Genomic DNA, 56748 nt, shown 5'->3' on the forward strand with positions numbered 1-56748 from the left:
AAACCCATAAAAAAGGGCAGCCCCAGGGCTGCCCTTTCTTGCTATTGCTGCGCCGCGATTAGTGGCAGCCGCAACCGCCGTTACCGCAACCGCCTTTCTTAGCCTGATCATGGTCATGCGCATGGTCATGATCGTGGCCATGACCGCCGCAGCAACCGTCACCGTGCTCGTGGTGGTGATCGTGCTCGCCGTGTACGTGACCGTGTGCCAGTTCTTCAGCGGTAGCTTCGCGGATCGCGACAACTTCCACGTTGAAGTTCAGGTTCTGACCCGCCAGCATGTGGTTACCGTCAACCACTACGTGATCGCCGTCCACTTCGGTGATTTCGACCGGAACCGGGCCCTGATCGGTGTCAGCCAGGAAACGCATGCCAACTTCCAACTCGTCAACGCCCATAAAGACGTCTTTCGGCACGCGTTGCACCAGGTTTTCGTCGTAGTTGCCGTACGCATCGTTGGCGCCGACATTAACGTCAAAACGATCGCCTGCTTCGTGGCCTTCGAGTGCTTTTTCCAGACCTGCAATCAGAGAACCATGCCCGTGCAGATAGTCCAGCGGCGCGCTCACCGGAGACTCATCAACCAAAACACCGTCTTCTGTACGTACTTGGTAAGCCAGGCTGACCACCAAGTCTTTTGCTACTTTCATGATATCTCCTACCGTTGGACACTTGGACGCAGCCCATCATCGGGTGCCGCGCCTTTACCGGACAGATTGTATCGGAAATCTGCCCCGCTGTACCCTTCAGCATAAAAAAACGCGCCCGATAACGCTACTCCGGATGGAAAATACCGATGACCTGCTCCTGCGGCCGGACGTGCTTTTCCACCTGTTGTTCGGTCTGCCGCTGGTGATGGCCGCACTTGACGCACTCCACCACTTCGACCTGGTCTTCGCGCCAAACTGCCAGCGTATCCATAGCCTTACAGCTCGGGCAGACCGCCCCGGCGATAAATCTTTTACGTGTTGCGGACATCTTCTGTGCTCCAAATTATTCGTATTCATCCCAGCCGTCGAACTGGCGACTCTCTTTTTGCATTTCGCGATGAAAAAGTTCTTCAAGCTCGCGCCGCGCCTCTTTCACGCGGGAAATCTGCGCCACATCGCCATGATGCGGCGGCATCAGTTCACGCAGCATACGCATGTCCAGCCGGCGAAAGTGCTGCTGCGCGCGATAGGCCTGATGAGGATGCATACCCAATTCCATCAGCGCCTTGCGTCCCAGTTCCAGTGCGCTGGAGAAGGTTTCGCGGCTGAACTGCTTGACCCCGGCTTGCAGCAGTTCGTGCGCCTCCACGCGGCCGCGTGCGCGCGCCAGGATGCTCAACTCCGGGAAGTGCTGTTGGCACAAACGCACGATTTCCATGGTGTCTTCCGGCTCATTGCAGGTAATTACAATCGACTTGGCCTTCGCCGCGCCGGCCGCACGCAGCAGCTCGAGTTCGGTGGCATCGCCGTAATACACTTTGTAGCCGTAGCGACGCAGCACGCCGACCGCGCTGACATCGCGCTCCAATACGGTAATACGCATCTTGTTGGCCATCAACAGGCGGCCGATCACCTGGCCGAACCGGCCGAAACCGACAATGATCACCTGCGGATCGTCGTCCTCCACATACGGCGTTTCTTCGTCTTCATCCCGGGCGTTGTAACGGCGGGCCAGGATGCGATCGATAATCTGCATCAGCAGGGGCGTGGTCATCATCGACAAGGTCACCACCACCAACAGCAAGGCGAGTTGGTCAGACTGCAACACCTTCTGCGCCCCCGCAGCGGAAAACAGCACGAAGGCAAACTCTCCGCCCTGGCTGAGCACGCCGGCGAACTGCAAACGCACCGAACTGCGCAAGCCAAAGATGCGCGACAGCGAGTACAGCACCCCTGACTTGATCGCCACCAGCAGCACCACACCCAGCAGCACTTCGACCAGATGGGTATAGAGCACGCCGATATTCAGCGCCATCCCCACCGAGATAAAGAACAGCCCCAGCAGCAGCCCTTTGAACGGCTCGATGGCAATCTCCAGCTCATGGCGATATTCGCTCTCCGCCAACAGCACACCGGCGATAAAGGTGCCAAGCGCCATCGACAGGCCGAGCGTATCCATAAACAACGCCGCCCCCAATACCACCAACAGTGCGGCGGCGGTGAAGATTTCGCGCACCCCGGAAGAGGCGATATAGCGGAACAACGGCCGCAGCAGGAAACGCCCGCCGATCAGCATGCCGCCGAACGCCGCGACCTTGATCGCGATTTCCGCCCAGTCGTCGCTGGTGCCACCGGCGCCGGCCAGGATAGGGATCAGGGCCAGCGCCGGGATCACCGCCATATCCTGGAACAGCAGCACCGAGAACCCTAACTGGCCGCCTTCATTGCGGTTCATGCCCTTCTCGCGCATCAGCTGCAACGCCATCGCCGTCGATGACATCGCCAGCCCGATCCCGCCGATAACGGCGGCCTGCCAGGCGAAATGGGTCAGATAAAGCAGCGCCCCCAACACCGCGGCGGTGATCAGCACCTGCCCGGCGCCAACGCCAAAGATCGAACGCCGCAGTTCCCAAAGTTTGGTCGGGTTCAGTTCCAGCCCGATGATAAACATCAGGAACACCACGCCCAACTCGGAAAAGTGCAGGATCTCATCCACGTCGCGGATGAAGCCCAATCCCCAGGGGCCGATGGCAATACCGGCGATCAGGTAGCCCAGCACCGCGCCAATCCCCAGGCGGCGGGCGATGGGCACCGTGACCACCGCGGCGAACAGGAACAGCAAAATTGCGGTCAGTAACGTCGAGCCTTCCATGATCACCTTCCTCCCTGCGGCAACGGGTTACGCAACCAGTCGCCATAGGCCGTAGCGTGGCTTTCCAGCACTTCCGGCTTCTGCCGACGCGCCCAATACACCAGCATCGGCGTCAGCCAGTGCATATGGCACATGGCGGCGGTCAGTTCGAACGGGCGCAGGATATCTTCCATCGGATAACGGTTATAACCGCCGGTGCGGTAGGCGCCTTCAGGTTCTCCGGTGGTGATCACCGAACGCCAGTATTTGCCCGCCAACGCATTGCCGCCCATACCGCTGGCAAAACCGCGCGACAGCACGCGATCCAGCCATTCTTTCAGCAATGCAGGGCAACTGTAGGTATAGAGTGGATGTTGAAAAACAATGACCTGATGTTCACGCAGCAGTTGTTGTTCGTGGTGAATATCAATAAAAAAGTCAGGATAGTGCGCGTATAAATCGTGCACGGTGACATGTTCCAACTGCTGCGCCGGTCGAAGCAAAACCCGATTCGCGACCGAGTCATGGGATTCCGGATGGGCATACAGCAGCAAGACCTTGGGCGGCTGCGACATCATTCCCCTCCAAAGCGTCGTCAGGATAGCGGTTTTCCGTTACCATGCTTCGCAAAGACTAATAATAGGACAGTCTGTGTCCTGTTAACTTAGAATCCTCTCAATTTAACATACTCTGAACATACGGCGCTTTATGATTGTATTCTCCTCGCTACAAATCCGACGCGGCACCCGCGTCCTGTTGGACAACGCCACGGCGACGGTTAATCCAGGTCAGAAAGTCGGCCTGGTGGGTAAAAACGGCTGCGGCAAATCCACGCTGCTGGCGTTGCTGAAAGGCGAAATCGCCGCGGACGGTGGTACTCACACCTTCCCCACTAACTGGGCGCTGGCCTGGGTCAACCAGGAAACGCCGGCGCTGGACGTGCCGGCCATTGAGTATGTTATCGACGGCGACCGCGAATTCCGCCAGCTTGAAGCCGAATTGCAATTGGCGAACGAGAAAAACGACGGCCACGCCATCGCCACGCTGCACGGCAAACTGGACGCCATCGACGCCTGGACCATCCGCTCCCGCGCCGCCAGCCTGCTGCACGGTCTCGGCTTCTCCAACGAACAACTGCAAAGCCCGGTGCGCGCTTTCTCGGGCGGCTGGCGCATGCGTTTGAACCTGGCGCAGGCGCTGGTCTGCCGTTCCGACCTGCTGCTGCTCGACGAACCGACCAACCACCTGGATCTGGACGCGGTGATTTGGCTGGAACGCTGGCTGAAGGGCTATCCGGGCACGCTGGTGCTGATTTCCCACGACCGCGACTTCCTGGATCCGATCGTCGATAAAATCCTGCATATCGAACAAGAGACCATCAACGAATATACCGGCAACTACTCCTCGTTCGAGCGTCAACGCTCGACCAAACTGGCGCAGCAGCAGTCGCTGTATCAGCACCAGCAGGAGAAAGTAGCGCACCTGCAAAGCTATATCGATCGCTTCCGTGCCCAGGCCACCAAAGCCAAACAGGCGCAGAGCCGCATTAAAATGCTCGAACGCATGGAGCTTATCGCCCCGGCCCACGTCGATAACCCGTTCAGCTTCAGCTTCCGCCAGCCGGAAAGCTTGCCGAACCCATTGCTGCGCATGGAGAAGGTCAGCGCCGGCTACGGCGAAAAAGTGATCCTGAAATCGATCAAGCTCAACCTGGTGCCCGGTTCGCGCATTGGCCTGCTGGGCCGTAATGGCGCCGGTAAATCTACCTTGATCAAAATGCTGGCCGGCTCGCTGGAACCGCTGAGCGGTGAGATTGGCCTGGCGAAGGGCATCAAACTGGGCTACTTCGCCCAGCATCAGTTGGAGTTCTTGCGCGCCGACGAATCGCCGCTGCAACACCTGAGCCGCATCGCTCCCCGGGTGCTGGAACAGCAACTGCGCGACTACCTGGGCGGTTTCGGCTTCCAGGGCGACAAGGTCACCGAGGCCACCGAGCGTTTCTCCGGCGGCGAAAAGGCGCGGCTGGTGCTGGCGCTGATCGTCTGGCAGCGCCCTAACCTGCTGCTGCTCGACGAACCGACCAACCACCTGGATCTGGACATGCGCCAGGCGTTGACCGAAGCGCTGATCGATTTCGAAGGCGCACTGGTGGTGGTCTCGCACGACCGCCATCTGCTGCGCTCCACCACCGACGACCTCTATCTGGTGCACGATGGCCAGGTCGAAGTTTTCGAAGGCGATCTGGACGACTACCAGCAATGGCTGAGCGATCTGCAACGGCAGGAAAACCAGCAGGATGCGCCGGAGAAAGAAAACAACGGCAACAGCGCACAGGCGCGTAAAGATCAGAAACGTCGCGAAGCCGAATTCCGCACCCAGACTCAGCCGCTGCGCAAGCAAATCGCCAAGCTGGAACAGCAGATGGAAAAACTGGGCGCCGAACTGGCGGCGGTAGAAGAGAAACTGGCGGACTCTGCGCTGTATGACATCAGCCGCAAGGCCGATCTGACCGAGTGCCTGCAAAAACAAAGCCAGACCAAATCCGCTCTGGAAGAGACGGAAATGACCTGGCTGGATGCGCAGGAGCAGTTGGAACAGCTGACAAACGAGTTTGAATTGTAGGAGCGCAGCACGCTGCGCCCACGGCTTCACGCCTTGTAAAAAGGTTTATCTCCTAAAATGGTCGCACGGTGCATGATGCGCCGCTGCGGCAGGTAATCCGCGTTGGCGTAATGCTGCGTCACGCGGTTATCCCAGATCGCGATGTCATCCTCCTGCCAGCGCCAGCGCACCTGGAATTCCGGCTTGGTAATGTGGGCAAACAGGAAGTTCAGCAATGCCTCGCTCTCCTTCGGCGCCAGATCCACAATCCGCGTAGTGAAACCTTCATTGACGAACAGTGCCTGCCGCCCGCTTACCGGATGGGTGCGCACCACCGGGTGCAGCAGCGGCGGGTTTTTCTGCTTCGCCACCTGCCAGCGCTGGTGCTCCTCGTCGCTCGACAAATGCTTATGCTCCGGGAATGACTTGGCGAAGTCATGTTCCGCCTTCAACCCGGCCAGCAGTTGCCGGAAGGGGTCAGACAAGGCTTCATAGGCCGCGATGCCGCTGGCCCACAAGGTATCGCCACCGAAAGACGGCAATGTCTTCGCCGCCAGTATCGCCCCTTGCGGCGGGTTTTCGATAAAGGTGACGTCGGTATGCCAGTTGTCGTTGTCCGGCGGGTTATCGTCATGAGTATCCAGCACGATGATCTCTTCCACGTCGGTGGCGTGCGGGTAAACCGGATGGATGTGCAGATCGCCGAAGCGCCCGGCCAAATCACGCTGCTGCAGCGGTGTGATCGGCTGATTGCGGAAGAACAGCACCTGGTGTTTGAGCAATGCATGGTAAAGCTGCTCAAACTGGCCGTCGCCCAACGGCCGCGCCAGTACGACGTTTTCCACCAACGCGCCGATGTAGGGCCCCAGCGGGGTAATCTTCAGACGTTCGTTCATTGCTGTACTCCATGCCACGGGGTCAATCGGCGCTGCAAGGCGCGCAGCCCCAGCTCCAGCCCAAATGCAATAATCGCAATCACGCCGATCCCGGCCAACACCACGTCGGTGGCCAGAAACTCACCGGCGGACTGCACCATAAATCCCAGACCACGCGTAGCGGCGATCAGTTCGGCTGCCACCAGCGTCGACCAACCGACGCCCAGCCCAATGCGGATACCGGTCAAAATCTCCGGCAGTGCGCTCGGCAGCACCACAAAACGCAGCACCTGCCAGCGGTTGGCGCCTAAAGCGCGAGCGGCACGCACCCGTACCTGTGCCACGCTGCGCACGCCGGCGACGGCAGACAGCGCAACCGGGGCGAAGATCGCCAGGTAAATAAGCAGAATTTTCGAGGTTTCGCCGATGCCGAACCAAATCACCATCAGCGGCAGATAGGCCAGCGGTGGCACCGGGCGGTAAATCTCAATCAGCGGGTCGAGAATGCCGCGCACCGTGTCGTTCAGCCCCATGGCGATACCCACCGGAACGCCGATAATCACCGCCGCCAGCAGCGCCACCAGAATGCGTCCCAGGCTGGCCGCCAGATGTTGCCACAGCGTAGCGTCCATAAAGCCCTGCGGGCTGGCGATGACCAGCAACTGGTGCAACACCTGCTGCGGCGCAGGTAGAAATAGCGGGCTGATCAGGTTCAGTGCGGTCACGCCCCACCAGACAGCCAATACCACCAGCAAGGTGACGCCGCTCAGCAACAGGTTGCGCGGTATGCGAAAACGGCGCGGCGCCGCAATCTGCGGCTGGGCAACCTCTTTGAGGGCGGAATGCAGGCTCATAGCAATGCCTCGCGCTGTTGGAACACTTTGCCCAGCACATATTCGCGCTGCGCGATAAATTCAGGATCGGATTTGATCGACCGACATGCCTCGCCGTTGGCGTAGCGCTGGCCGAAGTTCAGCGAAAGGCGCTCCACCACCTGCCCCGGCCCCGGCGACAACAGCAACAGTTCGCTGGCGAGGAAAACCGCCTCTTCAATATCGTGGGTGATCAGCAATACCTGCTTGCCGGTATCACGCCAAATGGTCAGCAGCAGTTCCTGCATCTGCTCGCGGGTGAAAGCATCCAGCGCGCCAAACGGCTCGTCCAGCAGCAGCAAGCGCGGATCGGCGGCCAGCGCACGGGCAATGCCCACCCGCTGGCGCATGCCGCCGGAAAGTTGCCAGATAAAGTGCTGTTCGTAACCCGCCAACCCCACGCGTTGCAACATCTGCTGCGCCACCTCGCGGCGCTGCTGCTTGCCGATACCGGCCAACTGCAGGCCAAACTCGACGTTATCCACCACGTTGCGCCACGGAAGTAAACCCTCATGCTGGAACACCACGCCCCGCTCGGCTCCCGGGCCGTTAACGGACGTTCCATCCAGCGTGATGCTGCCAGCTGAAGGCTCGATAAACCCGGCGATCAAATTCAGCAGCGTGGTTTTGCCGCAGCCCGACGGGCCGAGCACCACCACCAGTTGCCCGGCGGCAATCTGGAACGAGACGTCGCGCAGTGCGGGGCGCCCCTGGTAGTCTGCTGAAAGATGGTTAACGTTTAGCATGCGGCTCCCCTACGACTGCGGCGCAGCCTGCACCTGTTTCACAAAGCGGTCGGTCACATAGGCGCTGTAATCGCTGTCGACCTGCGGGATTTTGCCCTGCTGTTTGAGGAACTCGGCGGTATCGCGAATCGCCTTGTCCACCGGCTGACCAAGCTGAGTAATCTGCTCAGACACCGGCAGATAGGTGTTGCCCTTCACCAGCACCGGCACCTGATCCTCGGGCACGCCACTCAGACGGGACAGCGTGCCGAGATTGCTTTTGTCTTTCAGCCATTGCTCCGGCTGTGCCAGATAGGCTTTCTGGGCATTCAACGCGCTGGCGGCAAAGGCGGTCACCACCTCCGGGTGTTTTTCGGCGAAGTCCTTGCGCACCACCCAGACGTCGAGCGTCGGCGCCCCCCACTCCCCAACCTGTGCGGAATCGGTCAGGACCTTGCCCTGTTTGGCCAGCTCGTTGACCACCGGCGCCCAGACGTAGGCACCGTCGATATCACCGCGCTGCCAGGCGGCGGCGATGGCCGGCGGCTGCAGATTGAGGATCTTGACCTGTTCAGGCTTGATGCCCCAATGCTTGAGAGAAGCCAGCAGGCTATAGTGGGTGGTGGAGATAAACGGCACCGCAATGCGTTTACCGATCAGATCCTGCGGGCCTTTAATCTCCTTCTTCACCACCAGCGCTTCGGAACTGCCGAGCTGCGAGGCGATCAGGAACACTTCGATAGGGAGTTTCTGGCTGGCGGCCACCGCCAGTGGGCTGGAGCCGATATTGCCGATCTGCACATCGCCGGAAGCCAGTGCGCGCAACACGCTGGAGCCGCTGTCGAATTTGCGCCAGTCAACGGTGGCACCGGACTGCTTGGCAAAGCTGTTTTCCGCCTGCGCCACTTTGGCCGGTTCCGCCGAGGTTTGATACGCCACGGTAACGTCGACCGCCTGCGCACTGGCCGCGCCGAGCGATAACACCAGCAGCGTTACGCCGCGTAATGAAAAGAGTTTGCTCGCCATGATCCGCTCCGTTGATAAAAGTCTGTTCAGTTGTTGACAGTTTTATCCGAGCGGTGACGAGCAATAAAAGAATAAAAAAAACCTCGTTATTACCTTGAGGAATATGCCATGACATTCAGAGCGATAACTCACCCCGTATAAACGTCCGTGCATAACCGCCGAGCAGCGTGCGATCGCCTTTCCATTCGCAAAACAGCTCACCGCCGCGGGCGGAAATCTGCCGGGCATGCAGCTTATGACGCCCCAGGCGTGCAGCCCAATAAGGTGCCAGCGTGCAGTGCGCAGAGCCGGTCACCGGGTCTTCACCGCCGTCGAGGGTAAAATAACGCGAGACAAAATCTACCTTTTTACCCGGGGCACTGACGATGACCGCACGGCCGGCCAGCGCGATTAACGCCGGGATGTCCGGCTGCAACGCCCGCACCTGGGCTTCATTTTCCAGCAGCACCAACAACGCGGTGGCCTGCCACACGTCCTGCGGTTTCACGCCGAGCAGCGCCGCCAGCCCAGCCGGTTCTGCCACCTTTTGCGGCAATCGTGAAGGGAAATCCAGGATCAACCGTTCGCCGTCGGCGGCATCACGCTTAACGTACAGCTCACCGCCGGCCGAGCGAAACCGGATATCCTGTAGCGCCGGATTCACCGCGCTGAACATCACATGCGCCGCCGCCAGCGTGCCGTGGCCGCAGAGATCCACCTCACGCTGCGGGGTGAACCAGCGAATAGCCGACATGTCGCCATCGTCCCAGACAAAGCTGGTTTCCGGCAGGCACAGCTCATTGGCAATGGCCTGCATCTCGGCAGTCGACAAGGGTTGCTTCAGCAGGCATACGCCCGCCGGATTGCCACGTAAGCCTTCGCCGGTAAACGCCACTACGTGGAAGTAATTTTCCATCATCCGCAATTCCTTAATGCCAGATAAGTAACACACAGGCCGCGGTTAACAGCCCCATGGATAGGTTAAAAATGATCCAGGCCTTTTTGCTGCGCAGCAAACGGCCAATCACCGTGCCAAACCCCAGCCAAATCACCCCGGCAACGACATTCACCACAAAAATACCCAGTGAAATAGCCATAATAGAAGCGTTATATTTATCGCCCGCCAGACTGAAGCTCGCCACCGCGCCCAGTGCCATCAGCCAGGCCTTGGGGTTGAGGAACTGCAACAGCCAGCCCTGATACAACCGTATAGGCTGCGGCGGCGCCACGTCGGTTTCCAGCTTTTCATAGGCGGCGGTAGCGACTTTCCACGCCAACCATAACAGGTACAGGCTACCGAGGACTTTCAGGATCAGGTGCAGCGCAGGGTAAACCAAAATCAGGCTACCGACGCCGAATGCCACCAGCAGCAAAATGCTTTGCATGCCGAGCATAATGCCCATCATCAACAGCAGTGAGCGCATAAAGCCAAAATTGGCGCCGGAGGTGGTCAGTAACATATTGTTGGGACCAGGCGTGATCGCGGCAACCCACAGGAAGCCTAACAGCGAAAGAAATAAACTCGGTTCCATGAAGCGGGTGCTCCTCACCCGGGGCGTTTTTTGCAGTATTATTGTTAACTCATGGTATTGAAGCTAACAGTGCGCTATTGATCAGACAATAGCCGCCAATAAGATTTTTACTCAGGTTATGCATGAATCCTTTCGCCCTTTGACCGGCGCCAGTAACCCACATTTGCAAACGCTGCTGCCACGGCTGGTGCGCCGCCGCGTGCGGTTGAAACCGCACTGGCAGCGGCTGGAATTGCCCGACGGCGATTTTGTCGATCTCGCCTGGAGCGAAGATCCGGCGCAGGCCGCCGGCAAGCCGCGCGTGGTACTGTTCCATGGGCTGGAAGGCAACTTCTACAGCCCCTATGCTCACGGCCTGCTCAACGCCTGGCGTGAAAAAGGCTGGCTCGGGGTGGTTATGCATTTTCGCGGTTGCAGCGGCGTACCGAACCGCAAACAGCGCATCTATCACTCCGGCGAAACGGAGGATGCACGCTTTTTTCTGCGGTGGCTGCGCGCCACTCACGGCGAAGTACCGACGGCGGCGGTTGGCGTCTCGCTCGGCGGCAACATGCTGGCCTGCTACCTGGCGCAGCAAGGGGCAGACAGCCTGTTGCAGGCGGCGGTGATCGTGTCCGCACCCTTGATGCTGGAGCCCTGCTCATTGCGAATGGATCAAGGGTTCTCGCGTGTTTATCAGCACTATCTGCTTGGGCAGTTGAAACAAAACGCCACCCGCAAGCTGCTGCACTACCCCGACACCCTGCCGCTCAAGCTGCCGCAACTCCGGGCGCTGCGCCGTATCCGCGACTTTGACGATGTCATCACCTCACGCGTCCACGGCTTTAGCGACGCCACCGATTACTACCGCCGTTGCAGCGCGCTGCCGCTGTTACCGGCCATTCAGACGCCGCTGCTGATCATCCATGCCAAAGACGATCCCTTCATGACCGACGAAGTGATCCCCGACATCGCCGGCCTGCCGCGCAACATTGAATACCAGCTGACCGAGTTTGGCGGCCACGTCGGCTTTGTCGGCGGCAGTTTGAACAAACCCCACATGTGGCTGGAATACCGCATTCCATCCTGGCTTTCCCCTTATCTGGAACCCGCACCGTGATTATCCCCTGGAAAGAACTGGAAACCGAGACCCTGAACAGCCTGATCGAATCCTTTGTGTTGCGCGAAGGCACCGACTACGGCGAACACGAACGTTCGCTGGAGCAAAAAGTGGAAGACGTTCGCCGCCAGTTGAAAAACGGCGAGGTCCTGCTGGTATGGTCAGAACTGCATGAAACCATCAACATCATGCCGCGCGGGCAGTTCCGTGCCGGGCAGGAAGAAAATTAGTGCCTGCCGGTTCTATGACTGACGGAAAAAATCAGGTAACAATGAACCATTGCAAACCCGCGCGCGGAATTTTGCCCTTGGCGAAAAGGGCGTCAAACAGACCAATAACCCTACTCTGACGCCGGCGCATTTAACACGGAGTGACAACCACCATGTCCGCCAAACATCCCGTTATCGCAGTGACCGGCTCCAGCGGCGCCGGCACCACCACCACCAGCGTGGCGTTCCGCAAGATATTCCAGCAGTTGAACATCCGCGCGGCGGAGCTGGAAGGCGACAGCTTCCACCGCTATACCCGGCCTGAAATGGACGCGGCGATCCGCAAAGCGCGCGATCTGGGTCGTCATATCAGCTATTTCGGGCCTGAGGCCAACGACTTCGGTCTGCTGCAACAGAGCTTTATCGAGTACGGCAAGAACGGCACCGGACGGTCACGCAAGTATCTTCATACCTACGACGAAGCGGTGCCTTATAACCAGGTCCCCGGCACCTTTACGCCTTGGGAAGCGCTGCCGGCGCCGACCGACGTGCTGTTCTATGAAGGGTTGCATGGCGGCGTAGTTACCGAACATACCGACGTGGCCAAACATGTCGATCTGCTGGTCGGCGTGGTACCGATCGTTAACCTGGAGTGGATCCAAAAACTGATCCGCGATACCGGCGAGCGCGGGCATTCACGTGAAGCGGTGATGGATTCGGTGGTGCGTTCGATGGAGGATTATATCAACTACATCACGCCGCAGTTCTCGCGCACCCACATCAACTTCCAGCGCGTGCCGACGGTGGATACCTCCAACCCGTTCGCCGCCAAAGCCATCCCTTCACTGGATGAAAGCTTCGTGGTGATTCACTTCCGCGGGCTGGATCAGATCGATTTCCCTTACCTGCTGGCGATGCTGCAAGGCTCTTTTATCTCGCACATCAATACGCTGGTGGTGCCGGGCGGCAAAATGGGGCTGGCGATGGAGCTGATCATGGCGCCGCTGGTGCAGCAACTGCTGGAAGGCAAAAAAATCGGGTAATGGGTCGGAGCGCGGCAGTTGGCCGCGCCCCTTTATTCTTGCGCGTTACGCTACGTCGCGGATTTCAAAGCTGTGAGTCACGCTGGCAGCCTTGTTCAGCATCAACGACACCGAGCAGTATTTCTCGGCGGAGAGGTTCACCGCACGTTCAACGATATTGTCGGTCAGATCTTTGCCGGTCACGATAAAATGCAGGTTGATATGGGTAAAGACGCGCGGCACTTCTTCACGCCGTTCGGAGGTCAATTTTACCTCGCAATCACGCACGTCATTACGCCCTTTTTTCAGGATCGACACCACGTCGATAGCGCTGCATCCCCCCACCGACATCAGCACCATTTCCATCGGGCTGGGGGCTTTATCGCCGGCGTTGCCGTCCATCAACACCTGATGGCCAGACGCGGATTCCCCCAGAAACGTCAACCCTTCCACCCACTTAACTCTTGCCTGCATATTGGTCACTCCGATTAATTTCTTAAAATCAGAGTACGCTTTCGCATAGAAACTGGCAACGGAACCTGATGCTGGTCATGCGCAAGCAAGACAACACGAGACACCCGCCTCACTCTGTGCTACAAACAGAGCCGCAATAAATCTTTCCGGGACACTGATTTCAGGGAAACTCCCAGAGAAAGGCTCCTTTACCGGTATGTTAATAGAATGTAGCTTGCAGCTCTCCCGGCAAGTTAATATGCTAGAGCGACAGCGTATATTTATGACACGCCTCAAAACCTGCTGCCAGCCACCCTTAAAACAACGGCGACAGCACGTTTTACAGGGAACTCTGACCCCTGTGACACAAGGCAGCGATAACAACAGAGGATAACAGCGAATGGTTCTCGGCAAACCGCAAACAGACCCTACACTCGAATGGTTCCTGTCTCATTGCCATATCCACAAATATCCATCCAAAAGTACGCTGATTCACCAAGGTGAAAAAGCCGAAACGCTTTACTACATCGTAAAAGGCTCCGTCGCGGTGCTGATTAAGGATGAAGAAGGTAAAGAGATGATCTTGTCCTACCTTAACCAAGGGGATTTCATCGGCGAGCTTGGATTATTTGAAGAAGGCCAGGAGCGTAGCGCCTGGGTCAGGGCGAAAACCGCCTGTGAAGTGGCTGAGATTTCTTACAAGAAATTCCGCCAACTGATTCAGGTCAACCCGGACATCCTGATGCGCCTGTCAGCGCAGATGGCAAGCCGCCTGCAAGTGACCTCAGAGAAAGTGGGTAACCTCGCCTTCCTGGACGTTACCGGTCGCATCGCGCAAACGCTGCTGAACCTGGCGAAACAACCCGATGCCATGACCCACCCAGACGGCATGCAGATCAAAATCACCCGCCAGGAAATTGGTCAGATCGTCGGTTGTTCACGTGAAACCGTCGGCCGCATTCTGAAAATGCTGGAGGATCAAAACCTGATCTCCGCCCACGGCAAAACCATTGTCGTTTACGGCACACGTTAATCACTGAAAAAACGGCGCGATGATTCGCGCCGTTTTTTTATGCCCCGACCGATCATGTGGCGTCGACTGATTTACCACCCGGAAGTCAATTACGCACTGCGGCAAACGCTGGTGCTGTGTCTGCCGGTGCTCTTTGGCCTGCTGATCGGCCACCTGCAACTCGGCCTGCTGTTTTCCCTGGTTCCCGCCTGCTGTAACATCGCCGGGCTGGACACGCCCCACAAACGTTTTTTCAAACGCCTGATCGTCGGCGGCTCACTGTTTGCACTCAGCAGCCTGTTGCTGCAGCAGGCGTTGCTGTGGCAATTGCCGCTGCCGGCGTTGATGCTCGGCCTGGCTCTGCTGCTCGGCGTCAGCGGCGAGATCAGCCCGTTACATGCCCGCCTGCTCCCCGCCGCGTTGATCGCCGCCATCTTTTCTCTCAGCATGGCCGGCACGGTGCCGCTGTGGTACGCCCCCTTACTGTATGTGGTGGGTACCGCCTGGTACGGCCTGTTCACCTGGTTCTGGTTCAAGCTGTGGAAAGAACAGCCGATGCGCGAATCGTTGAGCCAGCTTTATCTGGAACTGGCGGACTACTTCGAAGCCAAGTATTCCCTGTTAACCCAACATACCGATCCGCAAACCGCGTTACCGCCACTGCTGGTGCGCCAGCAAAAAGTGATGGACCTGATCAGCCTGCTGTATCAGCAGCTCAACTTTTTGCCGCACGCCAATAATCTCGAGCAAAAACGCCTGCAGCGAACCTTTCAGGTCGCGCTGGATTTACAAGAACACATTACCGTCAGCCTGCACCTGCCGGAAGAAGTGCAAAAACTGGTGGAGCAAAGCCAGGCCGAGGCGATTATCCGCCGCAATGCGCAGGTGATTGCCGGCCGGCTGCGCACGGTGGCGCACGATATTCTCTATCATCAATACTCCCAGCGCTTCAGTATGGTCAACGAGCTGGCGGCGCTGGAGAAAGTGGCCGCACAGCACCCCGACAATCCGGTGGGTCAGTTCTGTTACTACCACTTCAGCCGCATCGCTCGCCTGCTGCGCACCCAGCATCCGTTATACCGTCGCGACCTGATGGCCAATCAAAACCGCCTGCCGTTCTGGCCGGCGCTGTTCAGCTACCTGTCGTTTAAATCCAACGCCCTGCGCAATGCGGCACGGCTGGGGGTAATGCTGGCGGCGGGCAGCAGCCTGGGGATGGTTTTCAATCTGCCAAAACCTTACTGGATCCTGCTGACCGTCATGCTGGTGAGCCAGAACGGCTACAACGCCACCCGGGTTCGCATCCAGCACCGTGCGCTCGGCACGTTGGCCGGGCTGGTGATCGCCGCCGGGTTGCTGCAGTTGCAAATGCCCGAGGGCGCGACCCTGAGCGTGATGCTGGTCATTACGCTGGCGGCCTATCTGGTTTCGCGTAAAAACTACGGGCTGGCGGTGATTGGCTTTACGGTGACGGCGGTCTATACCCTGCAACTGCTGGCGCTGAACGGCACACATTTCCTGATCCCCCGCCTTATCGACACCCTGCTCGGCTGCGTGTTGGTGTTCGGCGGCACCCTCTGGCTGTGGCCACAGTGGCAAAGCGGCCTGCTGCGCAAGAACGCCCATCAGGCGCTGGAGAAAGATCAACAGGCACTGCGCCTGCTGCTGGAAGAGCAGGAACCCGATCCCAGCGCGCTGGCCTATGCTCGCATGCAGGTGAACCAGGCGCACAACGCGCTGTTCACCTCATTGAATCAGGCAATGCAGGAACCGGGGTTTGAATCCAGCTATCTGGCGGATATGCGCCTGTGGGTAACGCACAGCCAGTTTATTGTCGAACACCTGAACGCGATGACCATTCTGGCGCGCGAGCACTATATGCTGACGCCCAAGCTGGCGCAGGAGTATCTGCAAACCTGCGAGATAGCGCTGCAAAGCTGCCAGCAGCGGCTGGAGTACGACGGGCCAAGCAGCGGCAACAGCATCATGCAGCCACCGGATTTGCACCCGGAAATGCCGGTTACCGAAATGGAGCGCCACCTGCGCCGCATTCTCTCCCACCTGAGCGTCATGCACACCATTTCGTCGCTGGCCTGGCGCCAGCGCCCGCATCACGGCATCTGGCTGAAACGTAAACTGCGCGATCAATAAGGGCGCCCTGCGGCGCCCCTTGTCATTCCGAGATAAGATTACGCGTTAATCACGTCCTGCACCGCCAGCTCAAACAACGCCATGCCATCGTCGATGTCTTTCAGCTCCACAACCAGAGAAGGCGCAAAGCGGATCACATTAGGGCCGGCGTTGAGGATCATCAGCCCGCGCGCGGCGGCGGCGGTGAGGAAATCGCGCGCCTTGCCGTGATACGGCGGAGTCAGCTCTGCGCCAATCAGCAAGCCCATGCCGCGAATGTCGCTGAAAATACCGTATTTCTCGCCAATTTTCCGCAGTGCCTGCACGTACAGATGATGACGTTGTTCGATGCCATTCAGCACTTCCGGGGTATTGATCACGTCCAGCGCCGCTTCCGCCACCGCACAGGCCAGCGGATTACCACCGTAAGTGGTGCCATGCGTACCCACCTGCATCACCGAGGCAATCTCTTCGGTGGTCAACATGGCGCTGACAGGGAAACCGCCGCCCAGCGCTTTGGCGGTGGTGAGAATATCCGGCGTCACGCCATAATGCATGTAGGCGAACAGCTTGCCGCTGCGGCCCATACCGCTTTGCACTTCGTCGAACACCAGCAGCGCCTGGTGCTTATCGCACAATTCGCGCACGCCTTTGAGGAATTCGGCGTCCACCGGGGTGATCCCGCCTTCACCCTGGATCGGCTCCATCACCACCGCACAGGTGTGATCGTCCATCACCGCTTTTACCGCCGCCAGATCGTTGAACGGCACGTGCACGATATCTGCCGGTTTTGGGCCAAAACCATCAGAATATTTGGCCTGCCCGCCCACCGAAACGGTGAACAGCGTACGGCCGTGAAAGGCGTTATAAAACGCGATGATTTTGGTTTTATACGGACTGTGGCGGCTAATGGCGTAGTGGCGTGCCAGCTTGAAGGCCGCTTCATTGGCTTCCGCGCCTGAGTTGGCGAAAAATACCCGATCGGCGAAGGTGGCATCAATCAGTTTGCCGGCCAGCCGCAGCGCCGGTTCGTTGGTGAAGACATTGCTGGTATGCCACAAGGTTTCGCCCTGCTGCTTCAGCGCCTCAACCAAGGCTGGATGGCAGTGCCCTAACGCCGTGACCGCAATGCCGCCGGAGAAATCGATGTACTCTTTCCCCTGCTGGTCCCACACGCGGCTGCCTTTGCCCTTCACCGGGACAAACTGGGCAGGTGCATAAACAGGCAAGATAACCTGATCAAAAGTGCTGCGGCTTACTGGGTATTTTTCGGTCATTATGGGGTCCGCCCTAAAAGTGATTCGGTATTTTCACTGCCATTAAGTGAAAATATAATCACAAAATATGCATAAAAAACCAATAAAGGGCAAACGCAAATCGTCTTCGGCGGCAAAAAAAAACTAACCGATTAACTTTTAAGGAAATTATCCAGCAGTTGGTGACCCTGCTCGCTGAGGATGCTCTCCGGATGGAACTGCACCCCTTCCAGCGCCAGCTGACGGTGGCGGATACCCATGATTTCATCACGAACGCCGTCGCGCTCGCTCCAGGCGGTGACTTCAAAGCAGGCCGGCAGCGTGGCGGCTTCCAGCACCAGCGAGTGGTAGCGGGTAACGGTCAACGGGTTGTTCAGCCCGCGAAATACGCCGCTGTCGAGATGACGGATCGCTGAGGTTTTACCGTGCATCACCTCACGGGCGCGCACCACCTTTGCACCAAACGCCTGGCCCAGCGCCTGATGCCCCAGGCAAACGCCGAGGATCGGCAATTTACCGGCAAAATGACGGATCGCGGCCAGCGAGATGCCGGCTTCGTTCGGGGTACAGGGGCCAGGGGAGATCACCAAATGCTGCGGCGCCAGCCGTTCGATATCGGCCAGTTGCAGCTCGTCGTTGCGCTTTACCAGCACCTCGGCGCCTAATTCGCAGAAGTACTGGTAAAGGTTATAGGTAAAAGAGTCGTAGTTATCGATCAACAGCAGCATAGTGTTTCCAACGGACATCATCGTAGGGGGCAAATATCTCGCCCCGATTTACACGGGCGCAGTATACAACGCCCCTGCAATACTGCCGCTATCGATAATTTCCGCTTACTTTTTCCGGCCGCCCATGATCGAGCCCAGCACGCCGCGCAGGATCTGGCGGCCGAGATCGCGCGCCATGCTCTTGGCGGCGGTCTGGACGATACCGTCGCGCTTGCCGCCGCGTGGGCCGGTGGATCCGAACAGAATTTCGTTCAGGCCGCCCATCAGGCCACCGCCCGCCTGCTGCTGCGCCTGCGGTTGTTGCGCCGGCTGGCCCGGTTGTGGGCTGCCGACGGTGGCGAACCCTTCCGACGACAGTTTCTCATAAGCCGATTCACGATCGACCATATCCTCGTAGCGGCCATACAGCGGTGACTTGTTAATTGCGCTGTTTAACCCTTCAGCCCCCAGCATGCCCATTTTGGACTCCGGCGCGATCACCATCGCACGCTCCACCACGTTAGGGCGCCCTTTCTCGTCGAGGAATGACACCAGCGCCTCGCCCACGCCCAGTTCGGTGATCGCCGTTTCCGCATCGAAAGCCGGGTTGGCGCGTAGGGTTTGCGCTGCGGCTTTCACCGCCTTCTGATCGCGAGGAGTAAAGGCGCGCAGGGCATGTTGCACGCGGTTGCCCAACTGGCCAAGCACGCTGTCCGGGATATCCAACGGGTTTTGGGTGACAAAATAGATGCCGACGCCTTTGGAGCGGATCAGGCGCACCACCTGCTCGATTTTGGTCAGCAGCGCCGCCGGCGCGTCATTGAACAGCAGGTGCGCTTCGTCGAAGAAGAACACCAGCTTCGGCTGTTCCGGGTCGCCCACTTCCGGCAGGTGTTCGAACAATTCGGCCAGTAACCACAGCAGGAACACCGAATACAGCTTCGGCTGATTGATCAGCTTGTCCGCCGCCAACAGGTTAATGATGCCGTGACCGTTGGCGTCGGTTTTCATCAGGTCGTTGATGTCCAGCATCGGCTCGCCGAAGAACTGATTGGCGCCCTGCTCCTCCAGCGTCAGCAGCCCGCGCTGGATAGCGCCGACCGAGGCGGAAGAGATATTGCCGTACTGGGTCTGGAACTGTTTGGCGTTGTCGCCCACGTATTGCACCATGGCACGCAGGTCTTTCATGTCCAGCAACAACAGCGCATTGTCGTCGGCGATTTTGAATACCAGTTGCAGCACGCCGCTTTGCACATCGTTCAGATCCAGCAAGCGCCCTAACAGCAGCGGCCCCAGATCGGAAACGGTAGCGCGGATCGGGTGGCCCTTCTCGCCGTAGATGTCCCAGGGAATGAGGGTGCAGGCCTGCGGCTGCCAGTCGCTAACCCCAATCGCCGACAGGCGCGCTTGCAGCTTCTCGGAGGGCACGCCTTCCGCGCCAATCCCCGACAGATCGCCCTTCACGTCCGACAAGAACACCGGGACGCCGATGCGCGAAAACTGCTCGGCCATTCTTTGCAGCGTCACGGTTTTACCGGTCCCGGTCGCGCCGGTAATCAGGCCATGGCGGTTCGCCAAAGCGGGCAGGATCGCCAGATCCTGCACCGGTTTCCCGTCTTTCATCGCTTTGGCGATAATCCGTGCTTCACTCATTTTCTTTTCCTTTGACGCTGGCCCGGCGCGAAAAGCGCCTGTTGATGTCAATAAAGCTATAAGCGCGGCGTAACCCCGTCAAGGACAAACAAAAAGGGCGTCATCAAGACGCCCGCAAAGCCAATAATTTCAGATTCCGCCGATCCTCGTACTAGCAGTTTCTGCCTGCTTGAACAATAAGCCACCGGTGATATAGTAAGATTTACGTTGTATATACGAGGTCATTATCATGTCTGAATCTACCGTGGTTATCCGAGTGGATGAGGAATTAAAAATCGCCTTTGCCAGCGCAGCCAAAGCAGCCGATCGCACCGCATCTCAGTTGTTGCGCGATTTCATGCGTGATTTTGTCAGTCGGCAAACTCATCAGAAAGAGTATGAGCAGTGGCTACAGGAAAAAGTGGACTTAAGCCGTAAAGCGCTTAATGAAGGAAAAATCACTGATAATGAAGCCGTTGAGGCCTACTTCGCTGAGCGCAGGTCAAAACTGACAAGGTAATGCGATAAGGAAATATCGTGACACTCAAGTGGACGGAACCCGCAATTGCCGATCGTATGGCAATTTATGACTACCTGGAAACAAAGAATCCGGCCGCAGCGATAGAAATTGATAGCTTGATTTCAGCAACTGCGACACGACTCTCACAAAACCCGTCCAGTGGAAAACCAGGCCGAGTACCCGGTACACGTGAAATGGTTATTCATCATTCCTATTTCCTGGTTTATGAATTAATCAACGGGTTAATCATTATGCTGGCCGTAGTGCATGCCCGCCGTCAGTGGCCCGCCAATTAATCATCCCCGCAGTCCCAGCTCTTCCTTCAGCGCTTTCAGGTAGCGGCGGCTGACCGGCACCGGTTCTCCGGCCGGCATGATCATCTCCGCCGCGCCGCTGTCCTCGAAGCGAATTTCGCGTACCTGCTCCAGGTTGACCAAATACTGGCGGTGGCAGCGTACCAGCGGCGTGCGAAGCTCCAACGTCCGCAACGTCAGTTCGGTGAAACACTCCATGCCGTCATTGCGCACCACGAACACCCCGCTCAACCGCGAACGGACAGCTACCACCTCGTCAAAACGCAACAGGTAAATGCGGCTGTGGCCGGTGCAGGGGATGTATTTCAGATAGCCGGCGCTCTCATCCAGTGCGGCGATATTCTGCTGCCCACGGTGCTGCTGCAGGCGCTGCAACGTTTTGCTCAACCGCTTCGGCTCCGCCGGTTTCAGCAGATAATCAAACGCGTGTTCTTCAAAGGCCCGCACCGCGTACTCGTCGTAGGCGGTCAGGAACACGATATGCGGCATGCGGTTGGGATCGAGCATACCCACCATCTCCAGCCCGGTAATGCGCGGCATCTGAATATCCAGGAACACCACGTCCGGCTGCAGGCGGTGGATCCCGCTGATGGCTTCTATCGCGTTGGCGCATTCGCCGACGATGCAGATACCCTCTTCCGCCTCCAGTAAATGCCGCAGGTTATCGCGTGCGGAAGGTTCATCATCGACAATCAGTACGTTTAACATCAGGCAGCCCTCGCCAGCGGCACGTTGAGCGTAATGCGGGTAAATGTTTGCGGTTCGCAGGCCACCTGCACACCATAGCCCTCGCCGTAGCGTACGCGAATGCGCTTATCCACCAGGTTCATCCCCAGCCCGCTGTTGTTCGGCTGCGGCTGGAACAAGCCGGCGTTATCGGTCACTTGCAGCAACAGACACTCGCCCTCAAGCCGCGCGCCGATATCAATCCGTCCCACGCCCAACAGTTGCGATGTGCCGTGCTTGATGGCGTTCTCGACGATCGGTTGCAGCGAAAAGGCCGGCAACCGCACCGCCAACAGTTCTGCCGGCAGCGAAACCGCGATCTCCAGCCGATCGGCAAAACGCGCCTGCTCAATTTGCAGGTAGGCGTTCACATGTTCCAGCTCGTCAGCCAGGCTGACCTCGTCATCCGAACGTTTCAGGTTTTTGCGGAAAAAGGTCGAAAGGTACTGCACCAGCTCACAGGCCCGGTCGCCATCACGGCGGATCACCGCCACCAGCGTATTCAGGGCGTTAAACAGGAAGTGCGGGTTAACCTGCGCATGCAGCAGTTTGATTTCGGACTGCGCCAGTAGCTGTTTATGACGCTCATACTGCCCGGCCATAATCTGCGCGGACAACAGGCTGGCGATACCCTCGCCCAGCGTGCGATTGATGGTGCTGAACAACCGGCTTTTCGGTTCGTACAGCTTGATGGTGCCGATCACCCGCTGATTCTCGCCGCGCAGCGGGATCACCAGCGTCGAGCCCAGCTTGCAGTTGGGGTTGATCGAGCAGCAGTAGGAAAGCTCGTTACCGTCGGCGTACACCACTTCGTTGTTGTCGATAGCGCGGTGCGAATGCCCCGATGAGATTGGCGTGCCCGGCAAATGGTGGTCATCGCCAATGCCGATAAACGCCAGCAGCTTCTCGCGATCGGTTATCGCCACCGCGCCGATGCCCAACTCCTGATAGATTACCCGCGCCACCTTCATGCTGTTTTCCTGATCGAACCCCTGCCGCAAGATGCCCTCGGTACGTTCGGCGATCTTCAGCGCCTTGGCGGAAAACGCGCTGGTGTATTTCTCGAACATCGCCCGCCGGTCCAGCAGGATTTGCATGAACATCGCCGCCCCCAGGGTATTGGCGATCAACATCGGCAAGGCAATGTGCTCCACCAGCCGCAGCGCCTCGTCGAACGGCCGCGCAATCGCCAGGATGATCGCCATCTGCAACACTTCGGTGACCAACGCCACGCCGGCGACAAACAAGGGATTAAACAGCAGGTCGATACGCCTGCGGCGCATGGCGATGCTGTGTACCAGCCCGCCTACCAGCCCTTCCGCCACCGTGGATACCGCACAAGCGATGTCGGTCATGCCGCCCAGCGTGTAACGGTGCAGGCCACCGGTCAGCCCCACCAGAAAACCGACCGAAGGCCCGCCCAGCAGGCCCCCCAGCACGGCGCCGATGGCGCGGGTATTGGCTATCGAGCCTTCGACGTGCAAGCCGAAATAGGTGCCCATGATGCAGAACACCGAGAAGATGAGGTAGCACAACAGCTTATGCGGCAACCGGATGGTCACCTGCGTCAGAGGAATGAATAGCGGAGTTTTGCTCAGTAAATAAGCAATGACAAGATAAACGCACATCTGCTGCAACAACAGCAGAACCTGGTTAAATTCAAACATGGCAGCCGCTCATTCCGAGAGAAAACAAAGGCACAACGCCGGGTTTCCGGTCTGATTATAAGCGGGCTATTAAAACATGCGGCGGGGAAGAAAACAGTGATGCAGGCAAAGCTTCGGAACGAAGGAACGGCCGACCCCTACGGGATCGGCACAGAAAATTTATGGCAGCACTTTGGCTGACAAAATGACGATAGGCTTGCTCGGCACATTCTGGTACGGGCCCACATTGCCGGTCGGCGCCTGGGAAATTTTGTCCACCACGTCCATGCCCTTAACCACTTTGCCGAACACCGCGTAACCGAAGTCGCGCTGGCCGTGATCCAGGAAAGCGTTATCCGCCACGTTCAGGAAGAACTGGCTGGTGGCGCTGTCTTTATCGGCGGTACGCGCCATCGAGATGGTGCCGCGCAGGTTGCGCAGACCGTTATCGGCTTCGTTCTTGATTGGCGCGTTAGTGGTTTTTTGCTGCATATCCGCAGTAAAACCGCCGCCCTGAACCATAAAGCCCGGGATCACGCGGTGGAAAATGGTGTTGTTGTAATAGCCGCTGTTCACGTAGTCGACGAAGTTCTTGGTGGAAACCGGAGCCTTCTGACTGTCGAGCGCCAATTCGATATTCCCTGCCGAGGTGGTCAGCATGACATGAGTTTCACCGGCGGCAAACGCTGCGGGTGTCATTGCTGTCAGGGAACACAGCGCAACGAAGGTCACTAAAGTACGTTTGAACATTAACGGGTCCTTTCTCTGAGAGACAAACAACGGAAAAGCGCTTTGATTCTAAAGAGCTGTACCTGCGAGTGCCAGCCATTTACCTATATTTACGCAATTGAAGGGGCATATCTTGGCCGGTCGCCGTTTTTACTGCCGAAAGTATGATCGCCGCGGCCCCTTTTGCCAACTGCATCACGCATTTTTTGCCCTTTTCACACCTTCGTCGCTTTTTGCGACGCAACTCCCGGTTTAGTTCTCGATTCCCGTTACTCTACATAAATGAGAGCGCTCTCATTTTTTGAGAGACCGAGATTAACGTATGCCCGCCGGCACCGCTGTCGCGCGATAACAGGAGAAATAACGTGAGTGAATTGATGACTGAAATCAGCCCCGATTTTGAAAGCACCATCATGGAACTGCTGGTGTTCTCCGGTGGCGCCCGCAGCAGTGCCCTGATGGCGCTGCAACAGGCGCGTGCCGGGGACTTTACTGCGTCAGCCAAACACATGGCCGAATCGAAACAGTCGGTGAAAAAGGCGCACCTTATCCAGACCCAGTTGATCGGCCTGGATGAAGGCTGCGGCAAACTGACCATCAACCTGATTACCGTTCATGCGCAGGACCACCTGATGAACGCCATGGTGATCCAGGATCTGGCAGACGACATGATTGAACTTTACCGCCGTCAGGCACTGTTGGAGACTCGCGCATGAATTCGTTGAAAATCGCCGTTATCGGCGGCGGCAGCAGCTACACGCCAGAGTTGGTCGATGGACTAATCCAGCGCATCGAAGAACTGCCGGTGACCGAATTGGCGCTGGTGGATGTTGAACCGGGCCGCGAAAAGGTAGAGATCATCGCCGCGCTGACCCGGCGCATGCTGGCGCGCAATGGGCTGGAGCAGGTGAAAGTCAGCGTGCATTTCGAGCTGGATGACGCCATTCGCGGTGCCCACTTCGTCCTGACCCAGTTCCGCGTCGGCCAGTTGCCGGCACGCGCCGCCGACGAGCGTCTCGGCCTGAAATACGATTTGATCGGCCAGGAAACGACCGGCGTGGGCGGCTTCGCCAAAGCGCTGCGCACCATCCCAGTCATGCTGGATATTGCGCGCAGAGTGGAAAAGCTGGCGCCGGACGCCTGGATCATTAACTTCACCAACCCGGCCGGCATCGTCACCGAAGCGGTTTCCCGCTACACCAAAGCGAAAATTATCGGCCTGTGCAACGTGCCGATCAGCATGCACCACATGATCGCCACTATGTTAAAAAGCGCCTATGAAGACGTGCAGTTGCAGTTCGCCGGGTTGAACCACATGGTGTGGGTGCATCAGGTGCTGCAAAACGGCCATGACGTAACCGACAAGGTGATCGACATGCTGTGCGACGGCGCGGCGCTGACCATGAACAACATCAAGGAAGAGCCGTGGCAACCGGACTTCCTGCGCGCCGTAGGTGCCATCCCCTGCCCGTATCATCGCTATTTCTACCAGACCAAAGAGATGCTGGCCGAAGAAGTGGCCGCGGCGGCCGAGCGCGGCACCCGTGCCGAGCAAGTGATGAAGGTGGAGAAAGAACTGTTTGAGCTGTATGCCGATCCTCAGCTCGACAGCAAGCCTGAACAGCTGAGTTTTCGCGGTGGATCATACTATTCGGAAGTGGCGCTGGAGCTAATTCGTGCGATCCATAATAATCTCGGTACGCAATTAGTCGTCAATACCGCAAACCGGGGCGCCATTCGCGGCTTACCGGACGATGCCGTGATAGAAACCAACTGCATCGTCGATGCGCAGGGCGCGCACCCGCTGACCTTCGGCACGCTGCCGGATTCCATGCACGCGCTGACCCAGCAGGTGAAGGCCTACGAGCGCCTGACCATCGAAGCTGCAGTGCATGGCGATCGTCGCAGCGGGCTGCTGGCGCTGGTCACCAATCCGCTGGTGGCCAATGCCAACGTGGCGCAGCCGCTGCTGGAAGAGGTGCTGGCGGTGAATGCGCCTTATCTGCCGCAGTTTAAATAACCGCCTGGCGGGACGTGGTTGCTGATACATTGCTATACCTACTATGCAGGGGTTCGGTTCGCCGAACCCGGTTTTAGCCGTAATCAGGAGTCGGATGATGGTGACACTGGAAGATGTCGCAGCATTGGCGGGCGTGTCTCGCGCCACCGTGTCACGCGTAGTGAATGGCGATACCAACGTTAAAGCCCCGACCCGCGAGAAGGTTGAACGGGCGGTAGCCCAGCTCGGTTATACCCCCAACCCCGCCGCCCGCGCGTTGGCCTCCAGCCACAGCAATACGCTGGGCCTGGTCACCACCTCGTATCGCGGCGGTTTCTTCGGCGCGCTGATGGATTTTGTGCAAACCGAAGCCGAATCCCAGGGTAAACAGCTGCTGGTGACCCAAGGCCGCAGCAGCGCGGAAAACGAATGGCGGGCAATCCAGCGGCTGTTCAACCTGCGCTGTGACGGGGTGATCCTGCACGTGCGTTTCCTCAGCGACGACCAACTGCGCCAACTGGCGGCGGAGCAACGCAGCTTTGTGCTGCTCGATCGCCTGGTGCCCGGTCTGGAAGACCGCTGCGTCACCTTTGATCACCCGCTCGCCAGCCGCATGGCCACGCAACAGTTGATCGAGGCCGGTCACCGGCGTATCGCCTGCATCAGCGGCCCAAGCGAGCGGATTTCCAGCCGGCTGCGGCTGCAGGGTTTCGAACAGGCGATGCAGGCTGCGCATATCAAGCCGCTGGCCTGCGTGGAAGGGGTTTACGACCTGGAAAGCGGCTACCGTTGTGCCGACCGACTGCTGCAACTGGAAACCCTGCCCACCGCCATTTACTGCTGTAACGAAGAGATGGCCATCGGCGCGCTGCTGGCGCTCAACGAGCACCGCCTGCGGGTACCGCAAGATATCTCGCTGATCTGCTACGACAGCGGCGAGCGCGCGCCCTTCGTGCGACCGGCGCTGACCAGCGTACATTTCCCGATTACCGAGATGGCGCAATACGCCACGCGGCTGCTGATTGATCCGACCACCCCGCACATCAGCTTCGCGCCGACGATCATCAGCCGCGACTCGATTGTGACGATAAGCAAATAGATCACAAAAAAATTTCACGACCTTTCATTGATTGCATCAAAAAATCGACAGCCATCACAAAAACTCCCGTTGTCTGTGCTAGGATCCGCTCCCTGGTGGCCTGATCGGGACTTTTCTGCTTTTACAAGGAAAAGCCAGCGGCCTTAACCCAGTGTTATATCCCATGAATTTCAAATTGCAGCTGGGCGCCCAACTGCGGTTTGAAAGGCGACGGGTGTAATCCTAACAGACATAATCAGGCCTATATAATGAATGACAGCAACCGTCTACGGCTTACCTGGATCAGCTATTTTTCTTACGCGCTGACCGGCGCTTTAGTTATCGTCACAGGGATGGTGATGGGGAACATTGCAGAGTACTTTAATCTGCCGGTTTCCAGCATGAGCAACACCTTTACTTTCCTTAACGCCGGCATCTTGATTTCGATCTTCCTCAACGCCTGGTTGATGGAAATCATTCCGCTGAAGCGTCAACTGATGTTTGGCTTTATCCTGATGGTACTGGCTGTCGCCGGGCTGATGGTGACCAAGAGCCTGACGATGTTCTCCCTGTGCATGTTTATCCTTGGCGTGGTCAGCGGCATCACCATGTCGATAGGCACCTTCCTGATCACCCATATGTACGCCGGCCGCCAGCGCGGTTCGCGCCTGCTGTTCACTGACTCTTTCTTCAGCATGGCCGGGATGATCTTCCCGATTGTCGCCGCGATGCTGCTGGCGCGTCATATCGGCTGGTACTGGGTGTATGCCTGCATCGGCCTGCTGTACGTGGGCATCTTCGTGCTGACCCTGTTCTCCGAGTTCCCGGTGCTGGGCAACAAAGGCGCCAATGCCGGCCAGCCGGTAGCGAAAGAGAAATGGGGTGTCGGCGTGCTGTTCCTGTCGATCGCCGCTCTGTGCTATATCCTCGGTCAGTTGGGCTTTATCCAATGGGTGCCGGAATACGCCACCAAGTCCTTCGGGATGGACATCGGCCAGGCCGGTAAGCTGGTAAGCGATTTCTGGACCTCGTACATGGTTGGCATGTGGGTGTTCAGCTTTATCCTGCGCTTCTTTGACTTGCAACGTATCGTCACCGTGCTGGCCGCTCTGGCGACCGGCGCGATGTACCTGTTCGTCAGCACCGACAATCCGGAACACCTGGGCTACTACATTATGGCTTTGGGCTTTGTTTCCAGCGCGATCTACACCACGCTGATCACCCTAGGCTCGCTGCAAACCAAGGTGTCCTCACCGAAACTGGTTAACTTCATCCTGACCTGCGGCACCATCGGCACCATGCTGACCTTCGTGGTCACCGGCCCGATCGTGGCCAAAGGCGGCGCACACGCTGCGCTGACCACCGCCAACGGCCTGTACCTGGCGGTGTTCGTCATGTGTCTGCTGCTCGGTTTCGTTACCAAGCACCGCAGCCACGGTCACGTGACGCACTAATCTGCCGTCAGTGACATCAAAAAGGCGCCTAAGGCGCCTTTTTTTATGGAAATGCCCACGCCTTAGCGCCGGAAATCCACCTTCTCATCCTGCGCCAGATACAGCGTGGTTTCCGCCGGCCGGGTCTCGGCAATCACCGCCCCCTGACGAATCGAATAGCGCACCGGAGTCTGACGGCGCACCGCGTCAAAGCCGCTTTCCGCCGGCAGGATCACCAGGTTGGCGCTGTTGCCCGCCGCCAGGCCATAATCGGTCAGGTGCAGGGTGCGCGCGCTGTGGCTGGTGATCAGTTTCAGCCCGTCGTCAATCTGGCCGTATCCCATCAGTTGGCAGACGTGCAGCCCCATGTGCAGGACTTGCAGCATATTGGCGGTCCCCAGCGGATACCAGGGATCGAAGACGTCGTCGTGGCCAAAGCAGACGTTAATCTCCGCTTCCAGCATTTCTTTCACCCGCGTGATGCCGCGCCGTTTCGGGTAGCTGTCGAAGCGCCCCTGCAGGTGAATATTGACCAGCGGGTTAGCGACAAAGTTGATGCCGGACATTTTCAACAGGCGGAACAGCCGTGACGTGTAAGCACCGTTATAGGAGTGCATCGCGGTGGTATGGCTGGCGGTCACCTTGGCGCCCATATTCAGCTTCAGCGCCAGCGCCGCCACGGTTTCGACAAAGCGCGACTGCTCATCGTCAATCTCATCGCAGTGTACGTCCACCAGCCGATCGTATTTTTGCGCCAGCGCAAAGGCCTTGTGCAGCGATTCTACGCCGTATTCGCGCGTGAACTCGAAGTGCGGAATGGCCCCCACCACGTCAGCCCCCAGCCGCAGCGCCTCTTCCAGCAATGCCTCGCCGTTGGGATAGGACATAATGCCTTCCTGCGGGAAAGCGACGATTTGCAGCGTCACCCAGGGCGCGACCTCCTGCTTCACCTCCAGCATGGCGCGCAGCGCGGTCAGGGTCGGATCGGAGACGTCAACATGGGTACGCACGTACTGCACGCCGTTGGCGATCTGCCATTTCAGCGTCTGCCAGGCGCGTTGTTTGACGTCCTCATGGGTCAGCAATGCCTTGCGCTCCGCCCAGCGCTCAATGCCTTCAAACAGGGTGCCGGACTGGTTCCAGGCTGGCTGTCCGGCGGTCTGGGTGGTGTCCAAATGGATATGCGGCTCGACAAACGCCGGCAGCGCCAGCCCGCCTTGCGCATCAAGCACGTCGCTGCGCCACTCCGGCCCCTCAGGTTGCGGCACCAGATGGGCAATGCGCCCCTGCTCAATGGCCAGTTGCCACAACCCTTCATGCCCGCTCAAACGCAGGTTGTCGATAAACTTCAATGGACTCTGGGCCACCCTTCACCTCTGCTGTTACGGCTCGTTTTATTCATCATACTGGCAGAGGATCCGGCTGACAAAGCCGCAAAAAGTTTATTACTCCTTCCGCTACTCCCGAAGGGGTAAGGTTCGCAGCAACTGGCTCGTTTCAGCTAAAGATGAATAAAAACCGCAACTTATCAAATATCTAGAAAAATCATCCATATACCACATTAGAGGTATATGAAGGTGCACTTGATTTGCATCAATAAATTGCCCGTGGGGAGGCATAAGGTAAGCCTAGGAAATCAGAATTTTGAGGCAATAATGAGCAGAGTCAAACTTGCTGTCATCGGGAATGGCATGGTCGGCCACCGGTTTATCGAAGATCTGCTGGAAAAAGCGGACAAAGACCAGTTTGAGATCACCGTGTTTTGTGAAGAACCGCGCATCGCCTATGACCGCGTGCACCTGTCTTCTTATTTCGCCCACCATACTGCCGAAGAACTTTCGCTGGTACGCGAAGGCTTTTACGAAAAACAGGGGGTGAAGGTATTGGTTGGCGAACGCGCCATTACCGTCAACCGCAGTGAGAAGGTCATTCACTCCAATACCGGCCGCACCCTTTACTACGACAAGCTGATTATGGCCACCGGCTCCTACCCGTGGATCCCGCCGATTAAAGGCTCGGAAAGCCAGGATTGCTTCGTCTACCGCACCATTGAAGATCTGAACGCCATCGAAGCCTGCGCACGCCGCAGCAAACGCGGTGCGGTGGTTGGCGGCGGCCTGCTGGGTCTGGAAGCCGCCGGGGCGCTGAAAAGCCTGGGCGTCGAAACCCACGTCATTGAATTCGCCCCAATGCTGATGGCCGAACAGCTCGATCCTATGGGCGGCGATCAGTTGCGCCGCAAGATCGAACGCATGGGCGTCAAAGTGCATACCGGTAAAAACACGAAAGAGATCGTCAACGGTGGGGAACAGGCGCGTAAAACCATGCAGTTCGCCGACGGCACCGAGCTGGAAGTGGACTTTATCGTGTTTTCCACCGGCATCCGCGCTCAGGACAAGCTGGCTCACCAGTGTGGTCTGGCTACCGCCCGCCGTGGCGGCATCGTGATTAACGACAATTGCCAAACCTCCGATCCGGACGTTTACGCTATTGGCGAGTGCGCCTCCTGGCGTGAGCGCACCTTTGGCCTGGTGGCGCCGGGCTATAAAATGGCGCAGGTCACAGCCGATCATCTGCTGGGCCGTGAAAATGCCTTCCAGGGCGCCGACATGAGCGCCAAGCTGAAGCTGCTGGGCGTGGACGTTGGCGGCATTGGCGATGCCCACGGTCGCACTGAAGGCGCGCGCAGCTACGTTTATCTGGATGAAAGCAAAGAAGTCTATAAGCGCATCATCGTCAGCGCCGACAATAAAACCCTGCTCGGCGCAGTGCTGGTGGGCGATACCAGCGACTACGGCAATCTGTTGCAACTGGCGCTGAACGCCATTGAACTGCCGGAAAACCCGGACGGCCTGATCCTGCCGGCGCACGCGGGCAGCAAACCGGCCATCGGCGTGGATTCCCTGCCGGACACCGCGCAAATCTGTTCCTGCTTCGACGTCACCAAGGGCGACATCGTCAAGGCGGTCGGCATGGGCTGCCACACCGTCGCGGCGATAAAATCAGAAACCAAGGCCGGTACCGGCTGCGGCGGCTGTATTCCGCTGATCACCCAAGTGCTGAACGCCGAGCTGAGCAAACAAGGTATCGAGGTTAACCACCATCTGTGCGAACACTTCGCCTATTCACGCCAGGAGTTGTACCACCTGATCCGCGTTGAAGGCATCAAGTCCTTCGACGCACTGCTGGCCAAATACGGCAAAGGTTACGGTTGTGAAGTCTGTAAACCGACCGTCGGCTCGCTGCTGGCTTCCTGCTGGAATGAATTCGTGCTCAAACCGCAGCACACACCGCTGCAGGACACCAACGACAACTTCCTCGGCAATATCCAGAAAGACGGCACTTATTCGGTGATCCCACGCTCCGCCGGCGGTGAAATTACGCCGGACGGGCTGATGGCGGTCGGCCAGATTGCCAAGGAATACAACCTGTATACCAAGATGACCGGTTCTCAGCGCATCGGCATGTTCGGTGCGCAGAAAGACGACCTGCCGGCTATCTGGAGCAAGCTGATTGCCGCCGGTTTTGAAACCGGCCATGCCTACGCCAAGGCGTTGCGTATGTCGAAAACCTGTGTCGGCAGCACCTGGTGTCGCTTTGGCGTGGGTGACAGCGTCGGGTTTGGCGTCAAACTGGAACACCGCTACAAAGGCATCCGCACGCCGCACAAAATGAAGTTCGGCGTTTCCGGCTGTACCCGCGAATGTGCTGAAGCGCAGGGCAAGGACGTCGGCATCATCGCCACCGAGAACGGCTGGAACCTGTACGTATGCGGTAACGGCGGCATGAAACCTCGCCACGCCGACCTGCTGGCGGCGGATCTCGACAGTGCTACGCTGGAACGTTATCTGGACCGTTTCATGATGTTCTACATCCGCACCGCCGATAAGCTGCAACGCACTTCGGTGTGGCTGGAGAGCCTGGAAGGCGGCATCGATTATCTGCGCAAGGTGATCATTGACGACAAACTGGGCATCAACGATCAGTTGGAAATCGAAATCGCCCGCCTGCGCGATGCGGTTATCTGCGAGTGGAAAGAAGCCGTCGAAGATCCGCAGGCGCAGGTCCGTTTCGCCCACTTTATCAACAGCAGCCTGCGCGATCCTAACGTACAGATCGTCGCCGAGCGCGAACAGCATCGGCCGGCGCGCCCGGATGAACGCATTCCCGTCACCCTGCTGGACGCTGAGGAGAACAACGTATGAGCCAGTGGATCACCCTTTGCCCCGTTACTGATATCCTGCCCGGCACCGGCGTATGTGCCCTGATCGGCGAACAGCAGGTGGCAGTATTCCGCCCCCATGCCGATGAGCGGGTCTTCGCTATCAGCAATATCGATCCCTTCGCCCAGGCCAGCGTGCTGTCGCGCGGCCTGATCGCCGAACATCAGGGTGAACTGTGGGTCGCCAGCCCGCTGAAAAAACAGCATTTCCGCCTGCACGACGGCTACTGCCTGGAAGACGGCAGCCGCTCCGTCGCGCATTTCACCAGCCGGGTAGTCGACGGTATGGTGCAGGTCGCGGCCTGACATTTTCACTTTAACCTCAGGGGAAGCAGCATGTTCACCGATACCATCAACAAATGCGCCGCCAACGCGGCGCGCATCGTCAGGCTGTCGAAAGACAGCCCGCTGGGATTTTGGATCAGCTCGGCGATGGCCGGGGCTTACGTCGGCCTCGGCATCATTTTAATCTTCACCCTTGGCAATCTGGTCGATCCGGCCCTTCGGCCATTAGTGATGGGCGCCACCTTTGGCATCGCGCTGACGCTGGTGATCATCGCCGGTTCCGAGCTGTTTACCGGCCATACCATGTTCCTGACGCTGGGCGTCAAAGCCGGTACCATCCGCCAGAGCCAGATGTGGGCAGTCCTGCCGCAAACCTGGTTGGGCAACTTGCTGGGGTCGGTGCTGGTGGCGCTGATGTATTACTACGGCGGCGGTAGCCTGCTGCCGGTGGACACCAGCCTGATACATACTGCCGCGCTGGCGAAAACCACCGCCCCCGCCGAGGTGCTGTTCTTCAAAGGCGTACTGTGCAACTGGCTGGTTTGCCTGGCGATTTGGATGGCGATTCGCGTCGAGGGCGCCGCCAAGTTCATCGCCATCTGGTGGTGCCTGCTGGCCTTTATCGCCTCCGGCTACGAACACTCCGTCGCCAACATGACGCTGTTCGCCCTGTCCTGGTTCGGCCATCACAGCGAAGCCTACACGCTGAGCGGGATCGGCCATAACCTGTTGTGGGTGACGCTGGGCAATATCCTGTCCGGCTCGGTCCTGATGGGCCTGGGTTACTGGTACGCCACTCCGCGTGCCGAACGTCCGCAGGCCGAGAAAACCGCAGCGCGCCAGGCTGCATAATATTTCGGGGCGCACTGCGCCCCCGTTGCCAATTGCTCGAGGTTTGCCGATGGATTACCTGCCGATTTTCTGCCAACTGCAACACAAAGCCTGCCTGCTGGTCGGCGGCGGCGAGGTCGCCGAACGCAAGGCGCGTCTGCTGCTGGACGCCGGCGCGTTACTGACCGTCAACGCCTGCGCATTCAGCCCCCAGTTCCACGAGTGGGCGGCCCTTGGCCGGGTTAGGTTGGTGGAAGGGGAATTCAGCGCAGTATTGCTGGCGGAAAAATGGCTGGTCATCGCCGCAACCGATCGGCTCGAGGTCAACGCGCTGGTCTATCAGTGCGCCAACCAGCAACGGGTATTCTGCAACGTTGTCGACGATCCCAAACGCGCCAGTTTTATCATGCCGTCGATTATCGATCGCTCGCCGATCATGGTCGCGGTGTCCTCCGGCGGCAAGGCGCCAGTGCTGGCACGGCTACTGCGTGAAAAACTGGAGGCCGTGTTGCCGCAGCATCTTGGCAAGCTGGCGCAACTGGGCGGCTCACTGCGCCAACGGGTGAAACGGCACTTTACCGGTGCAGGTGCCCGCCGTCGTTTTTGGGAGAAGTTGTTTGCCCATGACCGGCTGGCGCAGTCGCTGGCCAATGATGACCAGGCGCTGGCGCAACGGCAGATCGAACAGTTGTTCGACTCTCCTGCGGAGGAGTCCGGCGAAGTGGTGCTGGTGGGCGCAGGGCCGGGGGACGCCGGCTTGCTGACGCTCAAGGGGTTGCAACAGATCCAGCAAGCCGACGTGGTGGTTTACGATCGGCTGGTGTCCGACGAGATCATGACGCTGGTGCGCCGCGATGCCGAGCGTATCTTCGTCGGCAAACGCGCGGGCCATCATTGCGTGCCGCAGGAGCAGATCAACCGCATCCTGCTGGAGCAAGCGCAACAGGGTAAACGCGTTGTGCGGCTGAAAGGCGGTGACCCGTTTATTTTCGGCCGTGGCGGCGAAGAGCTGGAAACGCTGGCCGATGCCAATATCCCGTTCTCGGTGGTGCCGGGCATTACCGCCGCTTCCGGTTGTTCTGCCTACAGCGGCATTCCCCTCACCCATCGCGACCATGCGCAGAGCGTGCGGCTGGTGACCGGCCACGCCAAGAGCGACGGCGGGTTGGACTGGGCGACGCTGGCCGCCGGACAGCAAACGCTGGTGTTTTACATGGGTCTGACGCAGGCCGCGGACATCCAGTGCCAGCTGATTGCCCACGGCATGCCCACGACCACGCCGGTGGCGCTGGTGGAAAACGGCACTTCATGCCGTCAACGGGTGATCGAAGGCGAGCTGAACCAACTGGGAACGCTGGCCCAACAGGCCGCCAGCCCAAGCCTGATTATCGTCGGCAGCGTGGTGAGCCTGCGCAGCAAGCTGAACTGGTTCTCCAGCCAGGAAACGCCGCAAAAGCTGGCTCAAATGGCCTGATACCGACGTAAAAAAAGCGGCTCATGGCCGCTTTTCTCTCTGCGCAAAACATTACGGTTGTGATACGAAACCTACCGCCTGGTAAACCTTCGCCAGCGTTTCCTGAGCGCGCGCACGCGCCTTGGCCGCACCGTCACGCATCACCTGCTGCAGCAAGGCCTCGTCATTGCGGAAGTTGTGATAACGCTCCTGCAACTCACCCAGCATACCGGATACCGCATCGGCAACCGCGCCTTTCAGGTGGCCGTACATCTGGCCTTCAAATTCGGCTTCCAGCTGAGCGATGCTTTTGCCGGTCACGCCCGCGAGAATATCCAGCAGGTTGGATACGCCCGGCTTGTTCGCCACGTCGTAACGAATCACCGGTGGCTCTTCGGAGTCGGTCATCGCGCGCTTGATTTTCTTGGCCACCGCTTTCGGATCTTCCAGCAGGCCGATCACGTTATTGCGGTTATCGTCCGACTTGGACATCTTCTTGGTCGGATCCTGCAACGACATCACGCGCGCGCCAGACTTGGGAATGAACGGCTCAGGCACCTTGAACACATCGCCATACAGCGCGTTGAAACGCTGGCCGATGTCACGGCTCAATTCCAGATGCTGTTTCTGGTCTTCGCCGACCGGCACCTGGTTGGTCTGATACAGCAGAATGTCCGCCGCCATCAGCACCGGGTAACTGAACAGGCCGGCATTGATGTTTTCCGCATAGCGCGCGGATTTGTCTTTGAACTGGGTCATGCGGCTCAGCTCGCCGAAATAGGTGTAGCAGTTCAGCACCCAGCTCAGTTGAGTGTGTTCCGGCACGTGCGACTGCACAAAGATGGTGCTCTTTTGCGGATCGATGCCGCAGGCCAGATACAACGCCAGCGTATCCAGCGTAGCCTTGCGCAGTTTTTCCGCGTCCTGACGTACGGTGATGGCGTGCAGATCGACGATGCAGTAGATGCAGTCGTAATCGTCCTGCAGCTTAACCCACTGACGCAGCGCACCCATGTAGTTGCCAATGCTCAGTTCACCGGACGGCTGCGCGCCGCTAAATACGATGGGCTTACTCATGTTTAAATTTCCTGATTCTCTAAAGATGACAGCCCAAGAGAGGGCAACAAATCGGCAAAGCGCTCCAACACGCGGTCGGGATGGCTCAGGGCAATAGCCTCGCCGTAGTTATAACCGTAGGTCAGCGCAGCGCTTGGGCAACCCGCCCCCTGTGCAGCCTGAATATCGTTGCGCGAATCGCCGACGAACAACAGCTCATTGGCGCGCAGACCAAGCTTGCCGAGCACCAGATACAGCGGCGCCGGATGCGGTTTCTTTTCCACCACGTCGTCACCGCCGATGATCAGCGAGAAATAATCGATAATGCCCAACGCGGTCAGTAACGGCGCAACAAACGGCGTCGGTTTGTTGGTCACCAGCGCCATCGGATAACCCTGTGCGGCCAGGCGGGCCAGCGTTTCTTTCACCTGTGGGAACAGGCGGCTGCCGCTGTCGACGGTTTGCGCGTAGAAGTGATCGAAACGCTCACGCAACTGACAGTTGTGTTCCGGCGTGGCTTCCACTTCAGCCCAACGCAGCGCACGCTGCACCAGCACGTCGGCGCCATTGCCAATCCAGGTCCCCACGCGGGCTTCACCGGCCTGCGGCAGGCCCATTTCGGCCAGCGCCAGATCGATGGCTGCCGCCAACCCCGGCGCGCTGTCTACCAGCGTACCGTCGAGATCGAAGGCCAGAGCGCGGATCGCGCTGAAATCAGCCATGAGTCACTTTCGCCAGTTCGCTGCGCATCTCGTCGATCACCTTGCGGTAATCCGGCTTGCCGAAGATCGCTGAACCGGCGACAAACATATCCGCGCCCGCCGCTGCAATCTCGGCGATATTGTCTACTTTCACGCCGCCATCGACTTCCAGACGGATATCACGGCCACTTTCGTCAATCAGCTTGCGCACCTGGCGCAGCTTATCCAGCGTACCGTGGATAAACGACTGGCCGCCAAAGCCCGGGTTGACCGACATCAGCAGGATCACGTCGACTTTATCCATGACGTAATCCAGGTAGCTCAACGGCGTCGCCGGGTTGAATACCAGGCCGGCCTTGCAGCCGTGCTCTTTAATCAGTTGAATGGTGCGATCGACGTGTTCGGAGGCTTCCGGATGGAAAGAGATATAGTTGGCGCCCGCCGCAGCGAAATCCGGGACGATGCGATCGACCGGTTTCACCATCAGATGCACGTCAATCGGCGCGGTGATGCCATAGTCGCGCAGCGCCTGGCAAACCATCGGCCCGATGGTCAGATTGGGAACGTAGTGGTTATCCATCACGTCGAAGTGCACCACGTCGCCGCCTGCGGCCAGCACGTTAGCAGTATCTTCACCTAACCGGGCAAAATCTGCCGACAGAATGGACGGGGCAATTAAAAACTTTTTCATCCGCAATCTCCAAACGTAGGGTTCGAATTGTTATACCCTTCGCGTTTCAAGCCGCAGCGTGGTTGTCTGCACCTGAAATCCGCCGGGCATATACGCCGGGGCGTACCCCGGTTTAACGATAGAGCGCCAAAAGCTCGTTCACTTTACTGCGACCAAGAATATTACGGCTGATGGTGCGGCGCGCTTTCACCACGTACAACGCGGCATGCTGGTACCAGTCACGCGTCAGCTCGGTGTCATGGTTGGAAATCAATACCGGCACCTGGCTTTCCACAGAAAGCTGATGCGCCATTAACGCCAGGCTTTGCTGATCGGCAATGCTGAAGCTGTTGGTGTGGTAAGCGGTAAAATTCGCCGTCGCCGATAATGGCGCATACGGCGGATCGCAATATATCACCGTCCCGCGCTCGGCTTTTGCCATGGTATCGCGGTAATGCTCGCAGACAAAAGTGGCGTTGCGGGATTTTTCAGCGAACCAGTACAGCTCTTCTTCCGGGAAGTACGGTTTCTTGTAACGTCCAAACGGGACGTTGAACTCTCCACGCAGATTATACCGGCACAGGCCGTTATAACAGTGGCGGTTCAGATAGAGAAACAGCAGCGCGCGGCGATAGGCATCGGCACTGGTATTAAACTCTTCGCGCAGCAGGTAAAAGCGATCCGATTGATTGAACTCATCGGTGAAAAGAAGGCGGGCATCGCGCACGAAATCATCCGTACGCAGCTTAACGATGTTATACAGGTTGATAAGATCGCTGTTGATGTCGGCGAGAATATAGGCGTCGTACTCCGTGTTCAGGAAGACTGAACCCGCACCCACGAAGGGTTCGATTAAGCAGTCGCCCGCCGGCAGATGACGACGAATCTCGTCAACCAGCGGGTATTTTCCACCAGCCCATTTTAAAAAAGCGCGGTTTTTCTTCATGCCGTCAGTTAGCTACTTATACAATTCAGAGCGGCGGATTGTACTCTGTTTCAGACAGCACATCAGCGCACAAATTTAAATGATTATACCCTTCATCTTTCAAGCTGCAGCAATGTCGACTGCGTGCAGTTATTTGGCCTGTCCATGAGCCTACCCCTCTCGGAGCCACCGCAGGGGGCGGGCAAATCTGCTCACGGCACACTTGCCCCCCATCACCGTAAGGGCAAAAGTCTTCGCCCCGCTTACTACGGCCGCAGCATCTACATCCCTACAATGCATGAAATCCATGCCCTGACTGCAGCTTGAAATCTATTGGGTTACTTTTTCAGGTCCTGCTGAACCTGACGTACAGGCTTGGCCCACGGTTTTTTCGCCTGAACATCCGCCGGCAGCGTCGCGATTGCGCGCTTGGCTTCAGCCGCAGAAGCGTAATTACCGCTCACCAGCACGTACCATGCTTTACCGTCACGCTGGGTCGCGTACACCTGATAATTCTGCAGTTTCTGCTGCTTGGCGTAGGCGTTCAACGTATCGGAGCGCGAAGCGCTGCTCAACTGCAGGGTATAGTGGCTGGCCGGGGCAGACTGCAACGAACTGCCGCTGCCGCTAACAACGCCCGCCTTGGCACTCGTCGTGTCAGCTTTGGCGCTCGTCGTGCCCGTTTTGCTGCTTGCCGCTCCCGGTTTAGCGGAAGGAGCCGGGGTATACACCGTGGTTGGCGCTTTATGCTGCTGCGTCGTCGCCGGTTTACCGACGGTTTTTGCCGGTGTCTTATGTTGCTGTGGCGCAGTGCCCTGAACCGGGCGAGTTGCTTCTTTAGCCACGGTAGCGGCGGCGCCGTTCATCAGGGTGGCCGGAGCCGTAGGCAGCGTTGAAGCCGGGCCACTCATGCCCTGCGTCGCCGCATCAACCTGGCCCTGCTGGGCGGATAACGCATCCGACATATTGCCCGGCAGATCGACACGCTGCTGCGCGCCATCCTGCACCGGCTGCGGTTGCGCTTCTGTCGGAGTGCTGGAGATCGGTGGAACGCTGACATTTTGCGGCTGTTGCGCGGAAGTGCTGCTCACGCCGTTATTGTCATTGGTATCGGTCGTGCCGCCTGGAACACCGGTATTGCCGGTGGTCAGCGACGAAGAACCGGACAGGTTGATGTCTTTGGCCGCGCCGTTTTGCGCGCCTTCCTGTGCCGCTTCATGCTTGGTAGGCGCCTTCAACGCCGAGCCGATACCGACAATCAGCAACAGCAGCACCAGAATACCGATGCCAATCATCAAGTGCTGACGCGAAACGGCAAAGCGTGGTCCCGGAGCCGGTTTACGCGAACGTGCAGGACGACGATCGCTGCTATCAGGTCTGAGATCGTCTTCCGGTTTAAACTCATCCATCTGAAACCCTCCAACTAGAGGCAAAAGCCCACCACCGTAGACCTACCGTGGTACGAGCAGATTAACCCGAGATGGCAAAGCGACATCAGTCATGCTTTGCACATTATTAATATAGATGTAAACAGCGGCTAAGCCACTGTTACTTCGTCCGATTTACTCAGGCGTTCCGTTCAGGCAAGCAAGCCGCGATAGAAGCAAGCACCACATCATGCCCGACTCCGCCACGAACTTCCGCCTGACCAATGGCCGTCGGCAGTACCAGACGCAGTTCGCCGGCCAACACTTTCTTGTCGCGCATCATGTGCGGCAAATAAGATTCCGGCGCCATTTCCTGCGGCCCGCACACCGGTAAACCCGCGCGCAACAACAGTGTTTTAATGCGTTCAATATCCTCGGCGGAGAACTGGCCGAGACGATGCGCGGTTTCCGCCGCCATCATCATGCCGGCGGCAACGGCTTCGCCGTGCAGCCATACACCATAGCCCATTTCTGCTTCAATCGCATGGCCATAAGTATGGCCCAGATTCAGCAGCGCGCGCAGACCGCTTTCGCGTTCATCAGCGGCAACCACCTCGGCCTTCAGTTCACAGCAACGGCGGATACAATAGCCCAGGGCATTCATATCCAGCGCAACCAACGCATCGATGTTGTTTTCCAGCCAGACGAAGAAATCACTGTCGAGAATGATCCCGTACTTGATCACTTCAGCCAGGCCAGAGGAGAGCTCACGCGCCGGTAAGGTTTTCAGGCAGTCCAGATCAACCACCACTGAAGCAGGCTGATAGAATGCGCCGATCATGTTTTTACCGAGCGGATGATTGACGGCGGTTTTGCCGCCAACGGAAGAGTCCACCTGCGAAAGCAAGGTGGTAGGAACCTGAATAAAGCGGACACCGCGCTGATAGCAAGCCGCGGCAAAACCGGTAAGATCGCCCACCACGCCGCCGCCGAGCGCGATCAATGTGGTATCGCGACCATGAGGCTTTTGCAGCAGCGCCGAGAACACCTGCTCAAGCACGGCAAGGGATTTATACTGTTCGCCATCAGGCAAAATCACCTGATCCACCATTACGCCCGCCTGCTCAAGCACCTTCCGGACCCGGTCCAGATAGAGCGGCGCCAAGGTTTGGTTGGTGACCAGCATGACCTGTTCACCCGCCTTTAGCGGCATAAAAGAAGCCGGATCGTTAAACAATCCGGCGGCTATGGTAATCGGGTAGCTGCGCTCCCCAAGCGTTACGGTAATTCTCTCCATGTCGCGCTCAGTTCTCAATGTGTGGTTTATCCCCGCTGTTGCGGGGAACACAATCAGTCTTTCCGCATTTGCCGTGGCGAACACGGAAACCGCAATCAGTTGCTTTCCAGCATATTGATAATCTGGTTGGCAACCACTTTAGCGCTTTGATCGTCGGTGCGGATGGTGACATCTGCAATTTCTTCGTATAACGGATTGCGCTCTTTCGCCAACGCTTCCAGCACTTCGCGCGGAGGAGAATCAACCTGCAACAACGGACGCTTTTTGTCGCGCTGAGTGCGGGCCAACTGCTTCTCGATGGTGGTTTCCAAATAAACCACGACACCACGCGCCGACAGACGGTTACGCGTTTCACGCGATTTAACCGAACCACCGCCGGTAGCCAGCACAATCCCTTGCTTTTCCGTCAGTTCATTAATGACTTTTTCTTCACGATCGCGGAAACCTTCTTCACCTTCCACGTCGAATACCCAGCCCACGTCAGCTCCGGTACGTCGCTCAATTTCTTGATCGGAGTCGAAGAACTCCATATTGAGTTGCTGAGCTAACTGACGGCCAATAGTGCTTTTGCCGGCACCCATAGGCCCAACCAGAAAGATATTGCGTTTCTCTGCCATGTTTTTGGTATTACTAAGACTATTCGTTAATGTTAACCCGCCCCGCCAATCAAATCAGCGGCGGGACCTAAACTGAAACCTCATGAGCGATAGTGCGAGATCAGACGGAAAATTATCTCAACACTCTTGGTAGTTTGGCAACCGAATAAATCGCAATCCACGCCGCAGGAGGGAAACCATACGTTTTTAACGGCGTCTTGGCGTTAACAAAAAACCTCGGTGCTCAATTCGGTAACCCTTGTAAGCTAAATCGGCCGCAGCGTCAAACGCAGATGCCCCCAAGGTGAGAAAAAAGTGCATCTGCTCATCAACTTTAGGCGATTTCCACCGAACCTGACAGCTTGCTGCTCATGCCTTAATCAATGTCGGAGTAATGAATATCACCAGCTCACGTCGTTTATGCTGTTTGGTGCTCTGTTTGAACAAGGAACCCAGCAGTGGAATATCCCCGAGCCCCGGTACCTTGTCCGCCCCCTGAGCGCTCTGGCGCTGAAATACGCCGCCCAATACAATGGTTTCACCGTCTTTCACCGTCACCTGGGTTTTGATCTCCTGCTTATCGATCGCCAGCGCCTCGCCATCCGCCCGGCTGATGGAACGCCCGGGCATGTTCTGGCTGATTTGCAGCGTCAGCGTAATGCGGCCGTTCGGCAAAATTTTCGGCGTCACCTCCATGCCCAATACAGCCTCCTTGAACTCCATCGATGTCGCCCCGCTGCTGCCGCTCTTCACCTCATACGGGATTTCCGTACCCTGTTTAATGCTGGCGGTTTGCTGATGCGCGGTCAGCAAGCGCGGGCTGGCGATGATTTCAACCCGGTTCTCCTGCTCCAGTGCCATTAGCTCCAGATCCAGCAGCCGTCCGCCGATGCGCGCCAGGTGGAAACCGGCGTTGACCGCGCTGCGTTCCAGCGGCAAGCTCACGTTAAAATCCCCCATCCGCAATGGCTTTGCAGCACCTTCATCCGGGGCCAAGCCCCAACGCACGCCGAGTTCGCGCAAACTTTCACTGTTAATGGTGACAATATGCGCCGCCAGCTGTACCTGCGCCAACGGCGCATCCATTTCCGCAATGCGCTTGGTTAATAACGCCACGATTGGGGCAGTATCGCGGATCAGCAGCGCGTTAGTGCGTTTATCCGCCACCACGCTGCCGCGCTCGCTCAGCAAAATACTGCCCTGGGCATTCAGATTTTCGGCAATCTCAACCGCATCGGCATGATTTAACGTCAGGGTTACGCTTTCCAACGGCTGCTTTTGCGCCAAAGCCAACTGTTGCCGCTGTTTCTCCTGTTCATCCGGTTCGGGAAACACCATCATGACGTTGCCTTCCAGCGTCATCGACAGCTTTCCCATACGCAGGATCACCGCCAGCGCTTGCTGCCAGGACACATTATCCAACCGCAACGTCAGGTTGCCGCCCACGCCAGTCGCGGTGACCACATTGAGTTGCTGATAATCCGCCAGCGCCTGCAATACCAGGGTTACCGGCGCGTCCTGAAACGCCATCGATATCGGCTCCTTGTTCTGTGTCGCCATGCCGGAAGCAGCAATACCCCACAGCACCGCGCCCAGCCAAATGCCTCCTTTCATTTTTTTTCTTCCTTATGGTTTCCCAATGTCAGCACCAGGGCATTGTCAGCCGCCGGACAAGCCGGATCTTCAGGACCCGCTTTCAACACCAGCCGCCCCTCAAACACCTGTTCCACTCGCCAGCGCCCCCCCAGCAGGCTTTGCCGCGGCTCTAAACGCAGCCACTGCCCTGCGGGCGTGACCACCCAGGCATGGCGCGACGCTGCCTGCCCGACGGTCCCCTTCAAAAGCCAGTTTGCCGGCGATTCTCTCTGCGTCAGGCAGTCAGACACGGGTGGCGGCATAAAGGGATTGCGCGGTTGCGCCATCAACGCCCACGGCAGCAACAGCCACCAAACCCCATAACCTTTATTCATCCGCATTTACCGGAGCGGCGTCTGCCGGCGCGTCGTGTAAAACGAAGTGCACCGTCAGATCGTCAGCCTGTGCTTCAAGGGTTATTTGATCGATGCGAAATGCGGGAGGCAACGCCTCCAGCAGCCGCAATAAACCGCCGTAATGAATGTTCAGGCTCAGGGTTTGACGCTGCGATTTCTCCTGCTGCTGCCAGCGTTGCAATGCAGCGCCCGCCAACGGCAGCACTTGCGTCAAATCACCCTGGGCGACGGGCTTGAGCGCGTTCTGCTGCAGACGAAGATTAATCTCCTCCAACGTTGGCATCTGGGCCAACTGCTGTCTTAACGGCTCAATCTGCTCAATCAGACGCTGTTGCTCCGCCAATGTGCGCTCCCCCTGCTGCCATTTCCCGTGCAGAAAAAGCATGCCGAGCAGCAAAGCCAGGCAGCCCAACACCACCCCCTGCGCAACCAGCAGCTTCCAACCCGGCAGGTTCAGCCAGTACCTTGTCCAGAGTGGCAACGGCTTATCCATTCAGCCCCCATTGCGCCATCAGAGTGAATGAGAACAGGCCATCCTGGCGCTGTACCACGTCCGCCAACCGGCAGCGCAGCAATAGCGGCAGTGCCGCCAGTTGCCGCTCAAACTGGACGACAGCCCCATATCGGCGGCTGAGGCCCCGCAGCGTGATATGTTCTGCGTTGCTTTCCAACGAGGTAAGCCACATCGGCGCTGGAAGAATGACCGCGAACTGCTGTAACAGCTGCAGATAACGCCGGTTGTGCGCCTGGTTCTTCTCCTGCTGATCCACCTGCGCGGTTAAGCGAGCCAAACGCGCCATCGCCTGCTGGAGTTGCTGATAGCGTTCCGCCAACGCCGCCTGTTGCCGGGACAGCGTCGACAAAGCCTCATGCCGCTGTGTTTGTTGATGACTCATCAGGCCAAAAACAACCGCCATTGCCGCCAGCATCAACGTCAGTTGCAAGACGAAAATTCGTAACCAGAAGGCACAGCGGCGGCGCTGGGCCAGCCTGCGCCAGGGCAGAAGGTTGACCTGATACATCAGTTGTCCCCGCTGCGCAGCGCCAGCCCCCCGGCCAACACAAATGCCCCCGGCAATCGGGGTAACGGGGGCCGCAATTGGTTGAACGCGCTGAACGGTGACCATGGCAAACACCCCTGAGGAGGCGGCTCGTCCACCACGCTGCTGTAATAAATCGGCTGCTCACCGATTGACGGGCAGGCTGCATGCATCGCCGCCATCGCCTGGCTTGCCTCGCCCTCCGGCAAAATGCCATAGGCAAAGGCCGCGCGGCGCGGAGCGGTCCACAGCCACTCCCGATCGAGGCGGTGCAGCAAACCGGCTTCAGCCGGTACGCCTGCGGCAAATGCCATCATGTGCAAGGCACAAGGAGTGATGTCGACCACCTGCGGCCGTAAATTGGCCTGACGCAAACAATGCAGCCACTGCTGCAACTCTTGCTGGCGCGCGGCGGTGAGCAACAAAGCGGCAGAGTCAGGCGGAGATTGGCGGTAGTCCAGCGCCAATGTCTGGCTATCCAGCGGGAACTGCTTCAGGCCATGACGGGTAATATAATCACCGCGCGCCGGCTCTTTCAGCCTGGCATCCGGCATCGGCATCAGATGCTGCAAAACTCGCTGGGCAGGCAAAGCAATGCGTAAGCAAATATGTCTTGGCAACTGGACCCGCCATTGCCGCAGTGCGTGAGTCAGTACCTCGGGTTGTTCGAGACACCCCTCGCGCAGCACCGCTTGCGGCAGCGTTTGCTGCCACCAGTGACGCAGTTGCCAACCGTTGCGGCGGCGCTGTGCCGCCAGGGCGCAAATGCGGTTACTTTGTATATCCAGCCCCACCTGCCATGCTTGAGATAACATATTTCGCCCGACCTCCATATCGTCAGATGATAAAAGAACATATCCATGTTGCAGGCTTGCCTTTATACTACCGCGCGGTTGTTTATAAACTGCCCAAATGACATGAAAATGGGAAATCTCAGGTGAAGTTCGTAAAGTATTTACTAATCCTTGCAGTGTGTTGCATCGTGTTGGGGGCAGCCTCGATTTTTGGCTTGTACAAATATGTCGAGCCACAGCTGCCTGACGTTGCAACGCTGAAAGACGTACGGCTGCAGATACCGATGCAGGTTTACAGCGCCGATGGCGAACTGATCGCCCAATACGGTGAAAAACGTCGTATTCCGCTGAAGCTGAACCAAATTCCGCCGGTCATGGTGCATGCGTTTATCGCCACCGAAGACAGCCGTTTCTATGAGCATCACGGCGTCGATCCGGTCGGTATCTTCCGTGCCGCCTCTATTGCACTGGTCTCCGGCCATGCGTCACAGGGGGCGAGTACCATTACCCAACAGTTGGCGAGAAACTTCTTTTTAAGCCCGGAACGCACCCTGATGCGCAAGATCAAGGAAGCCTTCCTGGCGGTACGCATCGAACAGATGCTGACCAAAGACGAAATCCTCGAGCTGTATCTGAACAAGATCTACCTGGGTTACCGCGCTTACGGCGTGGGCGCTGCAGCGCAGGTCTACTTCGGCAAAGACGTCAGCCAACTGACCTTGAGCGAAATGGCGACCATCGCCGGTTTGCCTAAGGCGCCATCAACCTTCAACCCGCTTTACTCGCACGATCGCGCCGTGGCTCGCCGCAATGTGGTGCTGTCGCGCATGCTGGATGAGCATTACATCACCCAGGCTCAGTACGATCAGGCTCGTAGCGAAGATCTGGTGGCCAACTACCATGCGCCGGAAATCAACTTCTCCGCACCCTATCTCTCCGAGATGGTGCGTCAGGAGATGATCAAGCGTTACGGTGAGAACGCCTATACCGACGGTTACAAGGTCTATACCACCGTCACCAAAAAGCTGCAGTTGGCGGCGCAGGAGTCGGTACGTAACAACGTGCTGGCGTATGACATGCGTCACGGCTACCGCGGCCCGTCCAACGTGCTGTGGAAAGTGGGTGAGGCGGCCTGGGATCAAAAACAGATCGTCGATTCACTGAAAAACCTGCCGAATTATGGCCCGTTGGCGCCTGCGGTGATTACCAAAGCGACCGCCGATGAAGCGACGGCCATGCTGGCCGATGGCAGCAATGTTGCCTTGCCACTGGCCACCATGCGCTGGGCACGGCCGTTCAAGTCCGATACGCAGCAAGGCCCAACGCCAAAACGCGTGACCGACGTGGTGCAGGCCGGCCAGCAGGTGTGGGTACGCAAGGTGAACGAAAGCTGGTGGCTGTCACAGGTGCCGGACGTCAACTCGGCGTTGGTGTCGATCAACCCGAATGATGGCGCCGTGAAAGCGTTGGTCGGCGGGTTTGACTTCAATCAGAGCAAATTCAACCGCGTTACCCAGGCGCTGCGTCAGGTCGGCTCCAACATCAAGCCGTTCCTGTACACCGCGGCGATGGACAAAGGCCTGACTCTGGCCACTATCCTGAACGATCTGCCGGTCACCCGCTGGGATGCCGGTGCCGGTACTGACTGGCGGCCGAAGAACTCACCGCCAACCTACGACGGCCCTATTCGCCTGCGTCAGGGGTTGGGACAGTCGAAGAACGTAGTGATGGTGCGTGCCATGCGTGCAATGGGTGTCGACTACGCGGCGGAATATCTGCAACGTTTCGGTTTCCCGGCGCAAAACATCGTGCACACCGAATCGCTGGCGCTGGGTTCGGCTTCGTTCACCCCGATGCAACTGGTGCGCGGTTATGCGGTACTGGCGAACGGCGGTTATCTGGTCGATCCGTATTTCATCACCAAAATCGAAGATGAAACCGGCAACACCGTGTTTGAAACCAGACCCAGAGTGGTCTGCGACAGCTGCAATCTGCCGGTGATTTATGGCGATACCCACCGTTCCGTCGTGCTTTCCGACGATAACGTCGAAAACGTCGCGACGTCGCAGGAAGGCGGTAACGGTAACGTACCTATGCCGCAACTGGAACAGGTTACGCCGGCTCAGGTGCAGCAGGATGGCGATCAGCAATATGCGCCGCATGTCATCAGTACCCAGTTGGCGTTCCTGATGCACGATGCGTTGAACAGCAACATCTTTGGCGAACCGGGTTGGATGGGAACAGCCTGGCGCGCCGGACGCGATTTGAAGCGGCATGATATCGGCGGTAAAACCGGGACCACCAACAGTTCGAAAGACGCCTGGTTCTCCGGCTATGGCCCCGATACCGTCACGTCGGTATGGATTGGTTTCGATGATCATCGCCGCGACCTCGGCCGTGCAACGGCTTCCGGCGCCATCGAAGATCAAATCTCCGGCGGTGAAGGCGGTGCGAAGAGCGCGCAACCGGCATGGGATGATTTTATGAAAATCGCGCTGGAAGGCATTCCGGAGCAAAAAGTCACCCCACCGCCGGGTATTATCAGCGTCACCATCGACAAAAGCAGCGGCAAGCTTTCCGGCGGCGGCGGCGGCAGTCGCTCCGAATACTTTATCGAAGGTACTCAGCCGACAAGCTACCCGACGCGGGATACCGGCACTACGTTGACGGACCCCGGCGGCGAAAGCCACGAGCTGTTCTAATGGAAAAGGGCCAGAGAAATCTGGCCCTTTTTTATCGACGGAGATAGGGGATTGCTGTCTAGCGCGAGCCGCGCAGAAATGCCTCGGTGAGGAACAGTGCACTGACATTGCGCGCCTCGCGGAAATCCGGCTCCGCCAGCAATGACATCATGTCGGCTATCGGCCAACGCACCTGCGGCAAGGGTTCAGGCTCGTCGCCTTCCAGGCTCTGCAGATAGAGATCGTTCGCCAGCACGATATTCATTTTGCTGGAAAAATAGGACGGCGCCATGGTCAGTTGGCTGAGGAAATCGAAGCGTTTGGCGCCAAAACCCACCTCTTCCATCAGTTCGCGGTTGGCCGCCTCCAGCACGCCTTCACCCGGGTCGATCAACCCTTTGGGGAAACCCAGCTCGTAAGATTCGGTGCCCACCGCATATTCGCGAATCAGCAGCAGGTCGTCGCCAATCACCGGGACAATCATAACGGCTTCCCTTTCCGAAGGCCGCATCCGTTCATACACCCGCCGTACACCATTACTGAACTCCAGATCGACCGACTCAACGTTAAATAAACGCGAACGTGCGACCGTTTCTACTTTCAGAATTTTAGGTTTTTGCAGGTGTTTATCCATGATTGCCTCAAATGAGTTATCCGGCGGTGCGCCACAGCATCAGAGATGATGACGCGGATACCCAGAATAATGATTGGCGTGGCGCAGATGCGCTCAAACGCTGACCAAATTCGATCTTGATCACATTGTGCGTTAATGAGAACCTTTGTCGCAACGAGCACAAGCTGTAATTTACTTTTTTTTAACAAGCCTAGCCAGCTACCCGCCGATTTTCTGTACCCATTCAGCAAAAAGAGAGCATTAAAATAGGATAATGCCGATATCGACCGCTACCCCCGGTTGCTATCATCGCGTAGAGGAGACACGGCAACTGAGCAGATATATTGCATCGATAAATGAGATCACGACAGAAAATCTGTTCCTCCCTCATTGTTCTAAGTGCCTGCCGGCCGTTTACTCCGTATAATATTCAACGTTTCATCAGGTTGGTGAGGTTCACGGGTGCAAGATGGGGATAGCATGAGCACAATAGTGTTGATATTGGCCTTAGTGCTTGCCTGCCTGATTGCCGCCGGCCTGTATCTTTGGTTTAAAGCCCGTAATCAGCCGATGCTGACACGTGCCCTGCCCTTTATCAAACCCACGCACCGCAAACTGTCCGGCGAAGAACGCATGGCTGTTGAGCACTACCTCAGCCTGCAGAATATGCTCAGCAACAAGCTGTTGCCCGGCAGCAGCCCGTCGCTGCCGTCCGCCAAACTGGCGCTGACCCCGCAGAGCGATAACGTTTATCCCGTCACCCACGCCATTACCCGCTATGGGCTGGCCAGCGATGAACCCAATAAGTGGCGCTATTATCTCGATGCCGAAGAAGTGCATCTGCCGCCGTTCTGGGAACAATACATCAGCGCCGATAACCACGTGGAAGTGATAAAAACCCAGACTCTGCCACTGGTCATTTCACTCAATGGGCATTCGCTGAAAGATCATATCCACGATCGGCCGCAACCGCCGGTAGTGACGGCAACGCCAACCAAAAACGCCTCGATCCGCAAGGAAGAAAGCGAACACATCGAGTTGGTGAACATCCGCAAGGAAACCCCCGAAGAACACGCGCTGAATCGCCCGAACGGCATCAAGGAGGCCGGCATCATCTCCGCCGCCCTGCTATTGCTGTTTTTCAGCCTGATAAGCCCGGTGTTGGTCATCCCCTGGATGATTTTCGTCGCCGTGCTGACCATCGCCTGGGGTTGCTGGAACCTGTTCCGCCAGCCGGCCGCGCGTGAACTGAAAGAAGTGCACTGCCTGCGCGGCACCCCAAAACGCTGGGGACTGTTTGGCGAATCCAATCAGGGGCAGATAAGCAACATCTCGCTCGGTATCATCGATTTGATTTACCCGCCGCACTGGCAACCTTACATCACCCAGGATCTGGGGAAAACCACCGACGTAGATATCTACCTTAACCGTCAGGTGGTGCGTCAGGGGCGCTTCCTTTCGCTGCACGATGAGGTGAAAAACTTCCCGCTGCAGCAATGGGGCAAAAACGCGGTTCTGATGGCCAGTTCGTTGCTGATACTGGTGTTACTGCTGACCTACATCCCGCTGAGCCTGCCGCTGAAGCTGAGTACGGCCTGGCTGCAAGGCGCGCAAAAAATTGAGGTGACCAATGTGCAAGCGTTGGAAGGCACAACCTTGCGCATCGGGGACCAATTGAAAGCCCAGGGTAACGGTATGTGCTATGTGCCACCGCTGGCCAACGGCACGAACGCCTCCAACTTCATGCCTTTCGACTGCTCGGGAATTTACTGGAACACCGCCGCACCGCTGCCGCAACCCGAGTCGGAAGTCATCGACAAGGCCTCGGCGTTGCTGGCGGCGGTGAATACCCAGTTGCATCCTGAAGTTGCCGAACAGAAGCTCAACCCGCAACTGGCCAGCGCAATTGAAAAGTCGGGCATGATACTGCTGGATGATTTTTCCGGTATCGTGCTGAAAACGCAGGATCTGTGCCAAGCGGAAAATGACTGTGTCCGGCTCAAGAATGCGCTGGTGAACCTGGGCAACGTTAAAAACTGGAATACACTGGTGAAACGCGCAAAATCAGGCTCGCTGCAAGGGGTTAACGTCCTGCTGCGGCCGGTGAGCGCCGAATCGCTTGAAAGCCTGACCAAAGTTGCCGCCTCCTCGTTCGTGTACAACGAAACCCGTCAGGCCGCGGCGGCGCTTAACAGCCCGCCACCGGGCGGTTTCCTGATCAGCAGCGATGAAGGCAAACAGTTGGTGAACCACCCGCAGCCGGCAGTGCCGTTAAACGAATACAATGCGCTTGAGCAATGGAATGAACTGCAACGCCTTGCCGGCATGTTGTTGCATACGCCATTCGAAGCCCAGGGCGTCATCACCAACATCAGCGTCGACGCCAACGGCACCCGCCACATCGCGCTGCATAGCGAACCGGATATGATCACCCTGTGGCGCTATCTGGGCACCAGCCTGCTGTTGCTGGCGGTCACGGTCATTCTGGGTTACAACGCCTGGCGGTTCGCGCAGCGCTATCGTCTCAACCAGCACCGTATCGCCGATATCCAGCGCTACTACGAAAGTTGCTTTAACCCGCAGCTTACCCCAATGTCATTGCGACCGATGGCCTGAGTCACTCGCCGATTTCGGCCCTGTCATCAGCTTATGCTACGCTAACGCTATTATCCTTATCCTGCGGACCGCCGACGGTTCGCCTATGGAGTTTTCATGGTTCCCGAGTTTGACTGGCATGAGATCGACACCGTCCTGCTGGATATGGACGGCACCCTGCTCGATCTGGAGTTCGACAGCCATTTTTGGTTGCGTCTCGTGCCACAGGCATTAAGCGAACAACGCGCTATCCCGCTCGACGAAGCAAGCCAGATTATTCATCAGGAATATGTGGCGGTGCAGCACACCATGAATTGGTATTGCTTCGATTACTGGAGCGAACGGCTCGATCTGGACATTTATCGCATGACCAGCGAAGTGGGCAACCGCGCTCGTCTGCGCGAGGATACCGAACCCTTTTTACAAGCCTTACGTGCGGCCGGCCATCAGACTATTTTGCTGACCAATGCCCATCCGCACAGCCTGGCGGTAAAAATCGAGCATACCGGTTTGGATAAGCACCTTGATTTATTGCTTTCCACCCACACATTTGGTTATCCGAAAGAAGATCAGCGTTTGTGGCAGGCCGTTCAGCAGCACACCGGTTTTGATCCGCAGCGCACGCTGTTTATCGATGACGGCGAGCCTATTTTGGACGCCGCCCGCAGTTTTGGCATTCGCTACTGCCTGGGCGTACAGAACCCGGACTCCAGCATGGCGGAGAAAACCTTCCGGCACTATCCGTCAATGCGCGACTACCGCCTGTTGATACCGGCGCTGGAAAAGGGCAAACGATGAAAGAAAAAGCAACGCGGGACGACGCGGTCCGGCTGGACAAATGGCTCTGGGCGGCTCGTTTCTATAAGACCCGCGCGCTGGCGCGGGACATGATCGACGGCGGCAAGGTGCATTACAACGGACAGCGCGGCAAGCCGAGCAAAATTGTCGAGATCGATGCAGAGATCAGACTGCGCCAGGGCAATGAAGAACGCACGGTGATCGTGCTGGCCCTCACCGGCCAACGGCGCGGCGCCGACGAGGCGCAGCAAATGTATCAGGAAACCGAGGCCAGTATCGCCAACCGAGAGAAAATGGCGATCGCGCGCAAGATGAATGCGTTGACCATGCCGCACCCGGACCGCCGTCCGGACAAGAAGGAGCGGCGCGACCTGATTAAATTTAAATTTGGTGAGCAGGAATAACCCCTCGCCGCAATGAGAGAAAACTATGTCCAACCATGACCAATTGCACCGTTACCTGTTTGAAAACTACGCGGTGCGCGGTGAGCTGGTTACCGTCAGCGAAACCTATCAGCAGGTTCTGAACAATCACGACTACCCGGCACCGGTACAAAAGCTGTTGGGTGAACTGCTGGTCGCCACCAGCCTGCTGACGGCAACCCTGAAGTTCGACGGCGACATCACCGTGCAAGTGCAGGGCGACGGTCCACTGAAGCTGGCGGTGATTAACGGCAACAATCGCCAGGAAATGCGGGGCGTGGCGCGCGTGCAAAGCGACATTGCCGACGACAGCACGCTGCATCAGATGATTGGCAACGGCGTCATGGTGATCACCATCGCGCCTACCGAAGGCGAACGCTATCAGGGCGTGGTCGCGCTGGAAGGCGAAACTCTGGCCGAATGCCTTGAAGCCTACTTCCGCCAGTCCGAGCAGTTGCCAACCCGCCTGTTCATTCGTACCGGCGAGTCAGAAGGCAAACCGGCTGCGGGCGGTATGCTGTTGCAGGTACTGCCGGCGCAAGACGGCAATGCCGATGATTTCGATCATCTGGTGCAACTGACCAACACGGTGAAAAGCGAAGAACTGTTCGGCCTGCCGGCCAATGAGGTGCTGTATCGCCTGTACCATCAGGAAGAAGTCACCCTCTACGAACCGCAGGACGTGATCTTCCGTTGCACCTGTTCACGCCAGCGCTGCGCTGACGCACTGATTACGCTGCCGGCCGAAGAAGTGGCTCAAATGCTGGAGCAGGACGGCAATATCGATATGCACTGTGACTACTGCGGCAATCACTATGTGTTTGACGCCGTGGATGTTGCAGCGCTGTACACCGGTAACACCGGCGAAAGCGAACAGTTGCACTAAGTAACACCTCGTATCGGCGGGTGCACCCTGCACCTGCCGGTTTTCCCCGTTTGCACGCTTGCTTTTTTCCGTGGACTATCTCTCAGATCGTAACGAAAAACCGCCTAAAACGTTAATTATTTGATACCTATCGCGGTTACGCACTGCTGAATCCCTACAATTGGCGCCAGAAATTCTGTGACCAAGGAGTAGTGACATGCGTGTTAAAGGTATAACCCCTCAGGAGCTGGCCGCTTATGGCATTCATAACGCCGGCGAAATCGTTTACAACCCGAGTTATGAACTGCTGTTCAAGGAAGAAACAGACCCGTCTCTGGAAGGTTTTGAACGTGGGGTCGTGACCAAGTTGGGCGCCGTATCCGTCGACACCGGTATTTTTACCGGCCGTTCCCCGAAAGATAAATACATCGTCCGTGACGACATCACCCGCGACACCGTCTGGTGGGCCGATCAAGGTAAAGGCAAAAACGACAACAAACCCCTCAGCCCTGAAATCTGGGCAGACCTGAAACAGCTGGTCACCACGCAGCTCTCCGGCAAACGTCTGTTTGTTGTAGATACTTTCTGCGGCGCCAACGCCGACTCCCGCCTGAAAGTACGCTTTATCACTGAAGTAGCCTGGCAGGCACACTTCGTGAAAAACATGTTCATCCGCCCGTCTGACGAAGAGTTGCAGGATTTCGAGCCGGACTTCGTGGTGATGAACGGCGCCAAGTGCACCAACCCGAACTGGCAGCAGCAGGGTCTGAACTCGGAAAACTTCGTCGCGTTCAACCTGACCGAACGCATGCAGCTGATTGGCGGCACCTGGTACGGCGGCGAAATGAAAAAGGGTATGTTCTCGATAATGAACTACCTGCTGCCGTTGAAAGGCATCGCGTCCATGCACTGCTCGGCCAACGTGGGCGAGAAAGGCGACGTGGCCGTGTTCTTCGGCCTGTCCGGCACCGGCAAAACCACCCTGTCCACCGATCCAAAACGCCAGTTGATTGGCGATGACGAACACGGCTGGGATGACGACGGCGTATTTAACTTCGAAGGTGGCTGCTACGCCAAAACCATCAAGTTGTCTGAAGAAGCCGAGCCGGAAATCTATCACGCCATCAAGCGCGATGCGTTGCTGGAAAACGTTGCCGTGCTGGCAGACGGCACCATAGACTTCAACGACGGTTCAAAAACCGAGAACACCCGCGTTTCCTACCCGATCTACCACATCCACAACATCGTCAAGCCGGTTTCCAAAGCGGGTCATGCCACCAAGGTGATCTTCCTGACTGCGGACGCCTTCGGCGTGTTGCCGCCGGTCTCTCGCCTGACCGCGAACCAGACTCAGTACCACTTCCTGTCCGGTTTCACCGCCAAGCTGGCCGGTACCGAGCGCGGCGTGACAGAGCCAACCCCGACCTTCTCCTCCTGCTTCGGCGCAGCTTTCCTGACGCTGCACCCAACGCAGTATGCTGAAGTGCTGGTAAAACGCATGCTGGCCGCCGGCGCGCAAGCCTACCTGGTGAACACCGGCTGGAACGGCACCGGCAAACGCATCTCCATCAAGGATACCCGCGGCATTATTGACGCGATCCTCAACGGTGAAATCGATAAGGCGGAAACCGTCACTCTGCCAATCTTCGATCTGGCGATGCCGACCTCACTGCCGGGCGTCAACCCGGCTATTCTGGATCCACGCGCTACCTACGCCAACCCTGAGCAGTGGCAGGAAAAAGCGCAGGATCTGGCCGAGCGTTTTATCACCAACTTCGACAAATATACCGATACGCCTGCGGGCGCAGCGCTGGTTAGCGCCGGTCCAAAACTGTAACCTTCACTTTTTACAGCTTCAGCTAAGGCGTGGATTCCACGCCTTTTTTTATTTCTAAAGGTTGTTTTTTATCCAGATAAGCGCGATGATAATGCAGTGCAATCATTGACAGCAAAGGAGATTTCAATGGCTACTATAACCGTCAGAAATCTGGACGATGACATAAAGGAATTGCTGCGTATTTCGGCAGCGAAAAACGGCCACTCCATGGAGGAGGAAGCACGCATGATTTTGAAACAGGCTCTGGTGAAAAAACCACCTCGCTATGGGCTGGGCACCTGGATGCATCAACATTTCGCCGAGTTGGGTGGCGTTGAGCTGGAGATCCCACCGCGCGATAAAACACCGCCGCGCATTGTCACCTTTGACGATGAAGATGACCAACCATGATCATTCTCGACACTAACGTGATTTCGGAGACACTGCGTCCCGGCCCACATTACAACGTGATCAAATGGCTGAATGAAAAAGACAACGACGAGCTTTATCTGAGTGCAATTGTCGTTGCCGAGCTGTTCAGCGGCGTCGCCTGCATGCCTGATGGGAAACGGCAGCTTGAGTTAAAACATAAACTGACCGAAGCAATGCAGATAAGGTTTGACGAACAAATTCTGCCATTTGATGCGCTTTGCGCCATGCGATATGGGGAATTGATGGGTAGAAACCAGCGTTTGGGAAGGGTAATGAGCACACCCGATACGCAAATAGCTGCCACTTGCCTGCATTATGGCGCCACATTAGCTACTCGTAACACCAAAGACTTCGCCCATTGCGGAATTGAGTTGATTGATCCTTGGCAGGCCGCTACCGGCCGTCGCCTGCATGAAGAAGCGGCAGAATACTACGTGATGAGCAGAAAACCCTGACGAGGCCGCAGCGAGGCGGCCCTCTGTCAGCAGGTATCATGCGTTCTCTTTCGCCGCCTGATGCCCATTGGTCGACTCTTTTTTCTCCATCGGCAACGGAATATAAGCCCTGATCAACAGCCCGCCGCGTTCGCTGGTGCCGATATCCAACGCGCCGTGATGGCCGTCGATAATGCGCTGTACGATAGCCAGGCCAAGCCCGGTTCCGCTGGTGCTGCGCGCGCTGTCGCCGCGGACAAAGGGCTGCAGCAGATGTTTCAGTTCTTCAGGTTTGATGCCCGGGCCGTCGTCCTCCACCTGGAACCAGCCGCGTTGCAGTTCACGCCCGCTACTGACCTTGATCCAGCCGTTACCGTAACGCGCCGCATTCACCACCATGTTCACCGCCGCACGCTTAATCGACAGCGGATGCACATTCATCATCAGTTCACCCGGCGCAATGGCGGTTTCGATCACCCGCTCATAGCCGCTCTCGGCCGCCACGACTT

56 protein-coding genes (1 of these 56 only partly in view) are annotated in these 56748 nt (G+C 57.7%); 24 read left to right on the plus strand and 32 right to left on the minus strand.

Annotation, left to right across the window (positions count from 1 at the left end):
- Positions 1 to 58 precede the first annotated feature (58 nt).
- From slyD to kefG, 4 genes are all read right to left on the minus strand, one after another.
- Positions 59 to 649 (minus strand): peptidylprolyl isomerase, encoded by a 591-nt coding sequence (gene slyD / locus SPL01S_RS13700; protein ID WP_063200564.1) that lies wholly within the window; start codon positions 647 to 649, stop codon positions 59 to 61.
- A gap of 124 nt (positions 650 to 773) precedes the next feature.
- A complete protein-coding gene (locus tag SPL01S_RS13705) occupies positions 774 to 977 on the minus strand; it encodes a YheV family putative zinc ribbon protein (RefSeq protein WP_004951224.1) in 204 nt (67 codons plus the stop codon).
- A gap of 15 nt (positions 978 to 992) precedes the next feature.
- Entirely contained in the window at positions 993 to 2801 is a 1809-nt protein-coding gene (gene kefB, locus SPL01S_RS13710; protein ID WP_004951226.1) for a glutathione-regulated potassium-efflux system protein KefB, read from the minus strand.
- 2 nt (positions 2802 to 2803) lie between these two features.
- A complete protein-coding gene (kefG, locus tag SPL01S_RS13715) occupies positions 2804 to 3355 on the minus strand; it encodes a glutathione-regulated potassium-efflux system ancillary protein KefG (RefSeq protein ID WP_006328470.1) in 552 nt (183 codons plus the stop codon).
- A 133-nt stretch (positions 3356 to 3488) separates the two neighbouring features.
- Between kefG and SPL01S_RS13720 the strand changes: the two genes are divergently transcribed.
- Complete coding sequence (locus SPL01S_RS13720; protein WP_062868908.1) at positions 3489 to 5402, plus strand: ABC transporter ATP-binding protein; 1914 nt, start codon at positions 3489 to 3491, stop codon at positions 5400 to 5402.
- Between the two features lie 26 nt (positions 5403 to 5428).
- On the opposite strand, the gene tauD is transcribed toward SPL01S_RS13720, so the two are convergent.
- From tauD to SPL01S_RS13750, 6 genes are all read right to left on the minus strand, one after another.
- A complete protein-coding gene (gene tauD / locus SPL01S_RS13725; protein WP_063200567.1) occupies positions 5429 to 6277 on the minus strand; it encodes a taurine dioxygenase in 849 nt (282 codons plus the stop codon).
- Complete coding sequence (gene tauC / locus SPL01S_RS13730) at positions 6274 to 7110, minus strand: taurine ABC transporter permease TauC (protein ID WP_062868910.1); 837 nt, start codon at positions 7108 to 7110, stop codon at positions 6274 to 6276. The genes tauD and tauC overlap by 4 nt, the downstream gene beginning before the upstream one ends.
- Positions 7107 to 7874 carry a taurine ABC transporter ATP-binding subunit gene (gene tauB / locus SPL01S_RS13735; RefSeq protein ID WP_006328482.1) on the minus strand — a complete coding sequence of 256 codons (768 nt, stop codon included), beginning with the start codon at positions 7872 to 7874 and terminating at the stop codon, positions 7107 to 7109. The genes tauC and tauB overlap by 4 nt, the downstream gene beginning before the upstream one ends.
- A gap of 9 nt (positions 7875 to 7883) precedes the next feature.
- Positions 7884 to 8879, minus strand: a complete 996-nt coding sequence (gene tauA, locus SPL01S_RS13740; RefSeq protein WP_063200571.1) for a taurine ABC transporter substrate-binding protein — start codon at positions 8877 to 8879, stop codon at positions 7884 to 7886.
- 115 nt (positions 8880 to 8994) lie between these two features.
- On the minus strand, positions 8995 to 9777 hold the full coding sequence (locus tag SPL01S_RS13745) for a PhzF family phenazine biosynthesis protein (protein WP_063200574.1): 783 nt from the start codon (positions 9775 to 9777) through the stop codon (positions 8995 to 8997).
- 10 nt (positions 9778 to 9787) lie between these two features.
- A complete protein-coding gene (locus SPL01S_RS13750; RefSeq protein ID WP_063200577.1) occupies positions 9788 to 10390 on the minus strand; it encodes a LysE family translocator in 603 nt (200 codons plus the stop codon).
- 118 nt (positions 10391 to 10508) lie between these two features.
- Here SPL01S_RS13750 and SPL01S_RS13755 point away from each other — a divergent pair, with 118 nt between their 5' ends.
- The 3 genes from SPL01S_RS13755 (at position 10509) to SPL01S_RS13765 (ending at position 12741) form a co-directional block, all read left to right on the plus strand.
- Positions 10509 to 11489 carry a hydrolase gene (locus SPL01S_RS13755; protein ID WP_062868914.1) on the plus strand — a complete coding sequence of 327 codons (981 nt, stop codon included), beginning with the start codon at positions 10509 to 10511 and terminating at the stop codon, positions 11487 to 11489.
- Positions 11486 to 11719, plus strand: coding sequence for a YheU family protein (locus SPL01S_RS13760; RefSeq protein ID WP_013814810.1), 234 nt, complete (start codon positions 11486 to 11488; stop codon positions 11717 to 11719). Before SPL01S_RS13755 ends, SPL01S_RS13760 begins: the two co-directional genes overlap by 4 nt.
- Before the next feature lie 152 nt (positions 11720 to 11871).
- Positions 11872 to 12741 (plus strand): phosphoribulokinase, encoded by an 870-nt coding sequence (locus SPL01S_RS13765; RefSeq protein ID WP_004951251.1) that lies wholly within the window; start codon positions 11872 to 11874, stop codon positions 12739 to 12741.
- Positions 12742 to 12786: 45 nt separating this feature from the next.
- Here the strand turns inward: SPL01S_RS13765 and SPL01S_RS13770 are convergent, their stop codons facing one another.
- Complete coding sequence (locus SPL01S_RS13770; RefSeq protein WP_004951254.1) at positions 12787 to 13194, minus strand: OsmC family protein; 408 nt, start codon at positions 13192 to 13194, stop codon at positions 12787 to 12789.
- Positions 13195 to 13573: 379 nt separating this feature from the next.
- Between SPL01S_RS13770 and crp the strand changes: the two genes are divergently transcribed.
- Together crp and SPL01S_RS13780 are read left to right on the plus strand one after the other, a co-directional pair.
- Complete coding sequence (crp, locus tag SPL01S_RS13775) at positions 13574 to 14206, plus strand: cAMP-activated global transcriptional regulator CRP (RefSeq protein ID WP_004090925.1); 633 nt, start codon at positions 13574 to 13576, stop codon at positions 14204 to 14206.
- 54 nt (positions 14207 to 14260) lie between these two features.
- Positions 14261 to 16336, plus strand: a complete 2076-nt coding sequence (locus tag SPL01S_RS13780) for a YccS/YhfK family putative transporter (RefSeq protein WP_063200580.1) — start codon at positions 14261 to 14263, stop codon at positions 16334 to 16336.
- 38 nt (positions 16337 to 16374) lie between these two features.
- Here the strand turns inward: SPL01S_RS13780 and argD are convergent, their stop codons facing one another.
- From argD to SPL01S_RS13795, 3 genes are all read right to left on the minus strand, one after another.
- Positions 16375 to 17592 carry a bifunctional acetylornithine/succinyldiaminopimelate transaminase gene (gene argD / locus SPL01S_RS13785; RefSeq protein WP_062868917.1) on the minus strand — a complete coding sequence of 406 codons (1218 nt, stop codon included), beginning with the start codon at positions 17590 to 17592 and terminating at the stop codon, positions 16375 to 16377.
- Positions 17593 to 17723: 131 nt separating this feature from the next.
- Positions 17724 to 18299 carry an aminodeoxychorismate synthase component II gene (locus tag SPL01S_RS13790; protein WP_006328493.1) on the minus strand — a complete coding sequence of 192 codons (576 nt, stop codon included), beginning with the start codon at positions 18297 to 18299 and terminating at the stop codon, positions 17724 to 17726.
- Between the two features lie 105 nt (positions 18300 to 18404).
- Positions 18405 to 19931 carry a helicase HerA-like domain-containing protein gene (locus SPL01S_RS13795; RefSeq protein WP_037433749.1) on the minus strand — a complete coding sequence of 509 codons (1527 nt, stop codon included), beginning with the start codon at positions 19929 to 19931 and terminating at the stop codon, positions 18405 to 18407.
- 229 nt (positions 19932 to 20160) lie between these two features.
- Between SPL01S_RS13795 and SPL01S_RS13800 the strand changes: the two genes are divergently transcribed.
- Both SPL01S_RS13800 and SPL01S_RS13805 read left to right on the plus strand, forming a co-directional pair.
- The gene (locus tag SPL01S_RS13800) at positions 20161 to 20430 is read left to right on the plus strand and encodes a hypothetical protein (RefSeq protein ID WP_062868918.1); all 270 of its coding nucleotides are present in this window, start codon (positions 20161 to 20163) and stop codon (positions 20428 to 20430) included.
- A 17-nt stretch (positions 20431 to 20447) separates the two neighbouring features.
- Complete coding sequence (locus SPL01S_RS13805) at positions 20448 to 20726, plus strand: type II toxin-antitoxin system RelE/ParE family toxin (protein ID WP_063200583.1); 279 nt, start codon at positions 20448 to 20450, stop codon at positions 20724 to 20726.
- On the opposite strand, the gene btsR is transcribed toward SPL01S_RS13805, so the two are convergent.
- The 3 genes from btsR to ppiA all read right to left on the minus strand — a co-directional run bounded on the left by btsR (position 20727) and on the right by ppiA (position 23866).
- The gene (gene btsR, locus SPL01S_RS13810) at positions 20727 to 21452 is read right to left on the minus strand and encodes a two-component system response regulator BtsR (RefSeq protein ID WP_063200586.1); all 726 of its coding nucleotides are present in this window, start codon (positions 21450 to 21452) and stop codon (positions 20727 to 20729) included.
- Positions 21452 to 23137 (minus strand): sensor histidine kinase, encoded by a 1686-nt coding sequence (locus tag SPL01S_RS13815; protein WP_037433755.1) that lies wholly within the window; start codon positions 23135 to 23137, stop codon positions 21452 to 21454. Before SPL01S_RS13815 ends, btsR begins: the two co-directional genes overlap by 1 nt.
- A 159-nt stretch (positions 23138 to 23296) precedes the next feature.
- A complete protein-coding gene (ppiA, locus tag SPL01S_RS13820; RefSeq protein ID WP_062868920.1) occupies positions 23297 to 23866 on the minus strand; it encodes a peptidylprolyl isomerase A in 570 nt (189 codons plus the stop codon).
- A gap of 356 nt (positions 23867 to 24222) precedes the next feature.
- Between ppiA and SPL01S_RS13825 the strand changes: the two genes are divergently transcribed.
- The 4 genes from SPL01S_RS13825 to tsgA all read left to right on the plus strand — a co-directional run bounded on the left by SPL01S_RS13825 (position 24223) and on the right by tsgA (position 28376).
- Entirely contained in the window at positions 24223 to 24561 is a 339-nt protein-coding gene (locus SPL01S_RS13825) for a PTS lactose/cellobiose transporter subunit IIA (protein ID WP_041416656.1), read from the plus strand.
- Positions 24558 to 25865: a 6-phospho-beta-glucosidase gene (locus tag SPL01S_RS13830; RefSeq protein WP_004951273.1), complete on the plus strand. Its 1308-nt coding sequence runs from the start codon at positions 24558 to 24560 to the stop codon at positions 25863 to 25865. Before SPL01S_RS13825 ends, SPL01S_RS13830 begins: the two co-directional genes overlap by 4 nt.
- A 97-nt stretch (positions 25866 to 25962) precedes the next feature.
- The gene (locus SPL01S_RS13835) at positions 25963 to 26943 is read left to right on the plus strand and encodes a LacI family DNA-binding transcriptional regulator (protein ID WP_063200780.1); all 981 of its coding nucleotides are present in this window, start codon (positions 25963 to 25965) and stop codon (positions 26941 to 26943) included.
- Between the two features lie 248 nt (positions 26944 to 27191).
- Complete coding sequence (gene tsgA / locus SPL01S_RS13840) at positions 27192 to 28376, plus strand: MFS transporter TsgA (protein WP_062868921.1); 1185 nt, start codon at positions 27192 to 27194, stop codon at positions 28374 to 28376.
- Positions 28377 to 28438: 62 nt separating this feature from the next.
- Here tsgA and SPL01S_RS13845 read toward each other — a convergent pair whose 3' ends face one another.
- Positions 28439 to 29707, minus strand: coding sequence for a cytosine deaminase (locus SPL01S_RS13845; RefSeq protein WP_269668871.1), 1269 nt, complete (start codon positions 29705 to 29707; stop codon positions 28439 to 28441).
- A 303-nt stretch (positions 29708 to 30010) separates the two neighbouring features.
- Here SPL01S_RS13845 and nirB point away from each other — a divergent pair, with 303 nt between their 5' ends.
- The 4 genes from nirB to cysG are packed head-to-tail and all read left to right on the plus strand — an operon-like array spanning position 30011 to position 35167.
- A complete protein-coding gene (gene nirB / locus SPL01S_RS13850) occupies positions 30011 to 32560 on the plus strand; it encodes a nitrite reductase large subunit NirB (RefSeq protein WP_063200592.1) in 2550 nt (849 codons plus the stop codon).
- Positions 32557 to 32883, plus strand: coding sequence for a nitrite reductase small subunit NirD (gene nirD / locus SPL01S_RS13855; RefSeq protein ID WP_063200596.1), 327 nt, complete (start codon positions 32557 to 32559; stop codon positions 32881 to 32883). The genes nirB and nirD overlap by 4 nt, the downstream gene beginning before the upstream one ends.
- Positions 32884 to 32913: 30 nt before the next feature.
- On the plus strand, positions 32914 to 33714 hold the full coding sequence (gene nirC / locus SPL01S_RS13860) for a nitrite transporter NirC (protein ID WP_063200599.1): 801 nt from the start codon (positions 32914 to 32916) through the stop codon (positions 33712 to 33714).
- A gap of 49 nt (positions 33715 to 33763) precedes the next feature.
- Positions 33764 to 35167: a siroheme synthase CysG gene (cysG, locus tag SPL01S_RS13865; RefSeq protein WP_063200602.1), complete on the plus strand. Its 1404-nt coding sequence runs from the start codon at positions 33764 to 33766 to the stop codon at positions 35165 to 35167.
- Positions 35168 to 35218: 51 nt separating this feature from the next.
- Here cysG and trpS read toward each other — a convergent pair whose 3' ends face one another.
- From trpS to pilM, 12 genes are all read right to left on the minus strand, one after another.
- Positions 35219 to 36223: a tryptophan--tRNA ligase gene (trpS, locus tag SPL01S_RS13870; protein ID WP_062868925.1), complete on the minus strand. Its 1005-nt coding sequence runs from the start codon at positions 36221 to 36223 to the stop codon at positions 35219 to 35221.
- A 2-nt stretch (positions 36224 to 36225) separates the two neighbouring features.
- Complete coding sequence (locus SPL01S_RS13875; protein ID WP_063200605.1) at positions 36226 to 36924, minus strand: phosphoglycolate phosphatase; 699 nt, start codon at positions 36922 to 36924, stop codon at positions 36226 to 36228.
- Positions 36917 to 37594, minus strand: coding sequence for a ribulose-phosphate 3-epimerase (gene rpe, locus SPL01S_RS13880; RefSeq protein ID WP_006319070.1), 678 nt, complete (start codon positions 37592 to 37594; stop codon positions 36917 to 36919). The genes SPL01S_RS13875 and rpe overlap by 8 nt, the downstream gene beginning before the upstream one ends.
- A 112-nt stretch (positions 37595 to 37706) precedes the next feature.
- Positions 37707 to 38519 (minus strand): adenine-specific DNA-methyltransferase, encoded by an 813-nt coding sequence (gene dam, locus SPL01S_RS13885; protein ID WP_004951307.1) that lies wholly within the window; start codon positions 38517 to 38519, stop codon positions 37707 to 37709.
- Positions 38520 to 38836: 317 nt separating this feature from the next.
- Positions 38837 to 39907, minus strand: a complete 1071-nt coding sequence (locus tag SPL01S_RS13890) for an SPOR domain-containing protein (protein WP_062868926.1) — start codon at positions 39905 to 39907, stop codon at positions 38837 to 38839.
- 157 nt (positions 39908 to 40064) lie between these two features.
- Entirely contained in the window at positions 40065 to 41162 is a 1098-nt protein-coding gene (aroB, locus tag SPL01S_RS13895) for a 3-dehydroquinate synthase (RefSeq protein ID WP_004951314.1), read from the minus strand.
- Between the two features lie 95 nt (positions 41163 to 41257).
- On the minus strand, positions 41258 to 41779 hold the full coding sequence (gene aroK / locus SPL01S_RS13900; protein ID WP_004391482.1) for a shikimate kinase AroK: 522 nt from the start codon (positions 41777 to 41779) through the stop codon (positions 41258 to 41260).
- Positions 41780 to 42127: 348 nt separating this feature from the next.
- Positions 42128 to 43372, minus strand: a complete 1245-nt coding sequence (hofQ, locus tag SPL01S_RS13905) for a DNA uptake porin HofQ (protein ID WP_020439924.1) — start codon at positions 43370 to 43372, stop codon at positions 42128 to 42130.
- On the minus strand, positions 43369 to 43728 hold the full coding sequence (locus SPL01S_RS13910; protein WP_063200608.1) for a DNA utilization family protein: 360 nt from the start codon (positions 43726 to 43728) through the stop codon (positions 43369 to 43371). Before SPL01S_RS13910 ends, hofQ begins: the two co-directional genes overlap by 4 nt.
- Positions 43721 to 44242 (minus strand): hypothetical protein, encoded by a 522-nt coding sequence (locus SPL01S_RS13915; RefSeq protein ID WP_020439926.1) that lies wholly within the window; start codon positions 44240 to 44242, stop codon positions 43721 to 43723. Before SPL01S_RS13915 ends, SPL01S_RS13910 begins: the two co-directional genes overlap by 8 nt.
- Positions 44235 to 44771, minus strand: a complete 537-nt coding sequence (locus SPL01S_RS13920; protein ID WP_063200611.1) for a PilN domain-containing protein — start codon at positions 44769 to 44771, stop codon at positions 44235 to 44237. Before SPL01S_RS13920 ends, SPL01S_RS13915 begins: the two co-directional genes overlap by 8 nt.
- Positions 44771 to 45604: a pilus assembly protein PilM gene (gene pilM / locus SPL01S_RS13925; RefSeq protein ID WP_063200614.1), complete on the minus strand. Its 834-nt coding sequence runs from the start codon at positions 45602 to 45604 to the stop codon at positions 44771 to 44773. Before pilM ends, SPL01S_RS13920 begins: the two co-directional genes overlap by 1 nt.
- Positions 45605 to 45726: 122 nt before the next feature.
- On the opposite strand from pilM, the gene mrcA reads away from it, so the two are divergent.
- The gene (mrcA, locus tag SPL01S_RS13930) at positions 45727 to 48285 is read left to right on the plus strand and encodes a peptidoglycan glycosyltransferase/peptidoglycan DD-transpeptidase MrcA (RefSeq protein ID WP_063200617.1); all 2559 of its coding nucleotides are present in this window, start codon (positions 45727 to 45729) and stop codon (positions 48283 to 48285) included.
- Positions 48286 to 48343: 58 nt separating this feature from the next.
- Here the strand turns inward: mrcA and nudE are convergent, their stop codons facing one another.
- Entirely contained in the window at positions 48344 to 48898 is a 555-nt protein-coding gene (nudE, locus tag SPL01S_RS13935; RefSeq protein WP_004951335.1) for an ADP compounds hydrolase NudE, read from the minus strand.
- Between the two features lie 459 nt (positions 48899 to 49357).
- On the opposite strand from nudE, the gene SPL01S_RS13940 reads away from it, so the two are divergent.
- From SPL01S_RS13940 to SPL01S_RS13970, 7 genes are all read left to right on the plus strand, one after another.
- Positions 49358 to 51493, plus strand: a complete 2136-nt coding sequence (locus tag SPL01S_RS13940) for an intracellular growth attenuator family protein (protein ID WP_063200619.1) — start codon at positions 49358 to 49360, stop codon at positions 51491 to 51493.
- A gap of 96 nt (positions 51494 to 51589) precedes the next feature.
- Complete coding sequence (gene yrfG, locus SPL01S_RS13945; protein ID WP_004951339.1) at positions 51590 to 52270, plus strand: GMP/IMP nucleotidase; 681 nt, start codon at positions 51590 to 51592, stop codon at positions 52268 to 52270.
- Positions 52267 to 52674 (plus strand): ribosome-associated heat shock protein Hsp15, encoded by a 408-nt coding sequence (hslR, locus tag SPL01S_RS13950; protein WP_004951342.1) that lies wholly within the window; start codon positions 52267 to 52269, stop codon positions 52672 to 52674. Before yrfG ends, hslR begins: the two co-directional genes overlap by 4 nt.
- A 25-nt stretch (positions 52675 to 52699) precedes the next feature.
- Positions 52700 to 53578 carry an Hsp33 family molecular chaperone HslO gene (hslO, locus tag SPL01S_RS13955; RefSeq protein WP_004951344.1) on the plus strand — a complete coding sequence of 293 codons (879 nt, stop codon included), beginning with the start codon at positions 52700 to 52702 and terminating at the stop codon, positions 53576 to 53578.
- Between the two features lie 196 nt (positions 53579 to 53774).
- Positions 53775 to 55394 carry a phosphoenolpyruvate carboxykinase (ATP) gene (pckA, locus tag SPL01S_RS13960; protein ID WP_063200622.1) on the plus strand — a complete coding sequence of 540 codons (1620 nt, stop codon included), beginning with the start codon at positions 53775 to 53777 and terminating at the stop codon, positions 55392 to 55394.
- A gap of 126 nt (positions 55395 to 55520) precedes the next feature.
- On the plus strand, positions 55521 to 55784 hold the full coding sequence (locus SPL01S_RS13965) for a FitA-like ribbon-helix-helix domain-containing protein (protein ID WP_037433771.1): 264 nt from the start codon (positions 55521 to 55523) through the stop codon (positions 55782 to 55784).
- Positions 55781 to 56260 (plus strand): type II toxin-antitoxin system VapC family toxin, encoded by a 480-nt coding sequence (locus tag SPL01S_RS13970; protein WP_063200625.1) that lies wholly within the window; start codon positions 55781 to 55783, stop codon positions 56258 to 56260. The genes SPL01S_RS13965 and SPL01S_RS13970 overlap by 4 nt, the downstream gene beginning before the upstream one ends.
- 36 nt (positions 56261 to 56296) lie before the next feature.
- Here the strand turns inward: SPL01S_RS13970 and envZ are convergent, their stop codons facing one another.
- A protein-coding gene (gene envZ / locus SPL01S_RS13975) for a two-component system sensor histidine kinase EnvZ (protein WP_063200628.1) crosses the window boundary here: on the minus strand, positions 56297 to 56748 show its final stretch. It continues 919 nt past the right edge of the window; only the last 452 of its 1371 coding nucleotides appear in the window; the start codon falls outside the window, past its right edge; the stop codon is at positions 56297 to 56299.

The organism is Serratia plymuthica NBRC 102599 (assembly GCF_001590925.1).
Taxonomy (GTDB): domain Bacteria; phylum Pseudomonadota; class Gammaproteobacteria; order Enterobacterales; family Enterobacteriaceae; genus Serratia; species Serratia plymuthica.

Bases quoted from the DNA above. Each gene is read 5' to 3' on its own strand.
- SPL01S_RS13815 (WP_037433755.1), bottom strand. From the start codon at position 23,137: ATGTTTGAATTTAACCAGGTTCTGCTGTTGTTGCAGCAGATGTGCGTT.
- yrfG (WP_004951339.1), top strand. From the start codon at position 51,590: ATGGTTCCCGAGTTTGACTGGCATGAGATCGACACCGTCCTGCTGGAT.
- SPL01S_RS13965 (WP_037433771.1), top strand. From the start codon at position 55,521: ATGGCTACTATAACCGTCAGAAATCTGGACGATGACATAAAGGAATTG.
- tauB (WP_006328482.1), bottom strand. From the start codon at position 7,874: ATGCTAAACGTTAACCATCTTTCAGCAGACTACCAGGGGCGCCCCGCA.
- hslO (WP_004951344.1), top strand. From the start codon at position 52,700: ATGTCCAACCATGACCAATTGCACCGTTACCTGTTTGAAAACTACGCG.
- SPL01S_RS13915 (WP_020439926.1), bottom strand. From the start codon at position 44,242: ATGGATAAGCCGTTGCCACTCTGGACAAGGTACTGGCTGAACCTGCCG.
- tauC (WP_062868910.1), bottom strand. From the start codon at position 7,110: ATGAGCCTGCATTCCGCCCTCAAAGAGGTTGCCCAGCCGCAGATTGCG.
- SPL01S_RS13830 (WP_004951273.1), top strand. From the start codon at position 24,558: ATGAATTCGTTGAAAATCGCCGTTATCGGCGGCGGCAGCAGCTACACG.
- SPL01S_RS13835 (WP_063200780.1), top strand. From the start codon at position 25,963: ATGGTGACACTGGAAGATGTCGCAGCATTGGCGGGCGTGTCTCGCGCC.
- rpe (WP_006319070.1), bottom strand. From the start codon at position 37,594: ATGAAAAAGTTTTTAATTGCCCCGTCCATTCTGTCGGCAGATTTTGCC.
- SPL01S_RS13920 (WP_063200611.1), bottom strand. From the start codon at position 44,771: ATGTATCAGGTCAACCTTCTGCCCTGGCGCAGGCTGGCCCAGCGCCGC.
- slyD (WP_063200564.1), bottom strand. From the start codon at position 649: ATGAAAGTAGCAAAAGACTTGGTGGTCAGCCTGGCTTACCAAGTACGT.
- SPL01S_RS13825 (WP_041416656.1), top strand. From the start codon at position 24,223: ATGACTGAAATCAGCCCCGATTTTGAAAGCACCATCATGGAACTGCTG.
- nirB (WP_063200592.1), top strand. From the start codon at position 30,011: ATGAGCAGAGTCAAACTTGCTGTCATCGGGAATGGCATGGTCGGCCAC.
- dam (WP_004951307.1), bottom strand. From the start codon at position 38,519: ATGAAGAAAAACCGCGCTTTTTTAAAATGGGCTGGTGGAAAATACCCG.
- tsgA (WP_062868921.1), top strand. From the start codon at position 27,192: ATGAATGACAGCAACCGTCTACGGCTTACCTGGATCAGCTATTTTTCT.
- SPL01S_RS13890 (WP_062868926.1), bottom strand. From the start codon at position 39,907: ATGGATGAGTTTAAACCGGAAGACGATCTCAGACCTGATAGCAGCGAT.
- aroB (WP_004951314.1), bottom strand. From the start codon at position 41,162: ATGGAGAGAATTACCGTAACGCTTGGGGAGCGCAGCTACCCGATTACC.
- btsR (WP_063200586.1), bottom strand. From the start codon at position 21,452: ATGTTAAACGTACTGATTGTCGATGATGAACCTTCCGCACGCGATAAC.
- SPL01S_RS13940 (WP_063200619.1), top strand. From the start codon at position 49,358: ATGAGCACAATAGTGTTGATATTGGCCTTAGTGCTTGCCTGCCTGATT.
- SPL01S_RS13770 (WP_004951254.1), bottom strand. From the start codon at position 13,194: ATGCAGGCAAGAGTTAAGTGGGTGGAAGGGTTGACGTTTCTGGGGGAA.
- ppiA (WP_062868920.1), bottom strand. From the start codon at position 23,866: ATGTTCAAACGTACTTTAGTGACCTTCGTTGCGCTGTGTTCCCTGACA.
- tauA (WP_063200571.1), bottom strand. From the start codon at position 8,879: ATGGCGAGCAAACTCTTTTCATTACGCGGCGTAACGCTGCTGGTGTTA.
- SPL01S_RS13765 (WP_004951251.1), top strand. From the start codon at position 11,872: ATGTCCGCCAAACATCCCGTTATCGCAGTGACCGGCTCCAGCGGCGCC.
- kefG (WP_006328470.1), bottom strand. From the start codon at position 3,355: ATGTCGCAGCCGCCCAAGGTCTTGCTGCTGTATGCCCATCCGGAATCC.
- SPL01S_RS13755 (WP_062868914.1), top strand. From the start codon at position 10,509: ATGCATGAATCCTTTCGCCCTTTGACCGGCGCCAGTAACCCACATTTG.
- crp (WP_004090925.1), top strand. From the start codon at position 13,574: ATGGTTCTCGGCAAACCGCAAACAGACCCTACACTCGAATGGTTCCTG.
- SPL01S_RS13780 (WP_063200580.1), top strand. From the start codon at position 14,261: ATGTGGCGTCGACTGATTTACCACCCGGAAGTCAATTACGCACTGCGG.
- SPL01S_RS13705 (WP_004951224.1), bottom strand. From the start codon at position 977: ATGTCCGCAACACGTAAAAGATTTATCGCCGGGGCGGTCTGCCCGAGC.
- tauD (WP_063200567.1), bottom strand. From the start codon at position 6,277: ATGAACGAACGTCTGAAGATTACCCCGCTGGGGCCCTACATCGGCGCG.
- SPL01S_RS13790 (WP_006328493.1), bottom strand. From the start codon at position 18,299: ATGCTGCTGTTGATCGATAACTACGACTCTTTTACCTATAACCTTTAC.
- SPL01S_RS13800 (WP_062868918.1), top strand. From the start codon at position 20,161: ATGTCTGAATCTACCGTGGTTATCCGAGTGGATGAGGAATTAAAAATC.
- trpS (WP_062868925.1), bottom strand. From the start codon at position 36,223: ATGAGTAAGCCCATCGTATTTAGCGGCGCGCAGCCGTCCGGTGAACTG.
- nirC (WP_063200599.1), top strand. From the start codon at position 32,914: ATGTTCACCGATACCATCAACAAATGCGCCGCCAACGCGGCGCGCATC.
- pckA (WP_063200622.1), top strand. From the start codon at position 53,775: ATGCGTGTTAAAGGTATAACCCCTCAGGAGCTGGCCGCTTATGGCATT.
- nudE (WP_004951335.1), bottom strand. From the start codon at position 48,898: ATGGATAAACACCTGCAAAAACCTAAAATTCTGAAAGTAGAAACGGTC.
- nirD (WP_063200596.1), top strand. From the start codon at position 32,557: ATGAGCCAGTGGATCACCCTTTGCCCCGTTACTGATATCCTGCCCGGC.
- SPL01S_RS13970 (WP_063200625.1), top strand. From the start codon at position 55,781: ATGATCATTCTCGACACTAACGTGATTTCGGAGACACTGCGTCCCGGC.
- kefB (WP_004951226.1), bottom strand. From the start codon at position 2,801: ATGGAAGGCTCGACGTTACTGACCGCAATTTTGCTGTTCCTGTTCGCC.
- SPL01S_RS13720 (WP_062868908.1), top strand. From the start codon at position 3,489: ATGATTGTATTCTCCTCGCTACAAATCCGACGCGGCACCCGCGTCCTG.
- aroK (WP_004391482.1), bottom strand. From the start codon at position 41,779: ATGGCAGAGAAACGCAATATCTTTCTGGTTGGGCCTATGGGTGCCGGC.
- SPL01S_RS13750 (WP_063200577.1), bottom strand. From the start codon at position 10,390: ATGGAACCGAGTTTATTTCTTTCGCTGTTAGGCTTCCTGTGGGTTGCC.
- SPL01S_RS13875 (WP_063200605.1), bottom strand. From the start codon at position 36,924: ATGGCTGATTTCAGCGCGATCCGCGCTCTGGCCTTCGATCTCGACGGT.
- SPL01S_RS13795 (WP_037433749.1), bottom strand. From the start codon at position 19,931: ATGAGTGAAGCACGGATTATCGCCAAAGCGATGAAAGACGGGAAACCG.
- hofQ (WP_020439924.1), bottom strand. From the start codon at position 43,372: ATGAAAGGAGGCATTTGGCTGGGCGCGGTGCTGTGGGGTATTGCTGCT.
- SPL01S_RS13745 (WP_063200574.1), bottom strand. From the start codon at position 9,777: ATGATGGAAAATTACTTCCACGTAGTGGCGTTTACCGGCGAAGGCTTA.
- hslR (WP_004951342.1), top strand. From the start codon at position 52,267: ATGAAAGAAAAAGCAACGCGGGACGACGCGGTCCGGCTGGACAAATGG.
- SPL01S_RS13910 (WP_063200608.1), bottom strand. From the start codon at position 43,728: ATGAATAAAGGTTATGGGGTTTGGTGGCTGTTGCTGCCGTGGGCGTTG.
- cysG (WP_063200602.1), top strand. From the start codon at position 33,764: ATGGATTACCTGCCGATTTTCTGCCAACTGCAACACAAAGCCTGCCTG.
- pilM (WP_063200614.1), bottom strand. From the start codon at position 45,604: ATGTTATCTCAAGCATGGCAGGTGGGGCTGGATATACAAAGTAACCGC.
- argD (WP_062868917.1), bottom strand. From the start codon at position 17,592: ATGACCGAAAAATACCCAGTAAGCCGCAGCACTTTTGATCAGGTTATC.